54 protein-coding genes (1 of these 54 only partly in view) are annotated in these 57,671 nt (G+C 52.3%); 15 read left to right on the forward strand and 39 right to left on the reverse strand.

Annotated elements, in window-relative coordinates; translation table 11 throughout:
• Positions 1 to 61 precede the first annotated feature (61 nt).
• From trpD to lexA, 5 genes are all read left to right on the forward strand, one after another.
• Positions 62 to 1,099 (forward strand): anthranilate phosphoribosyltransferase, encoded by a 1,038-nt coding sequence (trpD, locus tag PsW74_RS13405; RefSeq protein ID WP_063288993.1) that lies wholly within the window; start codon positions 62 to 64, stop codon positions 1,097 to 1,099.
• 13 nt (positions 1,100 to 1,112) lie between these two features.
• On the forward strand, positions 1,113 to 1,904 hold the full coding sequence (gene trpC / locus PsW74_RS13410; RefSeq protein ID WP_063288994.1) for an indole-3-glycerol phosphate synthase TrpC: 792 nt from the start codon (positions 1,113 to 1,115) through the stop codon (positions 1,902 to 1,904).
• Between the two features lie 57 nt (positions 1,905 to 1,961).
• Positions 1,962 to 2,465, forward strand: coding sequence for a cyclic pyranopterin monophosphate synthase MoaC (gene moaC, locus PsW74_RS13415; RefSeq protein WP_057465509.1), 504 nt, complete (start codon positions 1,962 to 1,964; stop codon positions 2,463 to 2,465).
• The gene (gene glp / locus PsW74_RS13420; RefSeq protein ID WP_063288995.1) at positions 2,462 to 3,676 is read left to right on the forward strand and encodes a gephyrin-like molybdotransferase Glp; all 1,215 of its coding nucleotides are present in this window, start codon (positions 2,462 to 2,464) and stop codon (positions 3,674 to 3,676) included. The genes moaC and glp overlap by 4 nt, the downstream gene beginning before the upstream one ends.
• Positions 3,677 to 3,925: 249 nt before the next feature.
• Positions 3,926 to 4,648: a transcriptional repressor LexA gene (lexA, locus tag PsW74_RS13425; protein ID WP_063288996.1), complete on the forward strand. Its 723-nt coding sequence runs from the start codon at positions 3,926 to 3,928 to the stop codon at positions 4,646 to 4,648.
• Here the strand turns inward: lexA and PsW74_RS13430 are convergent.
• A complete protein-coding gene (locus PsW74_RS13430) occupies positions 4,544 to 7,096 on the reverse strand; it encodes a ComEC/Rec2 family competence protein (RefSeq protein WP_063288997.1) in 2,553 nt (850 codons plus the stop codon). The two genes, lexA and PsW74_RS13430, sit on opposite strands and share 105 nt — an antisense overlap.
• A gap of 125 nt (positions 7,097 to 7,221) precedes the next feature.
• On the opposite strand from PsW74_RS13430, the gene gltX reads away from it, so the two are divergent.
• The 5 genes from gltX (at position 7,222) to PsW74_RS13455 (ending at position 12,286) form a co-directional block, all read left to right on the forward strand.
• Positions 7,222 to 8,646 (forward strand): glutamate--tRNA ligase, encoded by a 1,425-nt coding sequence (gltX, locus tag PsW74_RS13435; RefSeq protein ID WP_063288998.1) that lies wholly within the window; start codon positions 7,222 to 7,224, stop codon positions 8,644 to 8,646.
• A gap of 231 nt (positions 8,647 to 8,877) precedes the next feature.
• Positions 8,878 to 10,170, forward strand: coding sequence for a citrate synthase (gene gltA, locus PsW74_RS13440; protein ID WP_057465514.1), 1,293 nt, complete (start codon positions 8,878 to 8,880; stop codon positions 10,168 to 10,170).
• 240 nt (positions 10,171 to 10,410) lie between these two features.
• Entirely contained in the window at positions 10,411 to 10,863 is a 453-nt protein-coding gene (locus PsW74_RS13445) for a hypothetical protein (protein ID WP_208987975.1), read from the forward strand.
• Between the two features lie 189 nt (positions 10,864 to 11,052).
• Complete coding sequence (locus PsW74_RS13450) at positions 11,053 to 11,538, forward strand: hypothetical protein (RefSeq protein WP_063289361.1); 486 nt, start codon at positions 11,053 to 11,055, stop codon at positions 11,536 to 11,538.
• Positions 11,539 to 11,800: 262 nt separating this feature from the next.
• Positions 11,801 to 12,286: a hypothetical protein gene (locus PsW74_RS13455; protein ID WP_057465516.1), complete on the forward strand. Its 486-nt coding sequence runs from the start codon at positions 11,801 to 11,803 to the stop codon at positions 12,284 to 12,286.
• Here the strand turns inward: PsW74_RS13455 and PsW74_RS13460 are convergent, their stop codons facing one another.
• Positions 12,287 to 12,772: a GNAT family N-acetyltransferase gene (locus tag PsW74_RS13460; RefSeq protein WP_063289362.1), complete on the reverse strand. Its 486-nt coding sequence runs from the start codon at positions 12,770 to 12,772 to the stop codon at positions 12,287 to 12,289.
• A 318-nt stretch (positions 12,773 to 13,090) separates the two neighbouring features.
• On the opposite strand from PsW74_RS13460, the gene PsW74_RS13465 reads away from it, so the two are divergent.
• From PsW74_RS13465 to PsW74_RS13480, 4 genes are read left to right on the forward strand one after another with little or no spacing between them, the layout of a single operon-like run.
• Positions 13,091 to 13,546 carry a hypothetical protein gene (locus PsW74_RS13465; protein WP_063288999.1) on the forward strand — a complete coding sequence of 152 codons (456 nt, stop codon included), beginning with the start codon at positions 13,091 to 13,093 and terminating at the stop codon, positions 13,544 to 13,546.
• 12 nt (positions 13,547 to 13,558) lie between these two features.
• The gene (locus PsW74_RS13470; RefSeq protein ID WP_063289000.1) at positions 13,559 to 14,026 is read left to right on the forward strand and encodes a hypothetical protein; all 468 of its coding nucleotides are present in this window, start codon (positions 13,559 to 13,561) and stop codon (positions 14,024 to 14,026) included.
• A 46-nt stretch (positions 14,027 to 14,072) separates the two neighbouring features.
• Positions 14,073 to 14,528 carry a hypothetical protein gene (locus PsW74_RS13475; RefSeq protein WP_063289001.1) on the forward strand — a complete coding sequence of 152 codons (456 nt, stop codon included), beginning with the start codon at positions 14,073 to 14,075 and terminating at the stop codon, positions 14,526 to 14,528.
• Positions 14,529 to 14,582: 54 nt separating this feature from the next.
• The gene (locus tag PsW74_RS13480) at positions 14,583 to 15,032 is read left to right on the forward strand and encodes a hypothetical protein (protein ID WP_208981922.1); all 450 of its coding nucleotides are present in this window, start codon (positions 14,583 to 14,585) and stop codon (positions 15,030 to 15,032) included.
• Between the two features lie 176 nt (positions 15,033 to 15,208).
• Here the strand turns inward: PsW74_RS13480 and lpxB are convergent, their stop codons facing one another.
• The 14 genes from lpxB to rpsB form a co-directional block, all read right to left on the reverse strand.
• Positions 15,209 to 16,405, reverse strand: coding sequence for a lipid-A-disaccharide synthase (lpxB, locus tag PsW74_RS13485; RefSeq protein ID WP_063289003.1), 1,197 nt, complete (start codon positions 16,403 to 16,405; stop codon positions 15,209 to 15,211).
• A gap of 3 nt (positions 16,406 to 16,408) precedes the next feature.
• A complete protein-coding gene (gene lpxI / locus PsW74_RS13490; protein WP_063289004.1) occupies positions 16,409 to 17,278 on the reverse strand; it encodes a UDP-2,3-diacylglucosamine diphosphatase LpxI in 870 nt (289 codons plus the stop codon).
• Positions 17,279 to 17,295: 17 nt separating this feature from the next.
• Positions 17,296 to 18,096, reverse strand: a complete 801-nt coding sequence (lpxA, locus tag PsW74_RS13495) for an acyl-ACP--UDP-N-acetylglucosamine O-acyltransferase (RefSeq protein ID WP_063289005.1) — start codon at positions 18,094 to 18,096, stop codon at positions 17,296 to 17,298.
• Positions 18,097 to 18,104: 8 nt separating this feature from the next.
• A complete protein-coding gene (fabZ, locus tag PsW74_RS13500) occupies positions 18,105 to 18,581 on the reverse strand; it encodes a 3-hydroxyacyl-ACP dehydratase FabZ (RefSeq protein ID WP_063289006.1) in 477 nt (158 codons plus the stop codon).
• Between the two features lie 123 nt (positions 18,582 to 18,704).
• Entirely contained in the window at positions 18,705 to 19,769 is a 1,065-nt protein-coding gene (gene lpxD, locus PsW74_RS13505) for a UDP-3-O-(3-hydroxymyristoyl)glucosamine N-acyltransferase (RefSeq protein WP_063289007.1), read from the reverse strand.
• Between the two features lie 65 nt (positions 19,770 to 19,834).
• Positions 19,835 to 22,192, reverse strand: coding sequence for an outer membrane protein assembly factor BamA (bamA, locus tag PsW74_RS13510; protein WP_063289008.1), 2,358 nt, complete (start codon positions 22,190 to 22,192; stop codon positions 19,835 to 19,837).
• Positions 22,193 to 22,393: 201 nt separating this feature from the next.
• The gene (rseP, locus tag PsW74_RS13515) at positions 22,394 to 23,530 is read right to left on the reverse strand and encodes an RIP metalloprotease RseP (protein WP_063289009.1); all 1,137 of its coding nucleotides are present in this window, start codon (positions 23,528 to 23,530) and stop codon (positions 22,394 to 22,396) included.
• A 40-nt stretch (positions 23,531 to 23,570) separates the two neighbouring features.
• Positions 23,571 to 24,743, reverse strand: coding sequence for a 1-deoxy-D-xylulose-5-phosphate reductoisomerase (dxr, locus tag PsW74_RS13520; RefSeq protein WP_063289010.1), 1,173 nt, complete (start codon positions 24,741 to 24,743; stop codon positions 23,571 to 23,573).
• 56 nt (positions 24,744 to 24,799) lie between these two features.
• Positions 24,800 to 25,690 carry a phosphatidate cytidylyltransferase gene (locus PsW74_RS13525; RefSeq protein ID WP_063289011.1) on the reverse strand — a complete coding sequence of 297 codons (891 nt, stop codon included), beginning with the start codon at positions 25,688 to 25,690 and terminating at the stop codon, positions 24,800 to 24,802.
• Entirely contained in the window at positions 25,690 to 26,463 is a 774-nt protein-coding gene (locus PsW74_RS13530; RefSeq protein ID WP_063289012.1) for an isoprenyl transferase, read from the reverse strand. The genes PsW74_RS13525 and PsW74_RS13530 overlap by 1 nt, the downstream gene beginning before the upstream one ends.
• A 23-nt stretch (positions 26,464 to 26,486) precedes the next feature.
• Positions 26,487 to 27,044 carry a ribosome recycling factor gene (gene frr, locus PsW74_RS13535; protein WP_057465533.1) on the reverse strand — a complete coding sequence of 186 codons (558 nt, stop codon included), beginning with the start codon at positions 27,042 to 27,044 and terminating at the stop codon, positions 26,487 to 26,489.
• 97 nt (positions 27,045 to 27,141) lie between these two features.
• Positions 27,142 to 27,861, reverse strand: a complete 720-nt coding sequence (gene pyrH, locus PsW74_RS13540; protein ID WP_057465535.1) for a UMP kinase — start codon at positions 27,859 to 27,861, stop codon at positions 27,142 to 27,144.
• Positions 27,862 to 27,926: 65 nt separating this feature from the next.
• Positions 27,927 to 28,850, reverse strand: a complete 924-nt coding sequence (tsf, locus tag PsW74_RS13545) for a translation elongation factor Ts (protein ID WP_063289013.1) — start codon at positions 28,848 to 28,850, stop codon at positions 27,927 to 27,929.
• Positions 28,851 to 29,020: 170 nt separating this feature from the next.
• A complete protein-coding gene (rpsB, locus tag PsW74_RS13550; protein WP_057465538.1) occupies positions 29,021 to 29,818 on the reverse strand; it encodes a 30S ribosomal protein S2 in 798 nt (265 codons plus the stop codon).
• A gap of 357 nt (positions 29,819 to 30,175) precedes the next feature.
• Between rpsB and PsW74_RS13555 the strand changes: the two genes are divergently transcribed.
• A complete protein-coding gene (locus tag PsW74_RS13555; RefSeq protein WP_063289014.1) occupies positions 30,176 to 30,862 on the forward strand; it encodes a hypothetical protein in 687 nt (228 codons plus the stop codon).
• Between the two features lie 105 nt (positions 30,863 to 30,967).
• Here the strand turns inward: PsW74_RS13555 and dnaE are convergent, their stop codons facing one another.
• The 23 genes from dnaE to PsW74_RS13670 all read right to left on the reverse strand — a co-directional run.
• Positions 30,968 to 34,402, reverse strand: a complete 3,435-nt coding sequence (gene dnaE, locus PsW74_RS13560) for a DNA polymerase III subunit alpha (protein WP_063289015.1) — start codon at positions 34,400 to 34,402, stop codon at positions 30,968 to 30,970.
• Between the two features lie 588 nt (positions 34,403 to 34,990).
• Positions 34,991 to 35,722 carry an ABC transporter ATP-binding protein gene (locus PsW74_RS13565; RefSeq protein ID WP_063289363.1) on the reverse strand — a complete coding sequence of 244 codons (732 nt, stop codon included), beginning with the start codon at positions 35,720 to 35,722 and terminating at the stop codon, positions 34,991 to 34,993.
• Positions 35,722 to 36,945 (reverse strand): lipoprotein-releasing ABC transporter permease subunit, encoded by a 1,224-nt coding sequence (locus PsW74_RS13570; RefSeq protein ID WP_082597131.1) that lies wholly within the window; start codon positions 36,943 to 36,945, stop codon positions 35,722 to 35,724. Before PsW74_RS13570 ends, PsW74_RS13565 begins: the two co-directional genes overlap by 1 nt.
• Before the next feature lie 224 nt (positions 36,946 to 37,169).
• Positions 37,170 to 38,495, reverse strand: a complete 1,326-nt coding sequence (gene proS / locus PsW74_RS13575; protein WP_057465596.1) for a proline--tRNA ligase — start codon at positions 38,493 to 38,495, stop codon at positions 37,170 to 37,172.
• A gap of 682 nt (positions 38,496 to 39,177) precedes the next feature.
• Entirely contained in the window at positions 39,178 to 39,456 is a 279-nt protein-coding gene (locus PsW74_RS13580; protein ID WP_057465597.1) for a DUF1467 family protein, read from the reverse strand.
• A gap of 156 nt (positions 39,457 to 39,612) precedes the next feature.
• The gene (gene mce / locus PsW74_RS13585) at positions 39,613 to 40,017 is read right to left on the reverse strand and encodes a methylmalonyl-CoA epimerase (RefSeq protein ID WP_057465598.1); all 405 of its coding nucleotides are present in this window, start codon (positions 40,015 to 40,017) and stop codon (positions 39,613 to 39,615) included.
• Between the two features lie 233 nt (positions 40,018 to 40,250).
• Positions 40,251 to 41,918 carry a ribonuclease J gene (locus tag PsW74_RS13590; protein ID WP_063289016.1) on the reverse strand — a complete coding sequence of 556 codons (1,668 nt, stop codon included), beginning with the start codon at positions 41,916 to 41,918 and terminating at the stop codon, positions 40,251 to 40,253.
• 237 nt (positions 41,919 to 42,155) lie between these two features.
• Complete coding sequence (locus tag PsW74_RS13595; protein WP_208986745.1) at positions 42,156 to 42,896, reverse strand: biotin--[acetyl-CoA-carboxylase] ligase; 741 nt, start codon at positions 42,894 to 42,896, stop codon at positions 42,156 to 42,158.
• 42 nt (positions 42,897 to 42,938) lie between these two features.
• Entirely contained in the window at positions 42,939 to 44,381 is a 1,443-nt protein-coding gene (gene nuoN, locus PsW74_RS13600; RefSeq protein WP_057465600.1) for an NADH-quinone oxidoreductase subunit NuoN, read from the reverse strand.
• Positions 44,382 to 44,398: 17 nt separating this feature from the next.
• Entirely contained in the window at positions 44,399 to 45,925 is a 1,527-nt protein-coding gene (locus tag PsW74_RS13605) for an NADH-quinone oxidoreductase subunit M (RefSeq protein WP_057465601.1), read from the reverse strand.
• The gene (gene nuoL / locus PsW74_RS13610) at positions 45,925 to 47,904 is read right to left on the reverse strand and encodes an NADH-quinone oxidoreductase subunit L (RefSeq protein ID WP_057465602.1); all 1,980 of its coding nucleotides are present in this window, start codon (positions 47,902 to 47,904) and stop codon (positions 45,925 to 45,927) included. Before nuoL ends, PsW74_RS13605 begins: the two co-directional genes overlap by 1 nt.
• Before the next feature lie 7 nt (positions 47,905 to 47,911).
• Positions 47,912 to 48,220: an NADH-quinone oxidoreductase subunit NuoK gene (gene nuoK, locus PsW74_RS13615; protein WP_057465603.1), complete on the reverse strand. Its 309-nt coding sequence runs from the start codon at positions 48,218 to 48,220 to the stop codon at positions 47,912 to 47,914.
• Between the two features lie 112 nt (positions 48,221 to 48,332).
• Positions 48,333 to 48,947, reverse strand: a complete 615-nt coding sequence (locus tag PsW74_RS13620; protein ID WP_057465604.1) for an NADH-quinone oxidoreductase subunit J — start codon at positions 48,945 to 48,947, stop codon at positions 48,333 to 48,335.
• 76 nt (positions 48,948 to 49,023) lie between these two features.
• On the reverse strand, positions 49,024 to 49,512 hold the full coding sequence (gene nuoI, locus PsW74_RS13625; protein ID WP_063289018.1) for an NADH-quinone oxidoreductase subunit NuoI: 489 nt from the start codon (positions 49,510 to 49,512) through the stop codon (positions 49,024 to 49,026).
• A gap of 122 nt (positions 49,513 to 49,634) precedes the next feature.
• On the reverse strand, positions 49,635 to 49,871 hold the full coding sequence (locus PsW74_RS13630) for a hypothetical protein (protein ID WP_057465606.1): 237 nt from the start codon (positions 49,869 to 49,871) through the stop codon (positions 49,635 to 49,637).
• Positions 49,868 to 50,941 (reverse strand): NADH-quinone oxidoreductase subunit NuoH, encoded by a 1,074-nt coding sequence (gene nuoH, locus PsW74_RS13635; protein WP_057465607.1) that lies wholly within the window; start codon positions 50,939 to 50,941, stop codon positions 49,868 to 49,870. The genes PsW74_RS13630 and nuoH overlap by 4 nt, the downstream gene beginning before the upstream one ends.
• A 13-nt stretch (positions 50,942 to 50,954) precedes the next feature.
• Positions 50,955 to 53,051 carry an NADH-quinone oxidoreductase subunit NuoG gene (gene nuoG / locus PsW74_RS13640; RefSeq protein ID WP_063289019.1) on the reverse strand — a complete coding sequence of 699 codons (2,097 nt, stop codon included), beginning with the start codon at positions 53,049 to 53,051 and terminating at the stop codon, positions 50,955 to 50,957.
• A complete protein-coding gene (locus tag PsW74_RS13645; protein ID WP_063289020.1) occupies positions 53,048 to 53,398 on the reverse strand; it encodes a pentapeptide repeat-containing protein in 351 nt (116 codons plus the stop codon). The genes nuoG and PsW74_RS13645 overlap by 4 nt, the downstream gene beginning before the upstream one ends.
• Positions 53,399 to 53,403: 5 nt before the next feature.
• Positions 53,404 to 54,705, reverse strand: coding sequence for an NADH-quinone oxidoreductase subunit NuoF (gene nuoF / locus PsW74_RS13650; protein WP_063289021.1), 1,302 nt, complete (start codon positions 54,703 to 54,705; stop codon positions 53,404 to 53,406).
• Positions 54,706 to 54,708: 3 nt separating this feature from the next.
• On the reverse strand, positions 54,709 to 55,509 hold the full coding sequence (gene nuoE, locus PsW74_RS13655; protein ID WP_063289022.1) for an NADH-quinone oxidoreductase subunit NuoE: 801 nt from the start codon (positions 55,507 to 55,509) through the stop codon (positions 54,709 to 54,711).
• Positions 55,509 to 56,693, reverse strand: coding sequence for an NADH-quinone oxidoreductase subunit D (locus PsW74_RS13660; protein ID WP_063289023.1), 1,185 nt, complete (start codon positions 56,691 to 56,693; stop codon positions 55,509 to 55,511). The genes nuoE and PsW74_RS13660 overlap by 1 nt, the downstream gene beginning before the upstream one ends.
• Positions 56,694 to 56,707: 14 nt before the next feature.
• Positions 56,708 to 57,310: an NADH-quinone oxidoreductase subunit C gene (locus tag PsW74_RS13665; RefSeq protein WP_063289024.1), complete on the reverse strand. Its 603-nt coding sequence runs from the start codon at positions 57,308 to 57,310 to the stop codon at positions 56,708 to 56,710.
• Positions 57,311 to 57,410: 100 nt separating this feature from the next.
• Positions 57,411 to 57,671, reverse strand: the final stretch of a protein-coding gene (locus tag PsW74_RS13670) for an NADH-quinone oxidoreductase subunit B (protein WP_063289025.1). Its footprint extends 324 nt past the window's final position; the window shows 261 of its 585 coding nt (coding positions 325-585); the start codon falls outside the window, past its right edge; the stop codon is at positions 57,411 to 57,413.

Here is a 57,671-nt window from a genome sequence, read left to right on the forward strand (position 1 = left end):
TCTAATAGTTAGCCCTTGTGTATGCTAAGGAATTACCTGAGAGATTGAGGGGGTTTTCGCCGTGAGCAATTTGAAAAATCTCATTGGAATTGTCGCTGACGGAAACACGTTGGACCGATCTCAGGCCCGCGAGGCCTTCGAAATCATCATGTCAGGCGCTGCAACTCCCGCACAGATCGGTGGCTTCCTCATGGCCCTGCGCTTGCGCGGCGAAACCATCGACGAAATTTCCGCAGCTGTAGAAACCATGCGCGCCAAGATGATCCCGGTGAAAGCACCAGGTCACGCTATCGACATTGTTGGCACAGGTGGTGACGCATCCGGCTCCTATAACATTTCAACCTGCACAGCCATTGTTGTAGCAGGCTGTGGCGTAACCGTTGCAAAACATGGCAATCGGTCCCTGTCCTCCAAATCCGGCTCAGCAGAAGCACTTGCTGAGCTTGGCATCAATCTAGATCTGGATGCGAACGGCATCAGCCATTGCATTCATGAGGCCGGTATCGGCTTCATGTTTGCGCCAAATCACCACAAGGTCATGCGCCATGTCGGCCCTGCCCGCATTGAGCTGGGCACCAGAACAATCTTCAACCTGCTAGGCCCGCTCGCCAATCCGGCAGGAGCAAAGCGCCAGATGACAGGCGTATTCGCACAGCAATGGGTTGAACCACTCGCCAACACCCTTCAGGAAATGGGCACCGAAAAAGCCTGGATCGTCAACGGCTCCGATGGAATGGACGAAATCACCACCACCGGAACCACCTTTGTCGCCGAACTGAAGAACGGAAACATCAACACCTTCACAGTGTCTCCTGAAGAGGCGGGCCTGCCGCTTGCAAAAACAGAAGATCTGAAAGGCGGCGATCCAAAAGAAAACGCTCAGGCATTACGCGAAGTGCTACAAGGAGCAAAAAACGCTTACAGGGATATCGTCCTGCTCAACTCAGCTGCCTCCCTTATCGTCGCAGATAAGGTCTCCACCCTCACTGAGGGTGTCCAGATGGCTGCGCAGGCGATTGACCAAGGTGCGGCCCTTTCCCGACTGGACAAACTTGTTGAAGCCTCCGACGCTGCAACAGCTGCCAATATGAAACTCTAAGACCACGGATCCCATGTCAGATATCCTTAAGAAAATCGAAGCTTACAAACGTGAAGAAATTGCTGCTGCCAAAGCGCAAACTTCATTGGCTGATCTGAATGAGGCGATTAAAGCAGCAACACCAACACGCGGCTTTGCAGATGCCTTGAAAGCCAAGCATGCGAACGGTGAATACGCCCTGATCGCAGAGGTTAAAAAAGCAAGTCCATCCAAGGGATTGATCCGCGCTGACTTCAACCCGCCCGCACTCGCCAAAGCCTATGAAAACGGTGGGGCAGCATGCTTGTCCGTATTGACGGACACACCATCCTTTCAGGGCAAACCAGATTTTCTTGTAGCAGCTCGCGCTGAAGTCTCTCTGCCAGTTCTGCGCAAAGATTTCCTTTATGACACCTATCAGGTTCATGAAGCACGCGCATGGGGCGCTGACTGTATTTTGATCATTATGGCAGCTGTTGACGACCATCTGGCCAAAGAGTTGGAAGACGCCGCCTTTGAACTGGGCATGGATGCGCTTATCGAAGTTCATGACGAAGCTGAGTTGGAACGCGCACTGAAGCTCTCCTCTCCGCTTGTTGGCATCAACAATCGCAATCTAAAAACCTTCGAGACATCTCTGGAAACCAGCGAGCGGCTCGCACCACTGATCCCGCAAGATCGAATCATCGTTGGCGAGAGCGGCCTGTTCACTCCGGAAGACCTCTCCCGAATGGAAAACTCCGGCATCTCCACCTTCCTCATCGGCGAAAGCCTGATGCGTCAGGAAGATGTGGAAACCGCAACCAAAGCTTTGCTTAAACGCTAAAAATCAACTGCTTGGCAAAAGCAGACACCTGAACAAACTGTGTCCAGAGGCAAGAAAATGTCAGAACTTTCTCCAAAACTCACTCACTTAGATGACAGCGGTGCGGCTCATATGGTCGACATTTCGGAGAAAGAGGTTACCTCACGCATTGCCCGAGCAGGCGGTCAGGTAAAAATGCAGCCTGAAACTCTGGACATGATCCTTTCAGGTAACGCCAAGAAAGGCGACGTGCTCGCAACGGCGCGCATTGCTGGCATCATGGCGGCCAAGAGAACTCACGAGCTGATCCCTCTCTGTCATCCTCTGGCGCTTTCCAAGGTTCAGGTGGACTTCACACCCAACCCTGAACTGCCAGGAATTGAGATCGAAGTCTTTGCAAAAGTGTCCGGCCAGACCGGTATCGAGATGGAAGCACTTACAGCTGCCTCCGTTGCCTGCCTGACAATTTACGATATGGCAAAAGCCGTTGATCGCTCTATGGAGATCGGTGAAATCCGGTTGCTGGAGAAGAAGGGCGGCAAGTCCGGTCACTATCTGGCTGAGGAGGATAACTCCCAATGAACTTGATCAGTATTGAAGAAGCGCTGGACCGCCTCCTGAAAGATGTGAATCCGACCGGTACCGAGCAGCTTCCACTACTTGAAGCCGGAGAACGCATTCTGGCAGAAGATGTTGCTGCAACACGAACGCAGCCTCCATTTTCCGCCTCAGCAATGGATGGATATGCCGTCAAAGCTGCTGATACGGTCGATCCAGAGACTGCTTTGAAGGTCATTGGAGAAGTCGCTGCCGGGCATAACTTCGATGGCACGTTGCAAGCCGGAGAAGCTCTGCGCATCTTTACAGGTGCACCTGTTCCAGCAGGCGTTGACGCGATTTTGATGCAGGAAAACGCCCGCCGTGACGGGGATAACCTGTTTTGCGAGGAAGCCGTTTCTGTTGGTAAGTTCATCCGCCCAGCAGGCCTCGACTTCAAAGAAGGCCAGACCCTCCTGAAGGCAGGAGCTCCACTCGGCTTCCGTGAATTGTCTCTTGCAGGCGCTATGAACCACGCAACCTTGCCAGCGCGCAAAAAGCCAGTCGTTGCGATCCTCGCAAATGGTGATGAACTCGTCGAGCCAGGTCAGATACCAGGTCCGAATCAAATCATAGCGTCCAATCAGGTCGGCATCGCAGAATTCGTCAGAAACTGTGGCGGAACGCCAATGATGCTGGGCATTGCACCAGACCAGCCTGAGGAAATCACGGCACGCGTGAAACAGGCTATTGAAGCAAAAGCCGATGTACTGGTGACACTCGGCGGTGCCTCTGTGGGCGACCACGATCTCATTCAGGACGTACTGGGCGCTGAAGGCATGGAGCTAGGCTTCTGGCGCATCGCCATGCGCCCGGGCAAGCCCCTCATGGCCGGAGCCCTTGGCCCCATGAAAGTCCTCGGCCTTCCTGGCAATCCAGTCTCCAGCCTTGTATGCGCACTCCTCTTCCTTGGCCCGCTTCTGGATAAGATGCTAGGCCGCACGGTCTCTGTGACAAATCAAGGCGTTACCAAAGCCACATTGGCGGCTGATTTGCCTGCAAATGATATGCGTCAGGACTATCTGCGCGCCAGTCTGAGTACAGACGAACACGGAGATCTGATTACAACACCGTTTGGCAAACAGGACTCTTCCATGCTTGCCTTGCTGACAAAAGCAGATGCCCTGATCATTCGCCCACCACACGCACCGGCTGCAAAGGCAGGTGAAAAAGTGGACCTGCTCAAGCTAGGCTAAATCCTGGCATCACAAGTGGGCAACCCCTGCCCACTCACCCATCAGAAACCAAATCCCCCAGTTCTAGCAGGGCTTAACCTCAACAAACCCATTGCAGAACACAATGAGAACAGGTAGAGTACGTTCGTGTTTTGTCCTTCCAATCGCAGAAGTTGAAGTCTTTCAGCTTCTTGGAATTACAAAACTGCGATTGGTCAGGAATGGCCGCTCACTTTCAATCAGCGCCTTAGGAGCGAACGGGGATAAAAGATGCTTACACAGAAGCAACACGAGCTTTTGATGTTCATCCATCAACGCTTGAAGGAAGCCGGTGTTCCGCCCTCCTTCGATGAGATGAAGGACGCGCTGGACCTCCGTTCCAAATCCGGCATTCACCGGCTGATCACAGCTCTGGAAGAGCGCGGCTTCATTCGCCGTTTGCCGAACAGAGCTCGTGCGCTGGAAATCCTCAAACTGCCAGACTCAATTTCTCCGGGCCTGAAGCCTGCCGCCAAGGAAAAAGGCTTTGCACCTGAGGTGATTGAGGGCTCCCTGAGCAAGAAAGTAGCAACGCCGCCACCTCCACGCGCCACATCACCAGACGAAGTGCCGACGCTGGAAATCCCGGTCATGGGCCGCATTGCTGCGGGTGTACCAATCGAAGCAATCCAGACACAAAGCCATACCATCGCAATGCCGGCTGATCTGATGGGGCGTGGTGAGCATTATGCGCTGGAAGTTAAAGGCGACTCCATGATCGATGCCGGTATCTTCGATGGGGATACCGTGTTGATCAAACGAGGTGACACGGCTGATAACGGCGAGATCGTTGTGGCGTTGATTGATGAAGAAGAAGCAACCTTGAAGCGCCTGCGCAAAAAAGGCGCCTCAGTCGCGCTGGAAGCGGCCAACCCCGCCTACGAAACTCGCATCTTCGGCCCGGGTCGCGTCCACGTTCAAGGCAAGATGATTGCGCTCTTCCGCCGCTATTAAATCATTGGTTGCCTGAGGCAATTTCGGATTCCAAGGCCTGCGCTGAGCATGATATGCCCAGCGCACTTTTTTTATTCTTTCCCCGCCCTTAGCGCCAGCTGAGAGCCAGATGTAAGCTGAACCTCGTTCTCCGAAAATCTTCTGGTCGATAACCAGCTCAGCCCGGCAAGCCGGAGGCGCCTGAACCTGTGTGATGACGATGGTGGCAAGATGGCAGTCAGCCTCCAAAACATCAACTGCTTTGGACTGCGCCAGCAGGATAGGTTCTGAACTTACCCTCTCTCCCTCCGCAGGCTGCTGAGGGAATATCTCAATCACACAGCCGCGCTCATCACAGGACCGATCTGAAGCCCTCACCTTGTGCTGCTTGAACGAACCCGCTGAACCCCCACCAGCGCGCAACAGGCTGTCAGCAGCAAACGACATACGCGAGGACGTCAGTCGAAACGCACCATCCTGCCCATAATAAGCAATGTGCTTGCCCGCATCCGCAATCATCAGATCAGGCGCCTTGCCACCGGCAAACATCAGGACACTCACCGTAAATGCCGGAAGTGAAAGCCATTTCAGGCGCAGCGGCATCACACACAGCACGACAATCGCTAGGATCACGAGCAGATACCCTGGAGCACTGGCAACCCCGAGACTGGTCAGCCCCTCACTGAGTGAGCTCACCCAGTAGGCAGCTTTCAGCACCAGCGCCAACCCAGCCTCCATCCCTTGCAGAAAGAACGCATCCGCACCAAACGGGATCGCCAGCAGGCTCAATAACCCAAGGGGCATAACCACAAAAGTCACCAATGGCATAGCAAGGATATTCCCCAGAACTCCATAAGGCGCAACCTGCTCAAAATGCATCGCCGCAACTGGCCCCGTGGCAGCACCTGCAATCAACGAGGTCAACGCACAAGCTAGAATCCACTTTAAGCTTACACGACTAACCTTATGAAACCATGAGACATTCCGTCTGCGCGAACTATCTCGATCACCGAGCAACCAATCCTTCCCAAGCATATAGGCTGAGAGCAAGGCGAGCACTGCAATGAAGGACATCTGAAACCCGGGAGCCAGAACTTCCTCCGGCCTCAGGCTTAAAAGAACAAGGCAAGCCAGCGCCAGACCACGCAGACTGAAGGCCCGCCGACCAAGCAGACCCGCGCATAAAATCATCGCCGCCATCAAAAAAGCCCGCTGCGTTGCCACAGAAGCTCCTGACAAACCAAGATAAACAATCGCCGCAATCAGTGCTGCCACGCTGGCATAAACGTGAATATGTCCTTTCAGCGCAAGCGACTGGCTGAGGGATAGGATCAGGCGGGCACCAAGGAAGACCAGAGAGGTCACAAGGCCCATATGCATACCGGAAATAGCAAGGACATGAGCAAGTCCGGCGTTGCGTAACGCATCCTTGTCAGCGGTGGCAAGGTAGTCTCGCTTGCCCACCAGAAGCGCAACAGCAAATGCACTTTCCGGGCTGTTATCCAACACCCGCCGGATCCGCTGTGCTATCCCACTACGCACACGCTCCACCCCTTGCAGAAAACTTGTGCCCTCTACGTGTGCCACAACAACCGGCTTGGAAAGCGCATAGCCAACCGCACCAATCCCACTGAAAAACGCAGTGCGGGCAAAGTCATACCCACCGGGGCGCACCGCACCTCCCGGCGGCAATAACCGAGCCTTCAGCTGCATCCTGTCCCCCATCACGGGTGCCTCTTTCATCCCCTTGATGCTGATCCGGATGCGATAAGAAAGAGGAGTTACGCCCTTCTGTGAAAGTGCTTTTACATCTGCAAAAATGACGGAGTAAGCCCCTTTGCCAGAATGCTTCAAACCAGCAATCACTCCCTCCACTTTGCGTGTAACCGGGCGCTCCAGCGGGTCACCGCGCGCATACTCCACGCGCAAATCCGCAAGGAAGAACCCGGCTGTAAAGAACAAAAGCGCGGTCAGTCCAACCGTCAATCTCCCAACTCTCCAACGACGAAAAGCAAATAATCCCAATAAGATAAAAGGAGTTCCGCTTAAAACACTATAAGGCTCCGCAGGGAGTGAGAAATAAACCAGCACCCCAGCCAGATGACAGATCGCATACCAGAGAATGCCATGTCCCTTGTTCCAATCCTGCACGAGAGCAGAGCGGGTATAAGTCATAACAGCTGACCAATCCGGCTTCAGCATAAAACGCAGCAGTCTAAGCAACCCCAGCTTAACCTCAAGAAACCCAACGCGCTGTTTTTCCTCCGTAAAATTCGTGCTTGCGTTGCTATGTGCGTTTTTTGCGTTGGTTTGCGTTTTTGTGCGTTGCTGTGTTGCTCGCCCAGTAAGCGCCGTATCTGCTTCAAACGGCGCAGAAGAAAACTTATCCTCCTCAAGGCAACGCTCGCCTATTCTGGGAGCACAGCCACCAGATTGCGTCTTGTCTGAGGATGATTGCCCCTCGCGCACCCTTAAGTCCCTTTCTGCCACTTGGGAACTTTTCAATGCTATGGTACACAGACCGCAGAGGTACGGCGCCCCGCCGTAATTACCCCAAACTATTCGAAGTAACTTGAAACTTTTCCGGAACACCTATGACTAAACCTGTTGTGACGCGCTTTGCGCCTTCTCCTACTGGCTACCTGCATATTGGCGGCGCCCGTACAGCCCTGTTCAACTGGCTTCTGGCAAAACACAGCGGCGGTAAAATGCTGCTGCGTATCGAAGACACCGATCGCTCCCGCTCCACCGAGGAAGCCGTAGATGCGCTGCTGGACGGTCTGTCCTGGCTGGGCATGGACTGGGACGGCGAGCCGATCTCCCAGTATGGCCGCGTTGAGCGCCACCGCGAAGTTGCTGAGCAGATGGTCAAGGACGGCACTGCGTACTACTGCTACTGCTCCCCGGAAGAAGTGAACGAGATGCGCGAGAAGGCCCGCGCAGAAGGTCGCCCGCCGCGCTATGACGGCACCTGGCGTGATCGTGCCCCATCTGAAGCACCAGAAGGCATCGCCCCTGCCATTCGCCTGAAAGCACCGCTCGAAGGTGACACCATCGTGGAAGATCAGGTTCAGGGCACCGTCAAGTTCGCCAACAAGGATCTGGACGACCTGATCCTCGTGCGTTCTGATGGCAACCCAACCTACATGCTGGCTGTTGTGGTAGACGATCATGACATGGGCGTCACCCACATCGTTCGTGGCGATGACCACCTGACCAACGCAGCACGCCAGTCCCTGATCTATAAGGCCCTGAACTGGGATGTCCCGGTCATGGCGCACATTCCGTTGATCTACGGACCAGATGGCGCAAAGCTCTCCAAGCGCCACGGCGCAGTAGGTGCAGAAGCGTACCGGGCTATGGGCTACTTGCCATCCGCCATGCGCAACTATCTGGCACGCCTCGGCTGGTCCCACGGCGATGACGAGATCTTCTCTACCGATCAGATGATCGAGTGGTTCGGTCTGGATGCTGTAGGCAAATCCCCGTCCCGTTTCGACTTCAAGAAGCTGGAAAACCTGAACGCTCACTACATGCGCTCAGAAAGCGATGAGGAGCTGCTCGGTCACTTCCTCACCTATCTGATGGACGTGGAAGGCGGCGCAGACGTCATGGCGTGGATTGCAGGCGATGGAAACCAGGACAAACTGGTTGAAGCTCTGCCTGGCCTGAAAGAGCGCGCAAAGACCCTTGTCGAACTGCAGGAATCTGCACGTTACCTCTGGGTTCAGCGGCCGCTGGATCTGGATGCAAAGGCTGAAAAGATCCTCTCTGACGAGGCACGTGCTGTTCTTGGCAAGGTTCTGGTTGCTCTGGAAGCACTGGACGAGTGGACCGTGGAAAGCACCGAGACTGCCGTTAAGGCAGTTGCGGAAGCAGAAGAGCTGAAACTCGGTAAAGTTGCTCAGCCATTGCGCGCTGCACTCACTGGTCGTGGCACATCCCCAGGCATCTTTGACGTGCTCAAAGTGCTCGGAAAAGACGAATCTTGCGCACGCATTCGTGATCTTTCAGCTTAATTCGCTGAATTCTAAAAGAAACTACCGCTGCAAATACTAGTCATTCGTAGCGGTAGTTACACTTATAGCTAAAAGCATTGGTTGCGGGCGCTTGCCCCATCGCGGCAAATGATATAGGCAGTTCCACGACAACACTCTCCTCCGGGCGGAAACGTCAGATCATGCAGTGTATTCATTTGTACACAAATGAAGCAAGTCGCATGAGGAGATACAAAATGGGGGTTGCCTGATATGAGCGACAAAACAGCGAAACTGACTATTGGAGACAACAGCTGGGACTTTAACGTCCACTCTGGCTCCATGGGCCCTGATGTTCTGGACATCGGTTCGCTTTATAAGCAAACTGATCACTTCACACTGGACCCTGGTTTCACATCAACTGCCTCATGCGAATCCAAGATCACTTACATCGACGGTGACGCAGGCGTTCTGCTTTACCGCGGTTACCCGATTGAACAGCTCGCCGAACACGGCGACTTTTTGGAAAGCTGCTATCTGCTGCTGTACGGCGAACTGCCAACACGCGCAGAGAAGGACGATTTTGTTCATCGTGTAACCTACCACACCATGATCCATGATCAGATGAGCTCTTTCTTCAAGGGTTATCGTCGTGACGCCCACCCAATGGCAGTCATGACCGGTACCGTTGGAGCTCTCTCTTCCTTCTATCATGACAGCACCGACATCTCTGATCCACACCTGCGCATGGTTGCATCCCTGCGCATGATCGCAAAGATGCCGACCATTGCTGCAATGGCCTACAAATATCACGTTGGCCAGCCATTCGTTTACCCAAGAAACGATCTGGACTACGCATCCAACTTCCTGCACATGTGCTTCGCAGTTCCATGTGAGGAATATAAAGTAAATCCGGTTCTGGCACGCGCCATGGACCGTATCTTCATCCTGCACGCTGACCACGAGCAGAATGCTTCCACATCCACCGTACGTCTTGCTGGTTCTTCAGGCGCAAACCCATTTGCATGTATTGCAGCTGGTATTGCATGTCTGTGGGGTCCATCTCATGGCGGTGCGAATGAGGCAGCTCTGAACATGCTCTCCGAAATCGGTTCTGTTGACCGTATTCCTGAGTATGTAGCACGTGCAAAAGACAAGAATGATCCGTTCCGCCTCATGGGCTTCGGTCACCGCGTCTACAAAAACTACGACCCACGCGCGCGCATCATGCAGAAAACCTGTCATGAAGTGCTTGCAGAGTTGGGCCACCAGGACGATCCGCTTCTTGAAGTGGCAATGGAACTGGAAAAAGTTGCTCTCACCGATCCTTACTTCGTTGAGAAGAAGCTTTATCCAAACATTGACTTCTACTCCGGCATCACCCTGCGTGCTCTGGGCTTCCCAACCACCATGTTCACCGTGCTCTTCGCACTGGCTCGTACAGTAGGTTGGATCGCACAGTGGAAGGAAATGATTGAAGATCCTTCCCAACGTATCGGTCGTCCACGCCAGCTGTACACCGGCTATTCCGAGCGTGATTATCAGCCAATCGACCAGCGCCGCTAAAAACATTCTCCGAAAAACGGATACCGGTTTTCGGGAAGTGTAGCGAAGCTGCTTGAGCTGATAGACAGACTTCAGAAAAAGGAGGCATTTTGCCTCCTTTTTTATTTGAATAGCGCCCATTGCGTTCAACACACGCAAACCATGAGGCGGCTTAATCCTGTTCATGCCTCACCACATCCCTATCCTTGATGTTTGACCAAGGGCCCGGCACTGCCACTGGCATCAGAAAAGGATGTATTGATGCGTCTCGTCCCCCTCCCTGTTTTTGCAGCTTTCACGATCCTCTCTGCTGGTCTGGCAAGCTATTCCTTAGCAAACACCGACACCACACAAGCCTCCAGAGACGTTGTCTTTTCAAACCTGAGCATGCAGGACGGCACATCAGACAATTCCATCTGCGTTGAGCGTTATGGTGACGGGTACACAGTCTCCCCCTCCAAGGAAGCCCCCAAGCGCACCTATATCAGCGATAAGGGGCACACGGTAACGCTGGTCGATACAAACGAGATCCTGGGACACGGCATTTTTGCAGAGCACGACCGGTTCATGATGACGTTTCCCGGCAATAAAGAGGAAGAGATCGAGGTCACTCAGTTCGTAACCGGCCTGATTGGCGGAGACCATTACAGCGGCGTGTTCACAGACGGTACATGCACCGGCAAGGTCTTTGTTGGCCCGCTGAAACTGCAGTAAAGCCCGCTCACCACCGTTCCATTGAACTGACACAGACAGAGACAGATATTCTGAGAGGTTCCCCAAACCGAAATGGTCCGGTGCAAAAGGCACGTCCGGTTCATCGTCCAACAGCATTTCGCAGCCGCACCAATCCTGACCGATCAGGCACAAGAGATGGGACGCAACAGGTTTAAAACGAGAGAAAGCATGCGAGTTAAAAAGCTGAAGCAGTCCGGTGTTGTTCTCCTCATCACCTTTGGACTGCTAGGGCCAGCCAGCAGTCAGATCGTCAATCGCGTCAATAAGGCCAATCCGTTTTCCGACATGAAGCGCGCGCTTCCAACACGGCAAGTCTTAATTGACAACCTGACAGTCCTGACTGATGCCGTGGGAATTGAGTTTTGCGAGGGACGTTATGGCAAAGGCGGCACCATTTTTCCTGACCAAAACGGGAAACAAGGGCAGTTTATCAGCAAGATGAACGACAAAGTCTCCCTCTACGATCGCAGTGAGTGGCGTCAGGATGGCATTTATGCAGAACACTCAAAACTGCTGATCACCTTCCACAATGCCCCGGACGTAGAGGTCGAGGTGACTGCCTTCATCACCGGCTTCGTCAACTCCAAGATGTTCAGCGGCGTCTTCTCTGATGGCGTCTGTAGCGGGCACTTCTCCATCGTAGCCGCCAATTGATCCCGCAAAACGCTGCTTCGAGAAATTGATTAAATCCGGACAATCGCGCGAAACACATTCTTCATCCTAAAGAAAATCAAATTGAACCCAGAGCATTTACATTAACGCAGCAGGACTATTCTTTGCGGGTCGTAAGGCCTGAACAGCAACGAGTGGAAGCTCCCCATGAAGAAGATTTTCTGTGCAGCAACAAGCCTCAGTCCTGTCGCCGACAGATCCGGGACGAGAGGTCAGGCACAGCAGGTTTGAAATGGGAGTAGACATGCGCCTTACAAAACTGAAACAGTCCGGTGTAGCTCTCATCCTCACCATTGGGATGCTGGGGCAAGCCAATGCTCAGATCACCCACCGCGACAACCGGGGCAATCCCTTCACAGACCTGAAACGCCTGTCTGTATCACGGCAAATCGCCATCCAGAACCTGACAGTCCTGACAGATGCAGTTGGGGTCGAGTTCTGTAAAGAGCGCTATGGCAACGGATACACTGTCTACCCCGATCCAAACGGACGGCGCGGACAATTTGTCAGCGACAAAGGACACAAATTCTCCCTCTACGCCCGCAGTGAGCTTCGCGGTGACGGCATTTATGCCGAACACTCACAAGTCCTCATCACCTTCCCCAATGATCCAGATGAAGAAGTCGAGAACACCCAGTTCATAACCGGCTTCGTGAACTCAAAAATCTTCACCGGCGTCTTCTCAGATGGCATCTGCTCCGGAAGGTTCTCTGTCGTCGGCGTCAAATGATCATTTCTGGACAGGTGCAGTTGCCTCAGTCAGATCAAAACATTTACTGACAGAACTCTCGTTGGTCTTATAGGTGCGAAAGCCAACCGCCTCATAATAACCCAGTCCCTCCGGGTTGGAGGCACCAATCGTGGCATCAATCTTCTCAAGGCCGGCTTGTCTGGCAACATCAAGCGTTGCAGCAAACAAGGCCCGCCCGACACCGCGGCGCCCTGCACTCGGGCGCACATGGGTGCCGATCATGCCCCAACCCGGCGTCACACCATAAGTGTTGCCCTCTGATGCCCGTTTCAGGATCTGCAACCCAAGCAGGGTCCCGTCCACATCTTCAACCACAGAACAGCGGATATTATCTGCATGAGCAATGTACTGAGAGATCACATAGGTCTCATCACTCGGCAAACTGCGCTTTCCCAACGCAGCAAGTTCCTGCAAAAAACTGCTGATTTCTTCAACATCGACCAGAACCGCGTCTCTGACTTTCATAAAAACCTCAAAATCTGTAGCTGGCCTGCGCCCCATGCTCATACCAAACACAGCAGGCGAAAACCCACGATGCATCAATGCAATGAAGAGCATAACCTATCACAAGCCCCGGATTTTCCAGCCCCTGCACTGCGTAAATCTTCAGTTTTCACGGATGTTTATGCGTAGTGCATTAGAAACTGGCTAAATCCAGCAGTATCCCCAAAACTCATTCTTCATCCTAAAGAAAATCGAAGCTCAGCAAAAACATCTACGTTAACGCAGCAGGACTACTCTTTGCGCGGTTTTAAGCCTGAAAAATAACAAGTGGTGGCACCCATGAAGAAATTTCTCTGTGCAGCAGCAAGCCTTGGCGCAATTGCCTATGTCAGCAGCACGGCTCTGGCAGACGATCACAGTCTGGGCAGTGACAATGAATCCGTCACATTCTCCGAGCTGACATTGGCAGACGGCACGCCTGACGACGGCACCTGCGCAAAACGCTACGGGACAGGTTACAAAACCGCAGACCATCCCGACACATCTTCACCAAACGCTCAAAAGACGACGACAGAAGGCCACGACATCATCATCTCCTCCACCGGAGGCACCATTGGGGATGGCATCCTGTCCATCGAAAACGAGTACGAGATCATCTTCCCCAATGACGAACACAAAGAAACAATTGATGTGAAGATGTTCGCAACCGGCCTGATTGGCAGCGGAACAGCCTCAGGCGTGTTCTCGGATGGCACGTGCCGCGGCAAGGTCACCATTCAATCTGCCCAGCAGTAGGACCCGAGCCCGATGAAAGCCGCCCTTTGCACAGCCATATCCCTGACGGCCCTGACGCTCACAAGCATCAGTGCAGACGCGATGAGCCTGCGATTGGGGCGCGGCGACAAGTTTTCCGCATTCACCGACCTGTCACTGGTGGACGGAAGTCCGGACAACGGGATCTGCGCGAAAAGATATGCCAATGGCTTCACGGTTAAGAAACATCCAGGCTCCCTCGCAGAGCATCGCAATTTCATCACCTATGAGGGGCATGAGATCAAAATGATCCATATAGGCGGCAGTTTGGAAAGTGGCCTGTACTCAGTGGAGAATGAATACATCATCACCTTCCCGCAGGACATACAAAGCAAACCTGTCAACTTTCAGCTGATGGCAACAGGGATCACAGGCGAAACGCAAGCGACTGGGGTCTTCTCTGACGGGACGTGTCGCGGCTCTACAGTGATGACACTGCTGAAGAAAACACAACAGCAATGATACAACACCGCGTCATACCACCCAACGATACGGGACGGATAAAACAATGAAAACACTGCTCCTGACCACAATCGCCTTCACAGCACTGGCCATCAACAGCACCGCTGCTCTGGCCGTCGCACAAAGGCTGGGGCCCGGCGATAAAACAATCACCTTCTCCAATCTCTCCATGACAGACGGCAGTCCAGATGATGGAACCTGCGAAAAGCGCTACGGTGAAGGCTTCACAACCAAGGACCATCCGGATTCTACCAACGACACACTCAAACGCGGCACGGACAAAGGCCATGACATTCTGGTCATCGCCATCGGTGGCAGCGTCAGCGGGGGCATCTTCTCAATCGAGAACGAGTACGAGATCATTTTCCCGGGAGATGAAACCAAAACACCTGTTGATGTGGAACTCGCTGCAACAGGTCTGGTCGGCACTCAGGAAGCGTCCGGCGTTTTCTCCGACGGCACCTGCCGCGGAACACTGCACATCAAGGTATTGGAACCATAAGTGTAATGATACGGGCCATCTCAACTCACCAATAATGACGTAATGGAGCGAACGTTGAAAATACTCTTCCTGGCCACTTTCAACGCACTGGCGCTGATCATCGCAAGCACCTCTGCACAAGCGATAATCGAGAAGCTGCATTTCAATGACAACATAATCACCTTCTCCAATGTCTCTATGATCAATGGAAGCGCGCCAGACGACATCTGTTTGAAACGATACGGTGAGGAGTTAGCAACAAGAGATCACCCCGACTCTACAAAGTTTTCCATCAAACGTATGACCGACAAAGGCCATGACATCACAGTAGCTTCACGAAGCATCAATGTGACCGAAGGCATCTTTTCCATCGAAAGCCGATATGAAGTTCTCTTTCCAGATGACGACAGCCAAACACCCGTTCACCTAACCATAACGACGACCGGACTGATCGGAGACAAAGAAGCGACTGGACTGTTCTCAGATGGCACCTGCAGAGGGGCCATCAAGGTCAAAAATAAATAAATTGATTAATACACTCGAGAAAAACTAGATAAGCCGTTCGAGGTGTACTCTTTCACTGCATTAAACAAGCACTGAGGAGAACACCCTGCGCTTAAAGCATCACTTTAAGCGCAACTCCAAATGACTCTTGGTTTTCAAAGAGCTACACCCATTTAATGAATCACTTTCAAAAGCACCTAAGCTGAAACTCCAGCCGTTTCCAAAATGATCCGGGCAGCCTTGCCTGCCTGGCTTTCCCCTTCAGGCAAACGCATCTTTTCATCAATACGAGAGAACGCGTCCAGCTGCGCCCGCCGCTCTGCACTGTCAGACAGCAGCGCAAGTACAGCCTGACTGAGCACTTCAGGATCCGCTTCGTCTTCAATATATTCCTTGATGCTGTGATCCCCAAGCACAAGGTTGGGCAGCACAATGGTGTCCACCGCAACAATCTTGACGAACCGATTGATCTGCTTCAAACGGCGGAAGAACCAGTCCAGCTTGTAAGCTATAACCATAGGCACACCAGCAATCGCCAGCTCTAAAGACACAGTACCGCTGGCCGCAAGCGCTGCATTTGCCTGTCGCAAAGCCGCAAACTTTTCAGCTTCACCCGTCACAATACGCGGCTGCACCTTCCAGGAAACCACACCATCACGAATGCGCTGCTCCTGATGAGGCACTGCTGGAATGATCACATCCACATCCGGATCTTGCGCGCAAACCAGCTCAACAGCCTGACCAAACGGCTCCAGCAACCGCGAAACCTCGCTGGTTCGGGAGCCCGGAAGCACCACCAACTGCTTTCTGCCTGTCCCGAGCTCTGCACGCTCCCCCGGAGCAGGACGCAAATCCGCAAGCCGTTCAATCAACGGATGTCCCACATAATCACAGGGCGGTCCACCAAGGCGCTTGTGAGCCTCAGGCTCAAACGGCAACAGAGCAAGCAGCTGATCCACATAAGCGGCCATCTTCTTCGCACGTCCCGGACGCCACGCCCACACAGACGGGCTTACATAGTCCACCACTCGGATATGAGGCGCTTTTTTGCGCACGCGCTTTGCCACATTGTGAGTGAAATCCGGAGAGTCGATGATCAGCAGTAAATCAGGTTGCTCGGCAATAACCGCATCAACAGTTTGATGTACACGGCGAATAATCGTCGGCAAACGTTCCAACACCGCCGTAATGCCCATCACAGCAATATCATGCAGCGGAAAGATCGACTGCACACCTTGAGCCGCCATGCGCTCACCGCCCAGACCACAGGCTTGCAGACGATCACCAATCGAAGCCCGCAGAGCTTTTATGACTTCCGCGCCGAGCTGATCACCTGATTCCTCGCCAACAACAAAGAAAACCTTGAAGGGTTTGACAGCTTCCAAATCGCTCATACCTTAGCGCTCACCAGATTCAAAATCTTCATCACGTGTGCAGCCATAAAGGAAAACACCCAGCTCATCGCAAAGGCGCTCAACCTCATCACGATGAGCAACCAGCACACGCCCAGCCTCAACACACACACCTTTTAACTGCGCGTCAGAAGCTTTTTGTATGGTTTCTGGCCCAACGGTCGGCATATCAAGGCGCAAGTCCTGTTGCGGCTTAGAACACTTTACAAGCACACCTGCAGCCCCTTTGGACCGGACACGGCCATTAGCACGCAACCCAGCAACACGCTCAAGCATGGCATCCGTGCCTTCAGCCCCCTCAACAGCAACAACACGTGCACCCACAGCAACAGCACCCTGCCCGATATCCAATCGGCCCACAGCATCCACCGCCTCAATGGCAAGCTTCATATCACTCAGAGCCTTGGCATCCGGCTTTGGCCCTGCCACGTGGCCTGGGCTAGCAACCAACCCCGGAGCAACTTCATGAGCACCAACCACGTGCAAACCCTCTCGTTCAAATATCCCGGCTACTTTAACCAGCAAATGATCATCACCACCAACAACAGCCTTGATGATACGCGGCAAACGCCAAATCGTTCCAAAATCACCGAGGATTGATGTGAAATCAGGCCGCTTCCGCACAGCACCGATCAACACCACATCCTGAACACCGTTAGATTTCAACGTTGAGAACAGTTTGCCGATCTGCCCCCAGCCAAGTTCAACGGGATTAAACGCAGAAAGGGAGGCATCTGCCTCCCCCTTGATTGCGATGGTCACCACATCGCGACCTTGTTCCATAGCGGACCGAATGACCAGACCGGGCAGATCGCCGCCGCCAGCAATCACAGCAATAGGTGCCTGTTTCACCATGAATTCAAAACAGACCCTTATTCACCGGTGTTGCGCGGCGTACAGAACCGGCGCTTTTCATCTTCCAGCATGAACGACGTCATCGTCTGCACACCTTCAAACTCAGCGTACTTGGTCCGCGCAATCTCAGCACGAGCACGCAACGTACCCTCTTCACTGTTGAAGACTTCCTTATACGCACCGCGCAGGGCGTGGATTTCTTCGCGAGAGAAGTTGCGGCGCTTCAAACCAATCAGGTTCAGGCCTGCAAGACGCGCACGATCACCAATCACAGATCCATAAGGGATCACATCAAACTCAACACCAGTCAGACCGCCAATGATGGAATGAGCACCCACACGGCACCACTGACGTACAGCAGACAGGCCGCCAAAGATCACATGATCTTCAACTTCAACATGCCCGGCAAGCGTCGCGTTGTTGGCAAGAATAACGTTGTTTCCCACAATGCAATCATGCCCGACATGAGTACCCATCATGAACAGGCCGCCATTCCCAACACGCGTCACACCACCACCGCCGGCAGTGCCAGGGTTCATGGTGGAGTGCTCGCGGATCTGATTGTCTTCACCGATTTCCAGTAGCGTATCTTCACCGGAAAACTTCAGATCCTGAGGCTGATGCCCCAAGCTGGCAAACGGGTAGACCTTCGACCGGGCGCCGATCGTTGTCCGTCCAGCGATCACCACATGGGAAACAAGCTCTACATCATCGCCAAGGGTTACCTTGGGACCCACCATGCAGTAAGGACCGATCTTGACATTCTCTCCAAGTACGGCCCCATCCTCGATAATCGCGGCGGGATGAATCTGTTGCATCAATGACCTCAATTCGCCTCGTCAGAATCGACAAGCATTGCGCTGATTTCCGCTTCAGCAACCTTCTGCCCGTCTACCATTGCAACACCTTCAAACTTCCAGATGGTCGCGCGGTTGCGGACTTTTTTCACGTGAAAGTGCACCTGATCACCAGGAACCACAGGCTTGCGGAACTTACACTTATCAATGGTCATGAAGTAAACCAGAGAAGGCACATCTTTCTTTTCACGACCATGGACGCAAAGCGCACCAGCAGTCTGAGCCATTGCTTCGATAAGCAACACACCTGGCATTACAGGCTGGCTTGGAAAATGCCCCTGAAAATGTGGCTCATTGATGGTTACATTCTTAATACCAACACCTGAGTTGTCGCCGTCCATATCAACGATACGGTCAATCATCAAAAACGGATAACGATGGGGCAAAAGCTCCATAACCCGCATGATATCAGCGCTTTCAAGTGTTCTGGTCTCTACATCACTCATAATAATGCCTCAGCAATATCGGTTTGACTGGCATATGTCTCACTTGGAGCATCTGAGGATACGCCCTCCTCATTCACCAGCCAATCTAGTTAACTATCGGGATCAGATCCCGGGTCTAATCTGTTATTTCTTGCCGCCTTGAGCGGTCAGGCGGCGAAGCGCCGTCATTTCCTTGAACCACTCACGGATCGGCCGTGCCGGTACACCACCATAACGCCCACCTGGCGCCAGATCGTCGTGTACAGCACTCACGCCAGCAACTTGCGCGCCCATTCCAATGCGAACGTGCCCGGAAACACCGGTCTGTCCACCAAGAACCACATAATCCTCAAGGCTGGAACTTCCAGAAATCCCTACCTGAGAAACAATAACGCAATGTTTGCCGATATTAACGTTGTGACCAACCTGAACCTGATTATCAATCTTGGTTCCATCACCCACAGTCGTATCACGGTTTGCACCGCGGTCTATACAGGAGCCAGCGCCAATTTCAACATCATTTCCTAGCACAACTCGGCCCAGCTGGGGAACCTTGATATGTCCACCTGGCCCCATCGCAAACCCAAAGCCATCCTGCCCTATGCTAACGTTTGGGTGAATAATGACACGATCACCAAGCACTGCGTGCTGCAAACTGGAATTTGCTCCAATAGAGCAGTTCTCGCCCAGCTGACAATTGGCAGCGATCACTGCATTGGGACCAACACGAGATCCAGCCCCAATCACCGCATGCGCGCCAATGACAGCACCAACTTCAACAACAACACCTTCACCCAGCTGCGCGCTCTCATCAACAAAAGCACGCGCACTGACAGACGCCTCGCTGGTTACCGGAAGTGGCCGCATTGCGGTCGGGTAAAGCTCAGCCAAAACTTTCGCCAGTGAGCGGTACGGCTCCTTGGCGAGCAAAGGCACAACGCCCTCGGGCACCTTGTCGACATGCTTTTTGCTCACGAGACAAGCTGTTGCCTTCGTGCTCTCAAGCTGATCCAGATATTTCGGATTATCGATAAACACAAGCGTTCCGGGAACGCCTTCATCCAGAGGAGCAACACCAGTAATGGCAAGTTCACTATCACCACGAACAATCTCCGCCCCAGCCCATTCAGCTACTTGTTTCACTGTTATTGATCGAGCTTCAGGGAAGAAAACCGGGCTAACTTCAGATTGATTTGATGGTTCTGTCATAGGATCCTACAAAAAAACGGCCGCCGAGGGTATCGGCGACCGATTATAATCAAATTTTCACTAGATCAGAAGCGTGTACCACCACTGAGCTTGAATACCTGCGTTTCATCAACATCGTTTTTGAGCACAGGCCAAGCAAAGTCAGCACGCAGCGGCCCAAACGGCGACTGCCACAACACCCCAACACCAACAGAAGCACGAAGATCGAAGTCTTCAGATTGGATACCGCTTCCGATTACAGAAGACAGTTCGCTATCCACACCCCAGAGAGAACCCGCATCAGCGAAGACTGCGCCCGACAATCCAAGTTCTTCAGGGAAGACTGGGAATGGGAACTGGCCTTCAACAGTACCTGCAACGTAGTATTTACCACCCAAGGCATCGCCACCGTTTTCATCACGAGGGCCATAACCATTGGTCGCAAAACCACGAATTCTGTCAGGTGAACCCTGGAACTGATCAGTTACACGCAGACGGTTACCGATAGATTCGATGTAACCGGCAGAACCCTTCACAAAGCCAACAAGACCCCATTCAGCGTAGAGCTCTTCAAATGCGCTACCCTTAAACTGACCACGAACATACTGAGACTCTCCGCCGAGACCCGCAACTTCCTGCTCGTAGGAAGCAACATAACCGTCACGTGGGTTCAGGTTGTTGTCCAGAGTATTGTAGACGAGCGAGAAGCCCGCAAGTGAAGTCGTGTACTGCCCAAGGGAGTCACAGACACCCAAAGACACACCAGGTTCACAATCGCTAATGCCAGTAGAGTCACTACGTGTCAGATCGCGCTGGTAAAGCTTGTAGAACAGGTTAAGCGTCAGTTCGTCTTCGCGAAGCGGAAGGCCGAAGTTAATCGCACCACCAGTTGTCTGCTCTTCATAAGCACGGGAGCTGTTCTGATCGTATACGCGGCGGTACACATCCAGACCTGCAGAGATACGGCGACCCATGAAGAACGGCTCAACGAATTTGAACTCATACTTCTGGTTATCGGTACCACCACCAACAGCAGCTTTAACGTATTGACCGCGACCAAGAAAGTTGCGCTCAGTGATGGAGATATCACCAATCACACCGTCAGAGGTGGAGTAACCCACACCGAATGAAACTTCACCGGTTGGCTGCTCTTCAACATCCACATTGATGATCACACGGTCAGGAGCACTGCCCTGCTGACGCGTAATACGCACATTCTGGAAATAACGCGTGTTGCGCAGACGACGCTCAGCCTTATCCAGAAGGATACGGTTGTAAGCATCACCTTCAGCGAGATCGAATTCGCGGCGGATCACGTACTCACGTGTGCGGTCGTTACCACGAACGTTGATACGCTCAACATAAACGCGTGGACCTTCTTCGATCAGATAAGTGATCGAGACTGTCTTGTTCTCATAATCACGCTCACCACGAGGGCGAACCTGAGCAAACGCGTAGCCTGCCTTGGATACTTCCAGCGTCAGAGCTTCGAGCGTCTTTTCAACTTCTAAAGAGTTGTAGGTATCACCAGACTGAGTGCGCAGATACTGGCGCATCGCCTCTGGATCAACAGCAGACAAGGACGTATCGATTTCGATATCGCCGAACTCGTACTGCTCACCTTCATCAACAGTGAACGTCACGTAGAAGATGTTTTGCTCACGGTCCAGATCTGCAACAGCAGAAACAACGCGGAAGTCAGCGTAACCCTTCTGGTAGTAGAACTGACGCAAAGATTCTTCATCTACATCGAGACGGTCAGGATCATAAACATCAGTTGTACGCAACCAGCCGAGGAAGCCACTTTCGCGGGTCTGGATCTGCTCACGCAGGTAGCCGTCAGAGAAGGCTTGGTTACCGATGAAGGAAATACGGGCAACACCCGTCTTATCCCCTTCTTCGATTTCAAAAACCAGATCCACACGGTTATTAGCGCGCTCAATAATCTTCGGCTCAACAGACGCACGATAGCGACCGGAGCGACGATAAGCTTCCAGAAGGTTCTGAGCATCAGACTGAACACGCGCACGTGTCAGCATGGACCGCTCAGAAGAACGAACGACTGATTGCAGAGCTTCGTCTTTCAGTCGCTTGTTACCCTCAAAGGAGATTTTGCCGATAACTGGATTTTCTTTAACATCAACAACAAGAGTGCCGCCGCGTTGCTCGATGGAAACATCAGCAAACAGACCGGTCGCATAAAGCGTGGTCAGGCTCTCGTCGATATCAATTGCAGAAAACGATTTCCCTGGACGGATAGTCAGGTAGTTGCGAACTGTTTCGCTTTCGATGCGCGTTGCACCGTTAACGACAATCTTGTTAACCACCGCGGCCTCAGCAACCCCTGTTCCGATAAACGGAACCCCAACCGGAGCAACTGTAGTAGTAGCTGCAACGGCCATTGCCAAAAGCGACACACGTGACAGGTTCTTAAATGACTGCATAGAACTGCTATGCCTTTTATTTTCAGCCTAAAGTTGCATTAGTCCCCTGATCGTCAGATCACTAATGCGCCTCAGGGTAATGGATAGAATCTGAAACACCTAGGAACTTTGTACAAGGTTTTCAGAGTAAAGCAAGGCGACACAACTGGATTTAATGCAATTTGCCCAATCCTTTGCCCAACCTTTGGTTACGCAACTTACCTAAGAGCCGATTATCGACCGCAGATCATTCCAGGTCGCAAAAACCATTAGAAGCAGAACCAGAGAGATTCCTATCCGGAACCCGAAATCCTGCAGTTTTTCACTCAACGGCTTACCCCTTACGATCTCGATGATGTAGTACAGCAGATGCCCGCCATCCAGCATGGGAACAGGCATAAGGTTGAGTAAACCAATAGAAATTGACAAAACTGCGGTAAGGTTAATTAGCGGTAAAATACCATGGGTCGCAACTTGCCCAGAAATTTGCGCTACGCGAATCGGACCACCTAGTTGGTCCGGATCTTCTTTACCGAGGAAAAGACCGCCAATATAACCTAATGTCCTATCAAGAATGTACCATGTCTCTTTTACCCCTTCACCCACGGCTTCCACCGGGCCAAAACGCTTGACTATGATATCTTCCTGAGAAGTATTTCGCTGAATTCCAAGAATTCCAACCTTCTGCGTATTCCCAAAACCATCACTGATTTCCTGTAGTTCCGGCGTTGCAGTAAGGCGCTCGACAGCATCCCTGCGCTCCACATCGATCTGCATCGGAACGCCCGCACTCGCCGTCACGACCCGCTGCACATCATTGAAACTTTCTACAGGATTGCCATCAATCGAGAGGATCAAATCCCCTGGCAAAATGCCGGCCATTTCAGCCGCACTACCAGGTCGCACCTGATCCACACGCGGCAATGTTTCGAATTTTCCTAAAAATCCAAACATTCCTGCAAAGATAAGAATAGCGAGGATAAAATTGGCAATAGGCCCTGCGGCCACAATTGCGGAGCGCTGCCACGGGTTCTTCGCAAAGAACGCAGTCCGGCGCATCTCCTCATCCATTTTGGCTTGCTCATCACGGTCTGGCACGCTTGCAGCATTCTCATCACCTGAGAACTTCACATAGCCACCCAGCGGAATGGCACAGACCTTCCAGCGCGTCCCATGCTTGTCATTGCGGCCCAACAGTTCCGGTCCAAACCCGACTGAGAATGCAAGAACCTTCACCCCGCACCAACGCGCGACGAGGAAATGCCCTAGCTCATGGAAGAAAACAACCACAGTAAGCACAGCCAAAAAGGGAATGATGACTCCGAGCGAACCACCAAGAACTGAACTCAGAACGTCCATGCGAACAGCCTTACCTTATTTTTTTAAAGGAAGCGCCGGATTAGGCGGCCATCTTCCCAATAACTTCGTTTGCAACTCGACGCGCTACCTGATCCAACTGAAGAATCTCCTCCAGCTGATCTGAACAATCTAGCATATTTTGCGTATGAAGCCGATTCAGAACATCCTCAAGAAGCTCTGGGATCTGGAGGAAGCCGATCTTCCGTCCAAGGAAGGCTTCCACCGCCACTTCGTCAGCTGCGTTAAAAATCGTCCCTGCCCCATCGCCAAGTTCCATCACTTTACGTGCAAGTGACAGCGCAGGAAAACGCTCAAAATCAGGCTTTTCAAAGTCCAGACGCCCAATCATCCCCAGATCAAGATCCGCAACCGGAGCCGTCTTTCGGGTTGGGTATGCCAGACAATGAGCAATTGGCCCGCACATGTCCGGAACCGACATATGGGCCAATAATGACCCATCACAATATCTAACCATGCCATGGACAATTGATTGTGGATGGACAACCACATCCAACTGATCAGCGGTAATAGGGAACAGATGATAGGCCTCAATCAGCTCAAGACCTTTGTTCACCATCGAAGCACTATCAATGGTAATCCGCCGCCCCATGGACCAGTTCGGATGCTTCAGCGCCACCTCAGGCGTCGCAACACGCATCTCATCCAGTGTCGATGTCCGAAACGGTCCACCTGAAGCTGTGACAATCACTTTGTCGACAGCTTTGGGGTCATCCTGCTCAAACACCTGAAAAATCGCATTATGCTCTGAATCCATCGGCAGCAGTTTGGAGCCATGCTTTTCAGCCAACTCACACACAATCGTGCCTGCACACACCATAGTTTCTTTATTGGCAAGAGCGATATTGCTACCTGCCTTGATCCCCTCAATGGTCGGCTCCAGCCCTGCGGCTCCCACCATAGCAGAAACCAGCACATCCACCTTCTGGCTAGCCGCCTCCAGCACAGCCTCACGACCTGCAGAAACCTCAACGCCAGTACCGGCGAGTGCCGCTTTAAGATCTTCGTATTTGGAGGCATCACCAATGACCGCACGCTTTGCGCCAGTCTCCCGGCACGCCTTAGCAAGCGCATCGACATTGCGGCCCGCAACAAGTGCATTGACGTCATAACGCTCAGGGCTGTGCGCAATAACTTTGAGCGTACTGGCTCCAACCGATCCGGTTGCTCCCAACACAGTGAGAGATTTTGTCATATCAACAACCCTTGCAAATCAACAGAACCGTGGGCGAAGCACAAAAATCAGCAGTATCAGGATGCAAACAGCATCAACCCTGCATTTGGATCGAACAGCTGACCGCCAAACACTACACCAACCACATAGGCAAACACAGCGGCAGCGACAAGGCCATCAACGCGATCAAGCAACCCACCATGCCCTGGAATGAGGCGACTGGAGTCTTTCACCTTAAAACGGCGCTTCATGGAACTTTCAAACAGGTCTCCAAGCTGAGAGACTGCAGAAAGAACAACAGCAAGCCCAAAAGCCCAGACCAGCTGAGAACCACCCGCAACAGCAACAAAGCCCATTCCTAAAAGCGAAGAAAAAACCACGCCACCAATAGCACCGCTCCAGGTTTTGTTTGGAGAAACAGCAGGGCAAAGCTTAGGTCCGCCAAAGCTGCGACCACACACATAGGCCGCAATATCGGTTCCCCAGACCACAAGGAAGAGATAGATGATGAAGAAAAGCCCTTCATCCCCTTCCCGCAGCGCAAGCAATGAGACAAATGTCAGGCCAGCGTAAACGTAGCCCTCACTCACCCAGCGCGCCGTCCGGTCAAAACCGCCAGCACCGTAAAGTACCGCGGCGCCAGCAATCAGCGCTCCGGCAATCCAGAGCGGTTGCGCCTGAAAGTAACTAAAGCCAATGAAGAGAAGAAACAGGTAGCCCAGCAGCACAACAGGTCGCTGAGTGTTTTGCAAAATGATCTTGTACCATTCCCAGTAAACAATCAGCATGCCAACAAGCACGAGGCCAGCAAACCAGAAGCCACCTGCCCATGTCAGCGCCAGCGCGACAGGAGCAAGAATAACTGCAGAAAGAGCGCGTACCAGCAAATCAGGATTTGCATTTAGCACGCGCCGGATAATTCCTCCGGAAGCGCCTTCAGAATTGTTCTGATTGTTTTTGTCAGGCATTACGTCCCAGTCGCGTCAGAGCTCAAACCCCCATACCGCCGGTCACGGTTAGAGAACGCCAGCAAAGCATCATCAAAAGCATCTGAGTTAAACTCAGGCCAGGGCGTCGGAGCAAAATAAAATTCGGCATAAGCAGCCTGCCACAACAGGAAGTTGGAAAGTCTCTGCTCTCCCCCTGTGCGGACTATGAGGTCTGGATCCGGAATATCACGGGTATCCAGACAAGTGCTGACATCATCCTCCCCAATGTCAGCAGCTCTCAACTCACCAGCTTCCACGCGCTGCGCCAGTTGCCGTGCAGCTCGGACGAACTCGTCCCGCGCTCCGTAGTTAAAAGCAATAACCAGCACCAGCCCGGTACAATGAGCGGTCTCTCGTTCCGCATCATTAAGCAGGGTCAGCATGGATTTATCGAGATTTTCTTTGGACCCGATGACACGAACTCTCACATTAGTCTTGGTGAGTTCCTTAATGTCATCGCGTACAAACCGGCGCAGCAAGGCCAGCAGGAAAGAAACTTCCTGTTGCGGGCGCGCCCAGTTCTCAGAAGAAAAGCTAAAAAGCGTCAGGTAGGAGATCCCGCGCTTTTGTGCGTGTTTAACGGCTTCGCGCAGTGTTTTCACACCGCGCCGATGCCCTTCAGTGCGCGGAAGGCCCCGGCGAGTTGCCCAACGGCCATTACCATCCATAATGATGGCGACGTGACGAGGCACACTCAAAAGTCCGATTTCGGAATTTGCATCAACTGCCTCAAATTCAACGCTCGCCGCCATATAGCCCCCGCTTGCAAACAGGATTAAACCTGCTTGATTTCCTGTTCTTTTTTGGCAAGTACAGAATCAACTTCACCAATAATGTCGTCAGTCATCTTCTGAACCCTGTCAGAAGCTGACCGCGCATCGTCTTCCCCCATCTCACCAGCTTTTTCGAGCTTTTTGATGGTTTCCATGCCATCGCGGCGAACATGACGTGCAGCGATCTTCGCTTGTTCGGCAAACTTATGCGCAACTTTGACAAGCTCTTGACGACGCTCTTCATTAAGCTCAGGAATTGGCAAACGCAGCACCATGCCATCCACAACCGGGTTTAGACCAAGGCTGGATTCACGGATAGCTTTTTCAGTGGCCTGCATCATGGAACGATCCCAGACCTGAACAGAAATCATGCGCGGCTCTGGAACACTGACTGTCGCGACCTGGTTGATCGGCATTGGAGCGCCATAAGCCTCCACAGTGATTGTGTCCAGCATACTTGCAGAAGCACGACCAGTACGAAGACCAGCAAATTCATGCTTCAAAGCTGTGATCGCACCATTCATGCGGCGGTCAAGATCGTCATAGTCCAGCTCTGACATAATTTCCTCTTTCACCTATCATTTTAACGGACCGGCATTCCAAAACGAAAACCGGCCCGGGTCAAAATCCGACAGTTAAGACACCAGCTGATGCCCGTTAGTCTTCAATGACCGTAAACAGCCCCTGCCCGCGCAGCACATTAACAAGCGCGCTGGAGGTCTTGATGGAAAAGACAACTACAGGAATAGAGTTGTCCCGGGCAAGTGCAATCGCGGTCGCATCCATGACTTTAAGGTTCTTTTCAAGAACTTCCCCCGGTGTAAGCGTGTCAAAACGCTTTGCATCAGGCTTAAGCTTAGGATCAGCGTCATAAACGCCATCAACACTAGTACCCTTGAGGAACACATCACACTGCATCTCTGCCGCACGCAGTGCCGCACCAGAATCAGTGGTAAAGAACGGATTGCCCGTACCACCGGCAAACAGAATAACGTCCCCGTCTTCCATGTAACGCTCTGCGCCGCGCTGAGTAAAGCTCTCACAAATCGACGGTACAGGAACAGCAGAAAGCACACGCGCCTGAATACCGCGCTGACGAAGCGCATCGGCAAGCGTGAGCGAATTCATAATGGTTGCCAGCATACCCATATGGTCGCCGGTCACACGGTTAGCGCCTTTGGCTGCCAGAGCCACACCGCGGAAGATGTTACCGCCACCAACAACGATGCCGAACTGGGCACCCAGATTTACAGCCTCTGAAATTTCCGCTGCTACCCGTTCAACCACCTTTGGATCGATACCAAAGTCCTGGTCGCCCATCAGCGCTTCCCCTGAAAGTTTCAGAAGAACTCGTTTCCAGCGAACACCCTCAGACATAGTAAACCTCTTTTCATGCATCCAGATACAAAGAGGGCGTCGACTGAGTCGACGCCCTCAATAAATTAGTTACCAGCAGCAGCAGCAACTTCAGCTGCGAAGTCTGATTCTTCTTTTTCAATACCTTCACCAAGGGCGATGCGAACAAAGCCGGTGAGTTTGATTGGAGAACCGATTTCTTTAGCTGTTTCTTCAACGGCCTTCTCTACAGTCAGATCAGGGTTGATAACGAAAGACTGCTTAACCAGTGTAACTTCTTCATAGAACTTACGCAGGCGACCTTCAACCATCTTCTCGATGATGCTTTCAGGCTTACCAGACTCACGAGCCTGTTCCATGTAAACAGTGCGCTCACGCTCAACAGCGTCTGCGTCCAGCTCGTCAGTGTTCAGTGCCATTGGGTTGGTCGCTGCAACGTGCATTGCAATCTGTTTACCCAAAGCTGCCAGCTTGTCTGCATCACCAGCAGATTCAAGAGCAACCAGAACACCGATTTTGCCAAGGCCGTCGCCAGCAGCGTTGTGCATGTAAGAAGCAACAACACCTTCAGAAACAGACAGACCAGCAGAACGACGAAGGGTCATGTTTTCACCGATGGTGCCAACAGCTTCCTTCAGCTCGCCTTCAACGCTCTTGTCAGAACCTGGGTAAGGTGCTGCAGCAAGCTTCTCAACGTCACCATCAACAGTAAGCGCGGTTGCAGCGATATCGCGAACCAGCTTCTGGAAGTTTTCGTTACGAGCAACGAAGTCTGTTTCGGAGTTAACCTCAACAACAACAGCTTTGTTGCCATCTGCAGCAACTGCAACAAGACCTTCAGCCGCAACACGGCCAGCCTTCTTAGCAGCCTTTGCAAGGCCTTTGGTACGCAGCCAGTCAACAGCTGCTTCCATATCACCGCCTGTTTCTTTCAGGGCAGCTTTACAATCCATCATGCCAGCACCGCTTGTTTCGCGGAGCTCTTTTACCATAGCAGCGGTAATGCTCATCGTACGCCTCATGGACGGGAGTGTGTCATAAAAAAATCAGAGGAAGCCGACTTCCCTGCGGATTCATCCGATTTATCGCATAGCGACCGTGACCCTTCGCAGTAAAACAGACGAAAAATCACATAAAAACTGGAGGGGAAGCGCATAAATGCGCTTCCCGAGAGAAAACCTTAGCCTTCGCTCTTGTCAGCTTCAGCTGCAGGAGCAGCTTCTTCAGCAAGAACAGGCTCTTCAAGGAGTTCTTCAGATTCGCCGAGATCGATACCCATAGAACCGGATGCGCGTGCGATGCCGTCAATAGCAGCGCGTGCGATCAGGTCTGTGTAAAGAGTAATTGCACGACCAGCATCATCGTTACCCGGTACAGGGTAAGTAATGCCATCTGGATCACAGTTGGAATCCAGGATCGCAGCAACCGGAATGCCCAGACGACGAGCTTCCTGAATTGCGTTAGCTTCGCGGTTGGTGTCGATAACAAAGATCAGGTCGGGAATACCGCCCATGTCTTTAATACCACCAAGGTTGCGCTCAAGCTTCTGACGCTCACGGTCAAGGAACAGACGCTCTTTTTTGGTCATGCGGTTTGCATCACCACCATCGAGCAGTTCTTCAACTTTACGCAGACGCTGGATGGACTGAGAGATCGTCTTCCAGTTGGTCAGCATGCCGCCGAGCCAACGAGCGTTTACGTAGTACTGAGCAGAGTTGCGAGCAGCTTCTGCAACAGCTTCCTGAGCCTGGCGCTTGGTACCAACCAAAAGCACGCGACCACCAGCAGCAACAGTGTCAGACACAGCTTTAAGAGCCTGGTGCAGAAGCGGAACTGTCTGACCAAGATCAAGAATGTGAATGTTGTTGCGAACACCGAAGATGTAGTTGTTCATCTTTGGGTTCCAGCGGTGCTTCTGGTGACCAAAGTGGACGCCTGCTTCAAGAAGCTGACGCATAGTAAAATCAGGCAAAGCCATGCCTTTATTCTCCTTAGTTTTCCGGTTTAATCCTCCGCAGGGCAGCACAACCGTGCAACTCTCTAACCGGATGGAGCTCGCCACAAGGACAAACCCCGCCCTGCGTGCGGGATGGGGCGCTTATAGAACCCCTTTTCAAGAAGATCAAGCACTCAAGGATTAAGATCAACACATAGGCCCGAATTAGTAAAACAGATGCTCTCCAGCCCTGTTTGCACAACTCCAAATTTTATCATCTCTACCACAGCAACCAGACACCAAACCAAACTGTGGGTATGCGCATTACATATTAGTAATTCCGAAAAGTTATAGTTAACAAAACATCAACAAAATGACTCAATTCGGACACATTTTAAAATGCCTCTTAAAAACCTGATTGTGGCGACACTCATCGCCCTGACACTGGGCGGTTGCGCGAAAACAATTAAGCTTTCTGAAATCGACGCGAAGAATGTCGCAAAATCCTCAGTAAAGCCCATCAAAAACCGACATGTGAGAGAAGGCCACATCAACACCCATGGCATCCAGCATGGTCTGCTGGGTATTGTTGTGACCACAGCCATGAATGCAGCCTCTGGCGCTTATGGCGAGATGGCCTCTATTCCCGCAGCGAAGCACGATCCACAAACCGCCATGCGCGACCGGTTGACCAAATATCTGCAGAGCACCCACAAGTTCCGCTTTAAGGGCACGATCAAGGGCCCATATAGCAAACCGACCATCAGCGAGGAGAAACGCGCAAAAGCTCTCACAAAGCTCGCCAGAGAAACCGGTTACTCTGGTTATTACTTGGATGTATCAACAGTCACCTATCAGTCAGAAATGCAGGGCGCAGGCTGGTTCGCAAATCTCGCTTACCGCTACCGCGGACGCGCACTCCTAGTTTCCGCCAAGGATGGCAAAATCCTCGCTGCCTCAACCTGCAACGTTACTGATCATGCCGATTTAACTGATCTGGCTGAGAAAGGACAAAAGAGCGTAGACCGCTTCGCCAGAAATCTTGGTTACTCCTGCGCTGAACAGGTCATACAGAAAATCTTTTAGTATCGGAGCAGCTGGCATGAACACCAATAAACGCAACATGCTCTAAAATAGAAAACCCCGCCGAACATCTTCCGCGGGGTTCTTTTTTGCATATACCGAAGCATCCTAGGACATCTGGACGTCCATCACACCCGGTAGGGTTTTCAACGCACCAGAGAGTTGCGGTGAAAGCTGATAATTGCCGGGGAGTTTGACCTCCACTTCGCGCTGACCATTATCCAGCAGCACAACACAGCTCACCTCACCATCACCACCACGACGCAGCTGGCGTTGCAAGCTCTGGATTGGTTCGCTAGATCCCAGGAAGATCCGCAAGGTTCGATGCACCCTGCCCGCCACTTTTTCCAGCGGCTCTACCTGTGAAATGCGAACACTGACTTCCTCATCACGCATATCTGCCTGCACCAAAAGCACAACAGATTGCCCCGGTTCCAGCAGATCGCGGCACTGATTCAAAGTCTCAGAGAACATCACCGCTTCATACTGGCCGGTCGGATCAGAAATACGAACGATGCCCATCTGGTTGCCGGTACGGGTCTTGCGCTCCTGCTTTGCTGTCACAGTTCCCGCAAGTCTCCCTGCGGAAGACCCAGCCTTCACAGAGCGCTCAAAATCTTTCCAAAGCTGCACGCGCAACTTGGTGAACAGCTCGCGATACTCGTCGAGCGGATGGGCTGAAATGTAAAAGCCGACCGCCGCATATTCTTTTTGCAGCCGCTCGGATGGCAGCCACGGGTCTGTCGGATTAAGGATCAAAGGCTCAGGCGCATTATCTCCGCCAAAGAAATCATTTTGACCAGATGTCTTATTCTCTTCTGTCCGCTGTGCCATCCCGATGATGCGATCCAGACCGTCAAGCAACTGCGCACGGTTTGGATTAAGTTCATCAAAGGCGCCAGCGGCGATGAGGTTCTCGATTGTGCGCTTATTAAGAACCTTCGGACTGATGCGCGTTGCAAAGTCACCCAGATCTTTAAACGGTTCATCTCCACGCACATCAACGATGTGTTCAACCGCCTGCTCGCCCACACCTTTGATCGCCCCCATGGCGTAAACGATCTTGCCGTCCAGCACGCCAAAATGCACACCGGATTTATTGACGGAGGGTGGCACGACCTCAATGCCCATCCGCACCGCTTCCTGGCGGAAGTCACTCAACTTATCTGTATTGCCCAGATCAAGCGTCATAATGCCGGCGAGGAACTCAACCGGATAATTCGATTTCAGCCATGCAGTTTGATAGGCCACAAGCGCATAAGCAGCCGCGTGGGATTTGTTAAAACCGTAGTTCGCGAATTTGGCCACCAGATCGTAGATCATCCCGGCCTGATTTTTATCGACCTTCTGCTCAACTGCCCCCTCAACAAAGCGGGCGCGCTGGATCTCCATTTCAGCCGCAATCTTCTTACCCATCGCACGGCGCAGCAAATCCGCTTCACCAAGAGAGTAACCAGACAGCACCTGAGCAATCTGCATCACCTGTTCCTGATAAACGATAATGCCGTTTGTCTCGGTCAGGATTGGCTCCAGCAACGGGTGGAGATAATCAGGCTCCTGCTCGCCATGTTTTACAGCGTTGTAGATCGGGATGTTGTCCATCGGGCCCGGGCGATAGAGCGCCACTAGAGCAATGATATCCTCAAACCGATCAGGTCGCATGCCTGCAATCGCGCGGCGCATGCCCTGACTTTCCAACTGGAACACGCCAACCGTCTCACCAGCAGCCAGAAGCTTATAGGTCGCGGGGTCATCAATCGGTATTTCGTCGATCTTAACTTCAATACCGCGCTTCTTGATGTGCGAAACCGCAGTATCAATCACTGTCAGCGTTTTCAGACCCAAAAAGTCAAACTTGACCAGACCGGCTGCTTCAACCCATTTCATGTTGAACTGAGCAACAGGCATGTCTGAGCGAGGATCTCGGTAAAGCGGCACCAGCTGCTCCAGCGGACGGTCCCCAATCACCACACCCGCCGCGTGGGTAGACGCGTGACGATAAAGGCCTTCCAGCTTCTGCGCCATCTTAAGCAAGCGGTCGACAACTTCTTCCTGCTTGGCTGCTTCACGCAGCCGCGGCTCCTGCTCCAATGCCTCTGGCAGTGTGCACGGATTGGCCGGGTTGCCGGGCACCAGTTTACTTAGGCGGTCCACCTGACCATATGGCATCTGCAGAACACGGCCCACATCACGCAGCACCGCCTTGGCCTGCAGCGTTCCATAGGTGATGATCTGTGCCACCTGCTCGCGGCCATACTTGCGCTGCACATAACGGATCACTTCTTCACGACGGTTCTGGCAAAAGTCGATGTCGAAATCCGGCATGGACACGCGGTCCGGATTCAGGAAGCGCTCGAACAGCAACGAGAACCGCATTGGGTCAAGATCAGTGATGGTCAGTGACCAGGCAACAAGCGATCCCGCACCGGAACCACGCCCCGGCCCCACAGGAATGTCCTCGTTCTTCGCCCACTTGATAAAGTCCGCAACGATCAGGAAGTATCCAGGGAACTTCATGCGGATAATGATGCCAAGCTCATAATCCAGACGGTCCCAATAATCTTTCTCTTCAAGGTCAGGTGCCAGACCATGCAGATCGAGACGCGCCTGCAAGCCTTCCTTAGCCTGCCGCGTCAGCTCTTCCGCCTCGGCACGCTCCGCTTCGCCAGCATCAGCATCCGCACCAGCAAAGCGCGGCAGAATAGGATCTCGCTTCAAGGGCCGGTAATGACAGCGCCGTGCAATCACCACGGAGTTCTCAAGCGCCTCCGGAAGATCGGAGAACAGCTCCATCATCTGCTCACGGGTTTTGAAGCAATGATCCGGCGTCAGCTGACGGCGATCCGTCTCGACAAGAACACGACCTTCGGAAATCGCGATCAGGGCATCATGCGCTTCATAATCATCCGGATTAGGGAAATAAGCCTCGTTGGTCGCAACAATTGGAATATTCAGATCATAGGCAAGGTTCAGGAGCGCAGGCTCAACATCTTCCTCGCCTTTCATATTGTGGCGCTGCAGTTCCACATAAAGACGATCGCCAAATGTGGACTGCAAAACCTCTAGGCGAGACTTGGCAAGATCAACATGCCCTTCTCGCAGTTGCGAGTTAATAGGACCATCACTTGCACCGCTCAGAACAATCAAGCCATCGGATTTATCCAACACACGAGAAAGGGGAACATTGGCTTTGAGCCCCGGCTCTGTATCAAGAAAGGCTCTTGATACAAGATCCATGAGGTTCTCATAGCCCCCTTCATTCACGGCAAGAAAAACCAGATCACTGACGGCTTCATCTCCCACCGCGTCAGGCTGATCATCAAAGGTCACCGATATCTGACAACCAATGACAGGCTGTATACCCGCGCCAAAAGCTTTTTCAGAAAACTCGAGCGCACCAAACAAGTTCCCGCTGTCAGTAATGGCCAGCGCCGGCTGCTCATCCTTGGAAGCCAGGTCAAGCAGCTTTCCAATTGGGAGAGCCCCTTCCAGTAAAGAGTAAGCCGAGTGAACACGGAGATGGACGAAACCTGGAGATAACATCTGGAGCCTTTTGGTTCGCAAGGTGTGTGCGACAGTAGCACCTCATTTGGAGGACCCAAAAGCAAAATGCAATTGCCTGGCAAATCGCACCACCGGTTATCCCGAGTTTCCCAACCTCTCTTCCTCAGTATTTTCTAAGGAAGCATCCGGGTCAGCGCATCACCCCACATCAGGCAACTGCTTGCAAAAAGAACGATAGAACCGAATGCTGCTGCTTCACGAAGTACAAATGACATAACAAACACCCTTATTTTGAACCCTATTTGTATTCGTTATGTTCTATCAATGTTCTCATTCTTTCAACCCTTAATTTGGCTGGGTCAAACTCATAGTTAATGAGTGGTATACGCATTCCTCCTCCAACATCACCACTCAAACACAGCAAGGTATTTCCCTCAGCAACTCAACAAGTTGCTGAATCAATCAGCGTTAACGCCGCAGGTAAGTATCGCGGAACACCAGCCTTGCTTGAGCACTCAGACAGAGAGAAGAACAGACATCAAAACAAGAACATCCCCTCAAAACAAAAATGCCAGCGAACAGGTCGCTGGCATTTGATTCTCAATGGAACGCACTCTCATTTCCAATTTAAGGAAGCTCGACCACCTTGCCTTCGCGCAGTGTAATCCGTCGGTCCATCTGTTTTGCAATTTCCAGATTGTGGGTTGCCAGCAAGGCCGCCACACCGGAGGCGCGAACCAGCGCGGTCAGCGCCTCAAACACATACTGCGAGGTGTTCGGATCAAGGTTCCCCGTTGGCTCATCCGCCAACAGAACACGCGGTGCATTGGCAACTGCACGCGCAATCGCAACACGCTGCTGCTCACCACCGGAAAGCTCCGCAGGACGATGAGTTTCCCGCTCAGATAGACGCATATAAGAGAGCAGCTGGCGTGCGCGTTCTTCCGCATCCTGACGCTTCAGTCCGCAAATCATCTGCGGCAATGCAATATTTTCCAGCGCAGTAAATTCAGGCAGCAATTGATGGAACTGGTAGACAAAGCCCACCTCAGTCCGCCGAATGGCTGTGCGCGCATCATCATTGAGCTTGGAACATTCCCGCCCGCCAATCAGCACCTCACCGCTCTGCGGCATTTCCAAAAGGCCAGCCAGATGCATCAGCGTAGACTTACCTGCGCCGGAGGGTGCCACGAGCGCAACCATTTCCCCTTCATAGAGGTTAAGGTCAGCGCCCTTCAGAATTTCCAGTTTGCTGTTGCCCTCAACATAACCTCGGACAACATTCTTCAAACTCAGAACAGGAACGCGTTCCTCACCCTTAAGCGAAACACCAGCAACCGGTTTTGTTGGTTTATTCATCATTCGTAGCGCAAAGCCTCAACAGGATCGAGCCGGGCTGCGCGCCAGGCAGGGTAAATCGTAGCTAGCAGGCTCAATACCAAAGCCATAATAACAACACTGGTCGTCTCACTTGGATTCATTTCAGCCGGCAGCTTTGAAAGGAAGTAAAGCTCAGGCGAGAACAGCTCGGTCGAGGTCAACCAGGAAATCCCCTGACGAATGCTCTCGATATTCCAGCACACCACAGTACCCAGAATAAACCCGGCAAACGTACCAATGGTTCCAATGCTGGCCCCCGTGATGATGAAGATCCGCATCACCGCGCCACGAGTTGCACCCATCGTGCGCAACACGGCGATATCACGGCCCTTATCTTTCACAAGCATGGTCATGCCGGAAATGATATTCAGAGCGGCCACAAGAACAATCAGCGTGAGGATCAGGAACATCACGTTACGCTCGACTTCAAGCGCTGAGAAGAACGTCATATTGCGCTGGCGCCAGTCAGAAACGAACACAGGCCGTCCGGCCTCTTCTTCAATGACAGGTCGCAGCGGACCAACAGCATCCGGGTCATCAGCATAGACCTCAATGCCCGTCGCCAGACCTTCTTTATTGAAGTACAGCTGTGCTTCATTAAACGGCATGAAGGCAATCGTGCCATCATATTCGCTCATACCAATCTGGAAGATCGCAGAGACCGGATAGCCCTTCACGCGCGGGGTCATCCCCATCGGCGTGATGCTGCCACGCGGAGTAATCACGCGAACCGTATCACCAACAGTAACACCCAGCTGACGCGCAAGACGGGAGCCAATGGCAACACCTTCACCATCATCAAACCCATCCAGCGTTCCAAGCAGAACATTCCCGGACACCAGATCCAGCTTATCAAGATCAGCCTTATGAACACCGCGGAACAAAGCGCCCAGATCAGCGCTTGGTCCGGAGATCATCGCCTGCCCTTCAACAAACGGCATAGCAAAATCAACACCGTCAATGCCAGCCAGTTTGACCGAGGTCGCCTCATAGTCATTGAGCGGGCTATCTATGGGCTGCACAAGTACATGTCCGTTGATGCCAAGAATTTTGGTCAGCAGCTCCGTGCGGAACCCGTTCATCACCGCCATAACGATGATAAGAGTTGCTACGCCCAAAGTGATGCCCAAAAAGGACAGACCGGCAATAATTGAAATGAAAGTTTCTTTGCGTCTGGAGCGCAGATAACGCCCTGCCAGCATCCACTCAAAGGGTGCAAACCACCGGTTCTTTCCGGGATGAGCCGCCTGAATCTCTGCCGTCATACTAGACTATTCTCCGTTTCCGCCTGTTCAACTACCCCGTGGAATATAGGGAGCATGAAGAGCAAGTGCCATAAGCTCTGGCAAAAAGGCCCGGCAGCAGAAAGGCCGCCGGCACCTAGCATACCATTGAAGCTACTGAGTTACCCCAAGCTTCGCTGATATCAGCCTTTTAAGGCAGAAATCAGTTTGTTGACAGCCGCTTCCGGGGTCAACATTTCGCGATCACCAGTTGCACGGTCTTTGACTTCCACTTCACCAGTCTTCAGACCACGTGGGCCAACAACCAGCTGATACGGCAGACCAATCAGATCCATGCTTGCAAATTTCTGGCCTGCACTGGTCTTGCGGTCATCATAAAGAACCTCAACGCCAGCCTTTTCCAGCTCCGCGTAAACGCTCTCACAAACTTCATCGCACTCAGAACCAACCTTCATGTTGATCAAACCAACATGGAACGGCGCAACTTCTTTTGGCCAGACAATGCCATCATCATCATGGCACGCTTCAATGATCGCACCCAGCAGACGAGATACACCAATGCCGTAGGAACCCATGTGAACAGGCTGTTCCTTGCCTTCAGCAGTCATCACTTTCGCGCCCATAGGCTCGGAGTATTTGGTGCCGAAGTAGAAGATGTGGCCAACTTCAATACCGCGTGCAGAAACCTTCTTGTCTTCTGCAACAGCCTCAAAGGCAGCTTCGTCATGCATCTCATCAGTTGCAGCGTAAGGCGTGGTCCACTGCTCAATAATGCCGGAAAGGTCACCATTGAAATCAATGTCTTCCGCCGGGGTTGGCAGGCCAAGAATATCCTTATCAAGGAACACTTCACTCTCACCGGTAGACGCCAGCACGATGAACTCGTGAGACAGGTCGCCGCCGATCGGGCCAGTGTCCGCCTTCATAGGAATTGCAGTCAGACCCATGCGGGCAAAGGTGCGCAAATAAGCGACGAACATGCGGCGGTAGGCTTCTGTTGCACGTTCTTTGTCCAGATCGAAGGAATAAGCATCCTTCATCAGGAACTCACGGCCACGCATCACGCCAAAACGAGGACGCACTTCATCGCGGAACTTCCACTGTATATGATAAAGGTTCAGCGGCAGGTCCTTGTAGGAGCGCACATAGCTGCGGAAGATGTCAGTGATCATCTCTTCATTGGTTGGACCAAAGAGCATTTCCCGTTCATGACGGTCTTCAATGCGCAGCATTTCTTTGCCGTATGCATCATAGCGGCCACTTTCGCGCCACAGGTCAGCTGGCTGAATGGTTGGCATAAGCAGCTGGACAGCACCGGAGCGGTTCTGCTCTTCTTCAACAATTCGCTGAATCTTGTTGAGCACACGGTGGCCAAGCGGCAGCCATGCATAAATCCCGGCTGACTGCTGACGGACCATACCCGCACGCAACATCAGGCGGTGCGATACGATCTCGGCTTCTTTCGGAGTTTCCTTCAAAATAGGCAGGAAATATCGGGACAAACGCATTAGTTTAACTCTTCAGGTTTAAAGGCACGCAAGCTCTGGCTCACCACCAAACATCATTTCTATGTCTTCTTAGCAAGCAGAACGCCTGTTGTAACTGCCAACATGGCTATATGCCAATTTTCTAAGACATATTTCCCCATACACGCAGCTTTTTGCCTACACCTTTGGGGTCAACTCACGGAATCTCCGAAAAATTATAGCTAAAATTTTAGGCAAGCAAAAAATTGCGGCGAATTGATACAAAATGATGACAAACTAATGTGATTACGTTAGTGTCTGTTCAACAACAAAAACAACACCCTTAAGCGGTGTTGCAAGGTATCGCGATCTTTAGTCTTGGGAGGAAGGTTCTCGGGCGCCCGTTTGGTTGCAGCCGGCACTCTACGCAAGTGCAAAGAGAACATTTAGACGCGGAACTCGTTCTAACAGCAAGGCTTCGGCCTTGCTTTTTTTTCGCCAATTTCTGCCGTTTCACTCCATGATATTCTATGAATACCGCATTCAGTTTACTCATATCAGCATACTCACCAGAGTCTGAATACAGCAGGGACAAGTGCCTCTCCAACAACACCCCTCTAAACGCAAAAAAAGCGATTCTAGAGAATCTCTTTTTTTGACACTTGATGGATTTGCTCTGTAACTCGCTGATTTTACGCCACACAATTGATGTGCAAAACCAAAATCAGGAAGGAGCGTTGCCCATTAATTGATCAACAAGTGGAAACAGATGCGCGCCAAGGCCGGACTCAAGGAACCAATAGAAGGCAACGAACACAATTGTCGTTACAATCGTGTTGATGATCACCTTCTTCAGCATCTGAGGATTTTTGGGCGCGCTCTCAGTCGTTCCCGGAACTACTTCGCCCTCTTCCGCCTGAGTGCGAACACCAAACGGCAAAATGGCCAGAAACAAAATCCACCACATCATGAAGTAGAGTGCAACGAGTAGCGGCGTAGCCATAAATGTGCTCCTGGAACGTTCTTGTTTCTTCTGCGGCTGGTCACCTTACTGTTGTATCACAAAGCGACCAGCGCACTACAGGTTTTTACCTACAAGAATTAGGCCCGAACCGAAAGCCTTCCAGTTTCCTCAAACCACAAGTCTTTCAAGGCAAACTTAAGCCTGTTCCAACTCGGTCAATGTTCCAAGGAAGTCTTTTGGGTGCAAGAACAACACCGGCTTGCCATGTGCACCAATCTTCGGCTCACCATCACCCAGAATCCGGGCTCCGTTAGCAACCAGCTGATCGCGCGCTGCAAGAATGTCATCAACTTCATAACAGATGTGATGGATACCACCTTGCGTGTTACGCTCCAGAAACTTGGAGATCGGAGAATTCTCGCCAAGCGGCTCCAGCAGTTCGATCTTCGTGTTTGGAAGCTCGATAAACACGGTCGAAACACCATGATCCGGCTGTGCCACTTTTTCTGAGGCAATGCCGCCGAGTGCATCACGATACACCTTCAGGCCTTCTTCCATATCCAACACGGCAATCGCGACGTGGTTCAATCGTCCAATCATGACGGTCCTCCCAATAACTCTTTGTTCTAGAGCGCGTTCCATTCGATTGCACACAATCAAATGACAAGAAGCTGCTCAAACAAAATGTCAGAGCACAGCACCTATCTGCAGATGAACGCCTATGAGTTCTAAGGAACAGATTTCATTCACAAAGTCCATTGGATCAAAAGTCAAAGGCCGCAGATGATATGCTCATCTGCGGCCTTTGACTATCTCAAAAATGTGTCTGAGGATCAGACGCGCTGCACCAATGCCTTACAAAGAGGCTTCTTGCCCCAATGCTCTACAACTGCATAACGCCCCGCCCGTCTGGCAGCTTCACGCACCAGTTCCACATCACGGCGGCGGCTCTTTGGAATGGAAATCACAGCACCATAAACGGCATCACGAACGGCATCCTCAAACGGTGTCCCGTTTTCAGTTTCATCCGGCATCCCGAACAGAACCACATCGATATCACCAAGCAACTCGCCGCGACCATCCACAATCAGAGAGACCGTCACGCAGCCGCCATAAGAAAGCTTCCGGCGTTCCTGAACACCAGTTTCCTCAGGCGCTGCAATCAAATGGCCATCGCGAACCAGAATACCGGCAGGTGCTTCATCAATAACCTCAAGCCCACCCGGATGCAGGCGCACCATGTCGCCATCACGGATGATCTTAACGTCCTTCACGCCTTTGCTGATCGCAAAGTCCTTATGACACTGCAGGTGCAGCGGCTCACCGTGAACCGGTAGAACTTTCTTCGGGCGCACAAGATTGTAAACCTGATCCAGCTCACCACGACGCGGATGCCCAGACACGTGCACCAGCGCATCACGATCTGTCACCACCTTCAACCCTTCGTGGGTCAGCTGGTTGATGATATTGGAAACAGCCTTTTCATTGCCCGGAATAGTCCGACTGGAGAAGATAACCATATCACCAGCAGACAGCGCGACCTGACGGTGTTGATCACCTGCAATACGGGCCATCGCAGCGCGCGCTTCGCCTTGCGAACCAGTGCAAAGAGCGACAACCTTATTACGTGGCAAAGATCCATAGGTCTCTTCATCACGGAATGGCGCCAGTCCATCAAGATAGCCCAGATCACGCGCGATCTCGACAGTGCGCTGCATGCTCCGGCCAATCACAACAATCTCACGCTCTGCCGCCATTGCCGCTTCAGCAACCGCCCGCATACGCGCAACGTTGGAGGCAAACGTGGTCACAGCAACGCGGTTCGGTGCCTTTTTGATAATCCGTGTCAGCTCTTCCTTCACATCCGCTTCACTCGGGCTGACCCCGTCACGGACTGCATTGGTGCTGTCACAGACAAAGACATCAACGCCTTCATCTCCCAGTTCACGCAAACGCTGAAGGTCGATCGCTTTACCAATGCCCGGTGTCAGATCGATCTTCCAGTCACCGGAATGCAACACCAGCTGACCGCCAACACGAATAGCCAGAGCACACGGCTCCGGGATCGAGTGGGTCATGGTCACCATCTCAATATCAAAGATACCGGCTTTGAAACGATCTCCCTGATTAACAACAGTCACCGGAATTTCATAATCCGCACCATCGCCAATCAGCTTGGCTTCCAGAAGGCGAGCAGTGAACTCGGTCGCGTAGACCGGTAATTCGAGCCGCTTCCAGAGGTAGGACAATGCGCCGTAATGATCTTCGTGAGCATGCGTGATGACGATGCCATCAATGCGAGAACGCTCTTCTTCCAGAAAACGAATATCTGGCAGAACAAGATCCACACCCGGCAATTCCGGTCCGGCAAATGAGACACCAAAATCAACAATCAGCCAGCGACGGTCGTCCTCAGGTCCATATCCATAAAGACCAAGGTTCATTCCAATTTCGCCAACACCGCCCAAAGGCAGGAATACGAGCTCTTGAGTGCTCGACATCTAAGACTCCTTCAAAGCATATTCTCAATAAATGGTTCCGGTTCCCGGAATGAGAATACGCGTATAATCTCTAGAGCGTGTTCCGTTTGATTGGGACCAATCAAGCAACAGGAATTCGCTCAAACAAAAGAACTAAGAGCGAGATGCGTGAATGCTAATGAACGCAACTTGCTCTATGTCCTGACAGACGTGTGGCCTTAGTATTCAAAAAGCCAGCAGAACACGCTTTGCACGTCTTCAGGAAAAGAAAACATCTCCGGCTGTCACCAGCCGCTCGCCACCATGATCCATCTTGACGATCAGGCGGCCCATTTGGTCGATGTCCATAAAGACACCGGAAAACTCTTCATTGCTCAGGCGGACACGGATCGGTTTCCCGCGCCCCACGGCGCGTCGCAGCCATGCAGATCTGATCTCTTCAAACCCACTGGCAGCTTTCCACGTTTCCAGCCATCGTGCAAAACTTTGCGCAAGAGCGTCAAAGACCTGTTGCGGCTCACACATGTATCCCATGCTGCGTAAATCTGTAACAGCATAATCACCCAGATCCGGGTGATGAGACACGTTGACGCCAAAACCGCACACAAGGCACAGCTCACCATTAGGCCCACTTTCGCTCTCAAGCAATATGCCAGAGACTTTTTGTCCGTCGATGAGCACATCATTCGGCCACTTCAGTTGCACCAGATTATGCGCACCAGTTGCCCGTTCAATAGCCTCTCCAAGAGCAAGAGCAGCTACAAAGGGCAGCTGAACGATCTTCTCGTTCTGTACACCCACCCGCAGCAACACTGAGGCAAACAGATTGCCGGGCTCCGAAGTCCACGCCCGTCCACGACGTCCGCGCCCGCTCAGTTGAATATCGGAGCGGACCCACAGATTACCCGGATGCCCTTCCCGTGCCTTGTGCAGGCCGTGAGTATTGGTGGACCCGATCTGGTCGTAATACTCAAAACAAAAGCCCGGTGCAGATCGCACCGGGCCTTCGTCTTGTAATTGTCCAAGGTTCATCATAGGAAACTAGAACAAAACGCCAGCCGCATTGGCAGCCGCATTCATAATTGGTTCCGGCATGATGAAGAACAGTCCGACAACTGCGCTGGAAAGACCAAGCACAATTTTCATTTCACCAGACATTGGCAGGAACTCGCCAGTCGCATCATCAAAGAACATGACCTTGATCACACGCAGGTAATAGTAAGCAGCCACAACGCTGGTCACCAGACCAATCACGACCAATGGAGCAAGACCTGCATCCATCGCAGCGATGAACACGTAGAACTTACCAAAGAAGCCGATGAGTGGTGGCAGACCGGTCAGGGAGAACATGATCACTGCAAGCAACACTGCCATTGGCAGGTTGGTCTTGGAAAGACCTGCAAGATCGGAGATCTCTTCAACCATACCTTCCTTGCGGCGCATGGAAAGGATGCAAGCAAACGCACCCAGTGTCATCGCAAGGTAAGCAGTCATGAACACGATCAGACCGTGGACACCAGCTTCAGTACCAGCTGCCAGACCAACCAGAGCGTAACCCATGTTACCAATGGAAGAGTATGCCATCAGACGTTTGATGTTCTTCTGACCAATCGCAGCAAAGGCACCAAGACCCATGGACGCGATAGCGATGAACACAACGATCTGCTGCCAGTCCGTGGTCACATTGCCCAAAGGCTCAACCAGCACACGGATCAGCATACCGAACGCAGCAATTTTAGGCGCTGCTGCAAAGAACGCAGTAACTGGTGTTGGTGCACCCTCATAAACGTCCGGGGTCCACATATGGAATGGAACCGCAGAGATCTTGAAGGCAATACCTGCCAGCATGAACACGATACCGAACACCAGACCAAGGGATGCACGATCGTCTGTCAGAGCCGCCGCGATGCCAGTAAAGTCAGTGTGGCCGGTAAAGCCGTAGATGAAGGACATACCGTAAAGCAGCATACCGGAAGACAACGCACCAAGGACGAAGTACTTCAGGCCAGCCTCAGTAGAACGAACAGAGTCACGGTTAATCGCAGCAACCACGTAAAGAGCCAGAGACTGCAGCTCAACACCCAGATACATGGAGATCAGATCGTTGGCTGAAAGCATCAGCATCATACCAACGGTCGCGATCACGATGAGGATCGGGTATTCAAAGCGGTCAAAGTTCTGAGAACGTGCGTAAGCAACGGACATCGCAATCGCAAAGCCGGACCCGATCAGCACCAGTATTTTCATATACTGGGAGAACGCGTCCTGTACGAATGCGCCGTCAAATGTTGTGCCGTAATGCGGGCTCACCAGCAGGATCAGACCCGCAACAGTGAGCAACGCAACACAGATACCCGTTACCAGCGGAGTGGATTTCTCTCCACCAAAAGCTCCAACCATCAGCAGGACCATTGCGCCGAGAACCAGAAGGATCTCGGGCAATACCGGCATTAGATCAGGAATAGCTAGAAGCTCAGCATTCATGAGTGCACGGTCCCCTGTTAATGGCTAGACACTGCAGCGGCTGCATGGGCAAGACCCCCTGCATCAAGCGCGGCATTGTAGTTTTCGATAAGGGCACCAACGGACGCGGACGTCACATCCAGCACTGCTGCTGGGTAGAACCCGAAGAAGATAGTCAAAATGATCAGCGGAGCGAGGATCAGCTTCTCACGGCCTGTCAGGTCCAGCATGGACTTGAGGCTTTCCTTCTCCAACGCACCAAACACGACGCGGCGGTAAAGGAACAAAGCGTAAGCAGCAGACAGGATCACACCAGTCGCAGCAAAGAACGCCACCCAGGTGTTCACCTGGAACACACCAATCATAGTCAGGAATTCACCCACGAAGCCGGCTGTACCTGGCAAACCAACGTTTGCCATGGTGAAGATCATGAACGCCACCGCATAACGAGGCATGTTGTTCACGAGGCCACCATAAGCGGTAATCTGACGGGTATGCATCCGGTCATAAATCACACCAACACACAGGAACAGTGCGCCAGAGATCAGACCGTGAGCCAGCATCATGAAGATCGCGCCTTCAATACCCTGCGCGTTGGCAGAGAAGATACCCATGGTCACGAAGCCCATATGAGCAACGGATGAGTAGGCAATCAGCTTCTTGATGTCTTCCTGCGCCAGCGCCACCAGTGAGGTGTAGATGATCGCAACGACAGACAGTGTGAAGATGAACGGTGCGAACATATCACTGGCGATTGGGAACATTGGTAGTGAGAACCGAAGGAACCCATAACCACCCATCTTCAGCAGGATCGCAGCCAGAACAACAGAACCAGCCGTCGGCGCTTCCACGTGAGCATCTGGCAACCAGGTGTGAACAGGCCACATTGGCATCTTCACTGCAAAGCTTGCGAAGAAGGCCAGCCACAACCACGTCTGCATCGCAGCCGGGAATTCGCTCTCATTAAGCAGAGTTGGAATATCCAGCGTACCAGCCTGCCAGTACATGGCCATGATAGCCGCCAGCATCAGCACGGAGCCGAGCAAGGTGTACAGGAAGAACTTGTAGCTTGCATAAACGCGGCGCGGACCACCCCAAACACCGATGATCAGGAACATCGGAATAAGGCCAGCTTCAAAGAACACGTAGAACAGAACCAGATCCAGCGAACAGAACACACCGATCATCAGTGTTTCCAGTACGAGGAAAGCGATCATGTATTCCTTGACGCGGGTCTGAATGCTTTCCCAGCTCGCCAGAATACACAGCGGCATAAGGAAAGTAGTCAGGATCACGAACAGCATGGAAATGCCGTCAACGCCCATGTGGTAGGTGAAGGTGTCACCAAACCAGTTGTGCTTCTCCACCATCTGGAAGCCAGGGTTCTCATTGGTGAACCCGCCCCAGATGAACAAGGAGACGATAAATGTGAAACTCGTCGTAATCAGCGCAACACGCCGAATATTCGTTTTCGCATCTGGGTCATCTCCCCGCACCAGCAGGATGAAGAACACACCGACCAGTGGGAGAAATGTTGTGATGGAAAGGATGGACCAGTCGTTCATTAATGAACTCCCCCACCGGAGAACATGGCCAGGGTCACGAAGAAGGCAACCCCGATCAACATGGCGAATGCGTAGTGATAGATGTAGCCAGACTGCAGGCGAACAACCCAACCGGTAACCTGCTGAACGCGTGAAGCAACACCGTCAGGACCAAGTCCGTCAATCACAGTGCCGTCACCGCGCTTCCACAGGAAGCGGCCAAGAGCCAGGGAAGGTTTTACGAACAGGAAGTCATAAAGCTCATCGAAGTACCACTTGTTCAGGAGGAACAGGTACAGAGGCTTATGACGCTCTGCCAGAGCCTTCGGCATGTCTGGTTTAGCGATGTAGAAGAGGTAAGCGATGATGAAACCGCCAGCCATTGCGAGCCATGGGGAAAGCTTCACGAGCCAATGGACGTGATGCATTTCTTCAATGACTGCGAGCTCACTGTTCGTACCGCCAAAGACATTCTTCCAGAAGCTGAGATAGTCAGCACCAATAAAGGCATCCTTGAACACCATACCGGCAAAAGCAGCACCAAGTGCAAGCAACAGCAGCGGTACAAGCATAACCCATGGGCTCTCATGGATGTGTTTCATCACATCAACAGAAGCTCGAGTCTTGCCGTGGAAGGTCATGAACACCAAACGCCAGCTGTAGAAACTGGTCAGCGCAGCTGCAAGCACCGTTGCCCAGAAGGCATAGGACGCAAACATGTTGTGACCAACATAAGCAGCTTCAATGATCGCATCTTTGGAGATGAAGCCAGCTGTACCGATGTAGGTAAACGGAATACCGAAACCAGTCAGTGCCAGCGTACCAATCATCATGGTCCAGTAGGTCCATGGAATGTGCTTACGCAGACCACCCATTTTACGCATGTCCTGCTCGTCAGACACAGAGTGAATAACGGAGCCAGCGCATAAGAACAGCAGCGCTTTAAAGAACGCGTGTGTGAACAGGTGGAAGATACCAACACCGAATGCACCAACACCCAGCGCCACGAACATGTACCCCAACTGAGAACAGGTGGAATAGGCAATCACGCGCTTGATATCGTTCTGCACACAGCCAATGGTCGCTGCAAAGAAGGCAGTCGTCGCACCAAAGAAGGTCACAACAGTCAGGGCCGTTGGCGCAAGTTCAAAGATTGGCGCAAGACGCGCAACCATGAACACACCAGCCGTCACCATGGTCGCAGCGTGGATTAGCGCGGAAACAGGCGTTGGGCCTTCCATCGCATCCGGCAACCAGGTGTGAAGCAGGAACTGAGCTGATTTACCCATGGCACCCATGAAGAGCAGCAGACAGACAACTGTCAGCGCCGCTTCAGGCATCAACTCATAACCAAGGAAGTTCAGGACTGGCTCTTTATTCTCAAGAAGAGAAGGACCGCTGCTGAAAATCGTTGCGAAGTCGATGGAACCGTACAGGTAGAAAACACCGAAGATACCCAGAGCGAAACCAAAATCACCCACACGGTTGACGATGAATGCTTTCATCGCAGCCGCATTGGCAGAAGGTTTCTTGTACCAGAACCCGATCAACAGATAGGATGCCAGACCAACGCCTTCCCAACCAAAGAACATTTGCAGCAAGTCATCAGAGGTGACCAGTGCCAACATTGAGAAGGTAAAGAAGGAAAGGTATGCAAAGAACCGCGGACGATGCGGATCGTGGTGCATGTACCCGATAGAGTAAATGTGAACCAGACAGGAAACGGAGTTCACAACCACCAGCATCACTGCGGTGAGTGTATCAACACGAATTGTCCAGTTAACCGATAGATCCCCAGAGGTGATCCAGCGGAAAATTGTCACAATCTGCGTGCTCTCCGACCCAAGGCCGTATTGAAAAAACACCACCCATGACAAAAGGGCTGCGACAATCATGAAGCCGCTGGTGATGTACTCGCTGGCTTTGACCCCAAGCCGATTGCCGAACATTCCGACAATCAGGAAGCCAAGCAACGGCAGAAAAACGATTGCTGAAAACATCCGCCCCTCAGCCTTTCATCATATTGATGTCTTCCACGGCAATAGAGCCGCGGTTACGGAAGTAAACAACCAGAATAGCAAGACCAATGGCCGCCTCTGCTGCTGCAACGGTAAGGACCAGGAGCGCAAAGATCTGACCAACCATGTCCTGCATGAAGTAGGAAAATGCCACCAGGTTGATATTAACTGCGAGCAATAAGAGCTCGATAGACATCAGGATCACGATGACGTTCTTTCGGTTGAGAAAGATGCCAAAGATCCCGATGGTGAATAGGATCGCTGCGACCCCGAGATAGTGCGCTATGCCAATTTCCATGGGCGCCTCTCAGTGCTCCCCGTGTTCTATTCAAATTCCGGAGAAGGAACCTTCAGGAGGAAGGCCTTTTCTCCGGCACGAATTAGTGATGAAGACCCGTTACAAACGCGTCTTACAACCCCTTGCCTCTTTCAACTTTGACCACTTCGATCGAAGTTTCAGGACGACGGGCAACCTGCTCAGAGATGTTCTGACGGCGTACGCCCGGCTTATGGCGGAGGGTCAATACAATCGCACCGATCATTGCAACCAGCAGCACCAGACCAGAAACCTGGAACCAGTAAATGTAGCGGGTGTAAAGCAATTCACCGATAGCGGCGATATTTTGTGTCTGCTCAACAGGAGGTGTCGGGGCGGACCCTTCACCTAACATGCCAGGAGCGATGTACCAGCCACTGGCAACCATCAAAAGTTCAGCCAGCAGAATTGCACCAATCAGCGCGCCGATTGGCAAATACTGCAAGAACCCCTGACGCATTTCGGCAAAGTCAACATCCAGCATCATGACCACGAACAGGAACAGCACCATGACCGCACCCACGTAGACAACAACCAGAAGCATCGCCAGATACTCGGCACCAATCAGTACAAACAACCCGGCTGCATTAAAGAAGCACAGGATGAGGAACAGCACTGAGTGAACCGGATTGCGAGAAGCAATCACCATGAAGGCAGAGGCCACCGCAAGTGCGGCAAACAGATAGAAAAACAGGGCCTGCAAAACCATTTTTAGGTTGCCTTTGTCCTATTGTCTCGCCCGGTCAGTGCAAAGCCCCAACCGGACACAATCCACTCCCGTTACCTTAACGGTACGGAGCATCCAATTCGATATTGTGAGCGATCTCACGCTCCCAACGCTCCCCATTCGCAAGCAGCTTGTCCTTGTCGTAGAACAGCTCTTCCCGCGTCTCGGTCGCAAATTCAAAGTTCGGGCCTTCCACGATCGCATCCACCGGACACGCTTCCTGACAGAACCCGCAGTAAATGCACTTGGTCATGTCAATGTCGTAGCGAGTGGTACGGCGTGTCCCGTCATTACGACGAGGTCCAGCTTCAATCGTAATGGCCTGCGCAGGGCAGATCGCTTCACACAGCTTACAAGCAATGCAGCGCTCTTCTCCATTCGGATACCGGCGCAAGGCGTGTTCACCGCGAAAACGCGGGCTTACAGCACCCTTCTCAAAGGGATAGTTAATCGTCGGCTTTGGCTTGAAGAAATAACGCATGGCAAGAAAAAACGCCGATACGAACTCCTTCAAAAGCAACGACTTTGCGGCCTGTCCCAGTCCCATAGCCTTTACAGCCCTTTCTTGATCGAACATGCCACCGGCATGAAAGATCGATTACAATCCAAGAGAACCTATGAGCACTTCCAAGAAGTCATACTAGGTTCTCGTTACCCTTTCCTCTCGAATTAAGGAGCAATGCTAGCTCCGGCGAGATATCCGATAATCGGAATCCCGATTATCGTCAGGGTAAAAATGACTTTGCGGATCGTCGGTTCCGCCAGCTCAACCCAACCTTTTTCAGCTGGGTTGCGCTCTTTTCCTTTGTTGATGGCTGCCTCCATAAATCCAAGAAGGAGACGGTAGTTCAGCCATCCAAGGTAAATTCCCATGACACCGCCGATTAACCCGGCGATGGAAATCATGCTCCGAACCCACCCACTGGTGGGGTCCAGCCCATGAACATCAGCACGAAGGCCACGATGAACACCATTGCCAGTGACAGCGGCAGGAAGACTTTCCAACCCAGACGCATCAGCTGGTCATAGCGATACCGCGGGACCATTGCTTTGGCCATGGAGATGAAGAAGAACACCAACAGACACTTGAGCAGGAACCAGACGATACCAGGCACCCATGTGAATGGTGCGATATCCAGTGGAGGCAACCAGCCACCCATGAACAGGATGGTCATCAGACCACACATCAAGGAGATCGCCACATACTCACCCAACATGAACATCATGTAAGGGGTAGAGCCATACTCAACCATGAAGCCTGCAACCAGTTCAGATTCCGCCTCTGCCAGATCGAATGGCGGACGGTTTGTTTCAGCAAGTGCGGAAACAAAGAACACCACGAACATCGGGAACAGCGGCAACCAGTACCAGTTCAAGATAGACAACCATGGAACGCCCAGCACGTGAGCAAGCCCGCGAGCCTGTTGCGCATAAACGATCTCGGTCAGGTTCAACGAACCAACGCAAAGCAGAACAGTCACGATCACGAAGCCGATAGACACTTCGTAAGAAACCATCTGAGCTGCGGAACGCAGAGCTGACAGGAACGGGTATTTGGAGTTGGAAGCCCAACCACCGATGATCACGCCGTAAACTCCAAGGGAGCTGATCGCGAACACATACAAAATACCCACGTTGATGTTTGCAATCACCCAGCCATCCGCAACAGGCATAACCACCCATGCAGCGAGAGAGAGAACCACTGTAATCAGCGGCGCAAACAAAAACAGGAACTTATCAGATCCCGATGGGATCACTGGCTCTTTCAAAACGAATTTCAAAAGATCCGCAAAACTCTGCAGCAAGCCCCAGGGGCCAACAACGTTAGGACCACGACGGATCTGGACAGCAGCCCAGATCTTACGGTCAGCGTATAGAATGTAAGCAACGATCAGCAGCAGCACGACCATCAACAACACGCTCTGGAAGAGCATGATGATCAGCGGCCAGCCATAATCCCAGAAAAAAGCTTCCATGCTCACCGTCCCCTTATTCCGCCGCCTCAGCTCGGCGCTGCATGGCAAGTGCGGAACACTCGGCCATCACCGCTGAAGCTCGGGCAATCGGGTTGGTTAGATAAAAATCATTGAATGCCTGTGCGAAACCGGCACCATTCATGTCACCACCGCGTGCGGTAAGCTTGGAAACATCCGAAGCAACACCGGTCGCGATGCAATTTACATTCGCCATATGAGGAACGGCCTCAACAACAGCACCGCGCAACTGCGCAAAGCTGTTGAAGGAAAGCGGCTTACCAAGTGCACCGGAAAGCGCACGAATGATCGCCCAGTCCTCACGTGCATCACCAGGAGGGAATGCAGCGCGATTTGCCAGCTGTACACGGCCTTCCAGGTTCACAAAGGTCCCTGGTTTTTCGGTGTAAGCAGCGCCTGGCAGAATAACGTCAGCGCGGTGTGCACCACGGTCACCGTGGGTACCGATGTAAACAACAAACGCATCACCAAAGGAAGACATGTCCAGTTCATCTGCGCCAAGCAGGAACACAACATCAAGGTCGCCTTTGGCAGCTGCGTCTTGAATACCGCCAGTATCCAGACCGCCCTCACCCGGAACAAGTCCGATATCCAAACCACCAACGCGGCTGGCAGCAGTGTGCAGAACGTTAAAGCCGTTCCACTCATCGCTCACAGCACCAACGCTTTCAGCAAGCTTGGCAGCAGCAGCCAGCACAGCTGCACCGTCTTCACGGGCAATCGCGCCTTCACCAACGATAATCATTGGATTCTTCGCGTTCTTCAGGACCTCTGCAAATGCATTCTTGCCAGAAGCAAGATCCGCCAGAGTGTCCGGACCAGCACCGAGGTAATCCACATCATAAGTCAGGTCTGCAGGCTGGCCAATCAGACCAACTTTTGCACCGCCATGACGCCACACCTTACGGATGCGAGCATTGAGAACAGGCGCTTCAACACGTGGATTAGCACCCACGAGAAGGATTACGTCAGCATCTTCAATGCCTTCTACGGAAGAGTTAAACAGATAGGTTGTCCGGCCAAGCGATGGATCAAGCTGTGCACCATCTTGACGGCAATCCATGTTGGCGGAACCAACACTCTCCATCAAAGCCTTCAGAGCAAACATCTCTTCAACAGTTGCAAGGTCACCAGCGATCGCAGCAGTTTTAGAACCACCAGCCGCTTTCACCTTGGCCGCAACCGCGTTCAGAGCGTCAGTCCAGCTCGCAGGAGCCAGCTTGCCCTCCTGCTTCACATACGGGCGATCCAGACGCTGTGTCTTCAGACCATCCCAGATGAAGCGGGTTTTATCGGAGATCCATTCCTCGTTCACCTCTTCATTGAGGCGAGGCATGATGCGCATGACTTCTTTACCGCGTGTATCCACACGGATTGCAGAGCCAAGAGCGTCCATCACATCGACGCTTTCTGTCTTCACCAGTTCCCATGGACGAGCATTGAACTCGTATGGACGGGAAGTCAGAGCACCAACCGGGCAAAGGTCAATCACATTGCCCTGCAGCTCGGAAGAAAGCGCTTCTTCAAGATAAGTGGTAATCTCGGCATCTTCACCGCGACCAATCAGGCCCAGTTCGGAAACACCGGCAACCTCGGTCGTAAAGCGAACACAGCGCGTGCAGTGAATGCAGCGTGTCATGATCGTCTTAACAAGCGGACCGACATATTTATTTTCAACTGCGCGCTTGTTTTCCGCATAACGGGAACTATCTACACCGTAAGCCATGGCCTGATCCTGAAGATCACACTCACCGCCTTGGTCACAGATAGGGCAGTCCAGCGGGTGGTTGATCAGGAGAAACTCCATCACACCTTCACGCGCCTTTTTCACCATAGGAGATTTTGTAAAAATCTCTGGTGGCTGGCCTTCTGGTCCCGGACGCAGATCGCGCACACCCATTGCACAAGAGGCAACCGGCTTTGGCGGTCCGCCTTTTACTTCTACAAGGCACATGCGGCAGTTGCCGGCTACTGAAAGCCGGTCATGAAAACAGAACCGAGGAATTTCCGCGCCGGCCTCTTCACAGGCCTGCATAACGGTATATTCCGCAGGAACTTCAATTTCTTTGCCGTCGACGACAAGCTTGGTCATGCGTTGGCATCCTCACCCTTAGCTTCTTTAGCCCGATAAGCTTTAAGAAGCTCAGTCACTTCAATTCCATCGATGGTCATGCCCTCAAGCCGGCAGCTTTTGAGTTTAGCGCCAGCCAGATTGGCATTTTCAAGGATCAGCCCAGAAAGATTGACTTTCTCGACTGACCAACCAGAAAGGTTTGCATCAAGGATAGACCAGCCTGAGAGATTAACGTCGTTGATGCGGCCACCGGACAGATTCACATTCGTGAAAGAGCAACCAGACAGATTGCAATCCACAAACAAAGAACCGGAAAGGTCGCTTTCGTTCACATTCAGACGTTTTTTCTCATTGCTGATCTTCATATCCCCTACTCCGCTGCAATCTTGTCGGTCGGTGTGCGCTGCGTAGCAACGTATTGATCGATCCGATCTTCAATCACAGGGCGGAAGTTTTTGATCAAACCCTGAATAGGCCATGCAGCCGCATCACCAAGCGCGCAGATCGTATGACCTTCCACCTGCTTGGTTACTTTGAACAGCATGTCGATTTCTTCATAAGAGCTCTCGCCCTTGACCATCCGCTCCATCACGCGCCACATCCAGCCCGTACCTTCACGGCACGGCGTACACTGACCGCAGCTCTCATGTTTGTAGAAGTAGGACAGACGGGCAATCGCTTTGATGATGTCCGTGGAGTTGTCCATCACGATCACAGCAGCAGTACCCAAGGAAGAGCCAACTTCGCGCAGACCGTCAAAGTCCATCTTGGCGTCGCGGATCTCTTCGCCCTTCACACAAGGAACAGAGGAACCACCCGGAATAACCGCCAGCAGATTGTCCCAGCCGCCGCGGATACCACCGCAGTGCTTTTCAATCAGCTCTTTGAACGGAATACCCATGGATTCTTCAACGGTACAAGGCTTATTCACGTGTCCGGAAACACAGAACAGCTTTGTGCCAGCGTTGTTTTCGCGGCCAATACCGGAGAACCATGCACCACCACGACGCAAGATGGTCGGGGCAACAGCAATAGATTCCACATTGTTCACTGTGGTTGGGCAGCCATAGATACCCATGTTCGCAGGGAATGGAGGCTTCAGACGCGGCTGACCTTTTTTACCTTCAAGACTTTCCAGCAGTGCAGTTTCTTCACCGCAGATGTAAGCCCCTGCACCGTGGTGCACGTAGATATCAAAGTCGTAGCCGTTCTTGTTGTTCTTGCCGATCAGGCCAGCATCATAAGCCTGATCAATCGCAGCCTGCAGACGCTCACGTTCACGAATGAACTCGCCGCGCACGTAAATGTACGCTGCAATAGCACCCATCGCGAAACCAGCAAGCAAGCAGCCCTCAACCAGATGGTGAGGATCATGACGCATGATTTCACGGTCTTTACAGGTGCCCGGCTCGGACTCATCTGCATTGACCACGAGATAGGCTGGACGACCATCGCTTTCCTTCGGCATGAAGGACCACTTCAGGCCAGTCGGAAAGCCCGCACCACCACGACCACGAAGACCGGAAGTCTTCATTTCGTCGATGATCCAGCTGCGACCTTTGTCAATAATGTCTTTGGTACCAGACCATGATCCACGCTGACGAGCTCCTTCGAGCCCCCAGTCATGCAGACCATAGATATTGGTGAAGATACGATCGGAATCGTTCAGCATCGCTTACCCCTCACCTTTCGCTTTGGCTTCCTGAGCTTTGCGGTGGCTCTCCAAGAACTCCGCAACACCAGCCTCAGCCGGACGAGGAACACCAGTATAACCAGCACCGCCAGTATTCAGAGCAGCACCTGCATGGTGCCGTGACGCTGCATCAGAACCGTCAACAACGATCGCTTCCTGAGGTGCACCCTTTGTGGTGTCCTCAATGTTCAGCAATGTGGTTGGACCACCCTCCGGTGCCGCGAAGATACGGTCAACACCCTGAGGGCCCGGCAGAACCGGCTTTCCGCCTGCAATGTCATCAAGAAGCTTTTCAAACTTCTCAACATCCAGATCCTCATAGAAGTCCTTGAAGATCTGCACCATCGGCGCGTTTACACAAGCACCAAGGCACTCAACCTCTTCCCAGGAGAAGTTTCCATCTTCGGAAAGAGTATGAGGGGTCTCGGAGATCTTGCTTTTACAAACTTTGATAAGCTCTTCAGAACCACGCAGCTGACAAGGGGTCGTACCACACACCTGAATGTGTGCTTTTTTACCGACCGGCTGCAGCTGGAACATGGTGTAGAAGGTTGCCACTTCCAGAACACGGATGCGAGGCATATCGAGCATTTCAGAGATCACACGGATCGCTGGCTCGGTCACCCAACCAACCTGCTCTTGCGCACGCCACAGAATTGGCACGACAGCAGATGCCTGACGCCCTTCTGGGTAACGCGCGATAACTTTATTCGCCCATTCCAGATTTTCTGGAGAGAACTCAAAAGACTCTGGCTGTTCGTGATGAAGACGACGCACTGACATTACCGGTCAATCTCCCCAAATACGATATCGATGGAACCGATGACAGCGGCAACGTCAGCCAACATATGGCCGCGGCACAAGTAATCCAACGCCTGCAGGTGAGCAAAGCCAGGAGCCTTGATCTTGCAGCGGTAAGGCTTATTGGTTCCATCAGAAACGAGATACACGCCGAATTCGCCTTTTGGCGCCTCAACGGCTGCATAAATCTCGCCTTCAGGGACTTTATAACCCTCGGTGTAAAGCTTGAAGTGATGGATCAGAGCTTCCATAGAGCGCTTCATTTCACCGCGCTTTGGTGGAACCACTTTACCATCGGTTGAAGAAACAGGGCCAGTTTCCTTACCCAGCATCTCCAGACACTGCTTAATGATGCGAACAGACTGGTGCATCTCAAACATGCGGATCAGGTAACGGTCGTAACAGTCACCGTTCTTACCGATTGCAATGTCGAATTCCATCTCATCGTAGCACTCGTAAGGCTGCGACTTGCGCAAATCCCACTTCGCACCGGAACCACGAACCATCACACCGGAGAAGCCCATAGCCCAGGCTTCATCAAGATCAACAACGCCGATATCAACGTTACGCTGTTTGAAGATACGGTTGTCAGTCAGAAGACCTTCAATGTCGTCAAGGGTTTTGAGGAACGGATCACACCAATTCCACATGTCCTCAAGCAACTGAGCAGGAAGATCCTGATGCACGCCGCCCGGACGCACATAAGCCGCGTGCATACGAGCACCACAACCGCGCTCATAAAACGCCATAAGCTCTTCGCGAGGCTCAAAACCCCACAGCGGCGGCGTCAACGCACCAACATCCATCGCCTGCGTCGTCACGTTCAGAAGGTGTGACAGCAAACGTCCGATTTCAGAGTAAAGCACACGGATCAGCTGACCGCGCCTTGGCACCTCAATGCCCAGCAAACGTTCAACTGCAAGAGCAAAGGCATGCTCCTGATTCATCGGTGCTACATAGTCCAACCGGTCGAAGTAGGGCACAGCCTGAAGATAGGTCTTATGCTCGATCAGTTTTTCAGTACCCCGGTGCAGCAGACCGATATGCGGGTCAACGCGCGTGACCACCTCACCGTCCAGTTCAAGAACCAGACGCAGCACACCGTGCGCCGCAGGGTGCTGCGGACCAAAGTTAATATTAAAGTTTCGTACCTGAGCCTCAGCCATTCTCTACCCGTGCCTCAGTTCGATGCTTTTTCATCACCAGGAAGCACATAGTCAGTACCTTCCCATGGTGAGAGGAAATCAAAACTACGGAATTCCTGAGTAAGCTGCACAGGCTCATAAACAACACGCTTTTTGGTGTCGTCGTAACGAACCTCTACATAACCTGTCAGAGGAAAATCCTTGCGAAGCGGGAAACCGTCAAAACCGTAGTCAGTCAGCAAGCGCCGCAGATCCGGGTTACCGGTGAACAGAATGCCGTACATATCGTAGGCTTCACGTTCAAACCATTCAGCACCCTTGAAAATGGAGATAACAGAAGGAACCGGAGTGGCCTCATCTGTCTGAACCTTCACGCGAACGCGCAAGTTCTGAACGGGGGAAAGCAGGTGGTACACAACGTCGAAACGTTTTTCCCGAGCTGGCCAGTCCACACCGCAAATATCAACCAATGCTACAAAGCCGCACCGCGCGTCATCGCGCAGGAAACGCAAAACATTGATAATCTGATCATGGGACACATTAAGAGCCAGATCGCCATAAGCAACCGACCAGCTCTTAACTTTGTCTCCAAGCGTTAGCTCGATAAATTCACCGAGTTCGCTAAGCGTCTCGTCCATTACCTTGTTTCCTATAGGTTGGACATCTCACAAATGGCAAGGAACCCCATGCCAGCAATGTCGATAAGGCCGCGCACCACGAAAGTGCACGACCTGTAATTTATCTTTCAATCGTACCTGTACGGCGGATCTTCTTCTGCAGCAGCAGCACACCATAAAGCAGCGCTTCAGCAGTTGGAGGACAACCCGGCACATAGATGTCAACCGGAACAACCCGGTCACATCCGCGTACAACAGAATAGGAATAGTGGTAGTAACCGCCGCCATTTGCACATGATCCCATGGAAATCACATAGCGAGGCTCTGGCATCTGGTCGTAAACCTTACGCAGCGCAGGTGCCATTTTGTTGGTCAGTGTTCC

Origin of the sequence: Pseudovibrio sp. W74, assembly GCF_001623085.1 — a bacterium.
Lineage (GTDB): Bacteria > Pseudomonadota > Alphaproteobacteria > Rhizobiales > Stappiaceae > Pseudovibrio.

What these genes read in the sequence shown, in the direction of transcription:
- trpC (WP_063288994.1), top strand. Translation starts at nt 1,113, where the DNA reads ATGTCAGATATCCTTAAGAAAATCGAAGCTTACAAACGTGAAGAAATT.
- moaC (WP_057465509.1), top strand. Translation starts at nt 1,962, where the DNA reads ATGTCAGAACTTTCTCCAAAACTCACTCACTTAGATGACAGCGGTGCG.
- glp (WP_063288995.1), top strand. Translation starts at nt 2,462, where the DNA reads ATGAACTTGATCAGTATTGAAGAAGCGCTGGACCGCCTCCTGAAAGAT.
- lexA (WP_063288996.1), top strand. Translation starts at nt 3,926, where the DNA reads ATGCTTACACAGAAGCAACACGAGCTTTTGATGTTCATCCATCAACGC.
- gltX (WP_063288998.1), top strand. Translation starts at nt 7,222, where the DNA reads ATGACTAAACCTGTTGTGACGCGCTTTGCGCCTTCTCCTACTGGCTAC.
- gltA (WP_057465514.1), top strand. Translation starts at nt 8,878, where the DNA reads ATGAGCGACAAAACAGCGAAACTGACTATTGGAGACAACAGCTGGGAC.
- PsW74_RS13445 (WP_208987975.1), top strand. Translation starts at nt 10,411, where the DNA reads ATGCGTCTCGTCCCCCTCCCTGTTTTTGCAGCTTTCACGATCCTCTCT.
- PsW74_RS13450 (WP_063289361.1), top strand. Translation starts at nt 11,053, where the DNA reads ATGCGAGTTAAAAAGCTGAAGCAGTCCGGTGTTGTTCTCCTCATCACC.
- PsW74_RS13455 (WP_057465516.1), top strand. Translation starts at nt 11,801, where the DNA reads ATGCGCCTTACAAAACTGAAACAGTCCGGTGTAGCTCTCATCCTCACC.
- PsW74_RS13460 (WP_063289362.1), bottom strand. Translation starts at nt 12,772, where the DNA reads ATGAAAGTCAGAGACGCGGTTCTGGTCGATGTTGAAGAAATCAGCAGT.
- PsW74_RS13465 (WP_063288999.1), top strand. Translation starts at nt 13,091, where the DNA reads ATGAAGAAATTTCTCTGTGCAGCAGCAAGCCTTGGCGCAATTGCCTAT.
- PsW74_RS13470 (WP_063289000.1), top strand. Translation starts at nt 13,559, where the DNA reads ATGAAAGCCGCCCTTTGCACAGCCATATCCCTGACGGCCCTGACGCTC.
- PsW74_RS13475 (WP_063289001.1), top strand. Translation starts at nt 14,073, where the DNA reads ATGAAAACACTGCTCCTGACCACAATCGCCTTCACAGCACTGGCCATC.
- lpxB (WP_063289003.1), bottom strand. Translation starts at nt 16,405, where the DNA reads ATGAGCGATTTGGAAGCTGTCAAACCCTTCAAGGTTTTCTTTGTTGTT.
- lpxI (WP_063289004.1), bottom strand. Translation starts at nt 17,278, where the DNA reads ATGGTGAAACAGGCACCTATTGCTGTGATTGCTGGCGGCGGCGATCTG.
- lpxA (WP_063289005.1), bottom strand. Translation starts at nt 18,096, where the DNA reads ATGCAACAGATTCATCCCGCCGCGATTATCGAGGATGGGGCCGTACTT.
- fabZ (WP_063289006.1), bottom strand. Translation starts at nt 18,581, where the DNA reads ATGAGTGATGTAGAGACCAGAACACTTGAAAGCGCTGATATCATGCGG.
- lpxD (WP_063289007.1), bottom strand. Translation starts at nt 19,769, where the DNA reads ATGACAGAACCATCAAATCAATCTGAAGTTAGCCCGGTTTTCTTCCCT.
- bamA (WP_063289008.1), bottom strand. Translation starts at nt 22,192, where the DNA reads ATGCAGTCATTTAAGAACCTGTCACGTGTGTCGCTTTTGGCAATGGCC.
- rseP (WP_063289009.1), bottom strand. Translation starts at nt 23,530, where the DNA reads ATGGACGTTCTGAGTTCAGTTCTTGGTGGTTCGCTCGGAGTCATCATT.
- dxr (WP_063289010.1), bottom strand. Translation starts at nt 24,743, where the DNA reads ATGACAAAATCTCTCACTGTGTTGGGAGCAACCGGATCGGTTGGAGCC.
- PsW74_RS13525 (WP_063289011.1), bottom strand. Translation starts at nt 25,690, where the DNA reads ATGCCTGACAAAAACAATCAGAACAATTCTGAAGGCGCTTCCGGAGGA.
- PsW74_RS13530 (WP_063289012.1), bottom strand. Translation starts at nt 26,463, where the DNA reads ATGGCGGCGAGCGTTGAATTTGAGGCAGTTGATGCAAATTCCGAAATC.
- frr (WP_057465533.1), bottom strand. Translation starts at nt 27,044, where the DNA reads ATGTCAGAGCTGGACTATGACGATCTTGACCGCCGCATGAATGGTGCG.
- pyrH (WP_057465535.1), bottom strand. Translation starts at nt 27,861, where the DNA reads ATGTCTGAGGGTGTTCGCTGGAAACGAGTTCTTCTGAAACTTTCAGGG.
- tsf (WP_063289013.1), bottom strand. Translation starts at nt 28,850, where the DNA reads ATGAGCATTACCGCTGCTATGGTAAAAGAGCTCCGCGAAACAAGCGGT.
- rpsB (WP_057465538.1), bottom strand. Translation starts at nt 29,818, where the DNA reads ATGGCTTTGCCTGATTTTACTATGCGTCAGCTTCTTGAAGCAGGCGTC.
- PsW74_RS13555 (WP_063289014.1), top strand. Translation starts at nt 30,176, where the DNA reads ATGCCTCTTAAAAACCTGATTGTGGCGACACTCATCGCCCTGACACTG.
- dnaE (WP_063289015.1), bottom strand. Translation starts at nt 34,402, where the DNA reads ATGTTATCTCCAGGTTTCGTCCATCTCCGTGTTCACTCGGCTTACTCT.
- PsW74_RS13565 (WP_063289363.1), bottom strand. Translation starts at nt 35,722, where the DNA reads ATGAATAAACCAACAAAACCGGTTGCTGGTGTTTCGCTTAAGGGTGAG.
- PsW74_RS13570 (WP_082597131.1), bottom strand. Translation starts at nt 36,945, where the DNA reads ATGCTGGCAGGGCGTTATCTGCGCTCCAGACGCAAAGAAACTTTCATT.
- proS (WP_057465596.1), bottom strand. Translation starts at nt 38,495, where the DNA reads ATGCGTTTGTCCCGATATTTCCTGCCTATTTTGAAGGAAACTCCGAAA.
- PsW74_RS13580 (WP_057465597.1), bottom strand. Translation starts at nt 39,456, where the DNA reads ATGGCTACGCCGCTACTCGTTGCACTCTACTTCATGATGTGGTGGATT.
- mce (WP_057465598.1), bottom strand. Translation starts at nt 40,017, where the DNA reads ATGATTGGACGATTGAACCACGTCGCGATTGCCGTGTTGGATATGGAA.
- PsW74_RS13590 (WP_063289016.1), bottom strand. Translation starts at nt 41,918, where the DNA reads ATGTCGAGCACTCAAGAGCTCGTATTCCTGCCTTTGGGCGGTGTTGGC.
- nuoN (WP_057465600.1), bottom strand. Translation starts at nt 44,381, where the DNA reads ATGAATGCTGAGCTTCTAGCTATTCCTGATCTAATGCCGGTATTGCCC.
- PsW74_RS13605 (WP_057465601.1), bottom strand. Translation starts at nt 45,925, where the DNA reads ATGAACGACTGGTCCATCCTTTCCATCACAACATTTCTCCCACTGGTC.
- nuoL (WP_057465602.1), bottom strand. Translation starts at nt 47,904, where the DNA reads ATGTTTTCAGCAATCGTTTTTCTGCCGTTGCTTGGCTTCCTGATTGTC.
- nuoK (WP_057465603.1), bottom strand. Translation starts at nt 48,220, where the DNA reads ATGGAAATTGGCATAGCGCACTATCTCGGGGTCGCAGCGATCCTATTC.
- PsW74_RS13620 (WP_057465604.1), bottom strand. Translation starts at nt 48,947, where the DNA reads ATGGTTTTGCAGGCCCTGTTTTTCTATCTGTTTGCCGCACTTGCGGTG.
- nuoI (WP_063289018.1), bottom strand. Translation starts at nt 49,512, where the DNA reads ATGGGACTGGGACAGGCCGCAAAGTCGTTGCTTTTGAAGGAGTTCGTA.
- PsW74_RS13630 (WP_057465606.1), bottom strand. Translation starts at nt 49,871, where the DNA reads ATGATTTCCATCGCCGGGTTAATCGGCGGTGTCATGGGAATTTACCTT.
- nuoH (WP_057465607.1), bottom strand. Translation starts at nt 50,941, where the DNA reads ATGGAAGCTTTTTTCTGGGATTATGGCTGGCCGCTGATCATCATGCTC.
- nuoG (WP_063289019.1), bottom strand. Translation starts at nt 53,051, where the DNA reads ATGACCAAGCTTGTCGTCGACGGCAAAGAAATTGAAGTTCCTGCGGAA.
- PsW74_RS13645 (WP_063289020.1), bottom strand. Translation starts at nt 53,398, where the DNA reads ATGAAGATCAGCAATGAGAAAAAACGTCTGAATGTGAACGAAAGCGAC.
- nuoF (WP_063289021.1), bottom strand. Translation starts at nt 54,705, where the DNA reads ATGCTGAACGATTCCGATCGTATCTTCACCAATATCTATGGTCTGCAT.
- nuoE (WP_063289022.1), bottom strand. Translation starts at nt 55,509, where the DNA reads ATGTCAGTGCGTCGTCTTCATCACGAACAGCCAGAGTCTTTTGAGTTC.
- PsW74_RS13660 (WP_063289023.1), bottom strand. Translation starts at nt 56,693, where the DNA reads ATGGCTGAGGCTCAGGTACGAAACTTTAATATTAACTTTGGTCCGCAG.
- PsW74_RS13665 (WP_063289024.1), bottom strand. Translation starts at nt 57,310, where the DNA reads ATGGACGAGACGCTTAGCGAACTCGGTGAATTTATCGAGCTAACGCTT.